Annotated in this window: 49 protein-coding genes (1 of these 49 cut by a window edge); 21 read left to right on the forward strand and 28 right to left on the reverse strand. The window is 70.9% G+C overall.

Annotated features, from left to right (window positions below; all coding sequences use genetic code 11):
* Positions 1-115 precede the first annotated feature (115 nt).
* Complete coding sequence (locus ACWCXB_RS26240; protein WP_450726058.1) at positions 116-904, reverse strand: class I SAM-dependent methyltransferase; 789 nt, start codon at positions 902-904, stop codon at positions 116-118.
* Between the two features lie 172 nt (positions 905-1,076).
* Between ACWCXB_RS26240 and ACWCXB_RS26245 the strand changes: the two genes are divergently transcribed.
* The 4 genes from ACWCXB_RS26245 (at position 1,077) to ACWCXB_RS26260 (ending at position 6,091) form a co-directional block, all read left to right on the forward strand.
* A complete protein-coding gene (locus ACWCXB_RS26245; protein ID WP_450726060.1) occupies positions 1,077-2,591 on the forward strand; it encodes a hypothetical protein in 1,515 nt (504 codons plus the stop codon).
* A gap of 107 nt (positions 2,592-2,698) precedes the next feature.
* Positions 2,699-3,811: a hypothetical protein gene (locus tag ACWCXB_RS26250; protein WP_450726061.1), complete on the forward strand. Its 1,113-nt coding sequence runs from the start codon at positions 2,699-2,701 to the stop codon at positions 3,809-3,811.
* Between the two features lie 127 nt (positions 3,812-3,938).
* Complete coding sequence (locus ACWCXB_RS26255; RefSeq protein WP_450726063.1) at positions 3,939-4,997, forward strand: right-handed parallel beta-helix repeat-containing protein; 1,059 nt, start codon at positions 3,939-3,941, stop codon at positions 4,995-4,997.
* Between the two features lie 47 nt (positions 4,998-5,044).
* Positions 5,045-6,091 carry a methyltransferase gene (locus ACWCXB_RS26260; protein WP_450726065.1) on the forward strand — a complete coding sequence of 349 codons (1,047 nt, stop codon included), beginning with the start codon at positions 5,045-5,047 and terminating at the stop codon, positions 6,089-6,091.
* 136 nt (positions 6,092-6,227) lie between these two features.
* Here ACWCXB_RS26260 and ACWCXB_RS26265 read toward each other — a convergent pair whose 3' ends face one another.
* From ACWCXB_RS26265 to ACWCXB_RS26295, 7 genes are all read right to left on the reverse strand, one after another.
* On the reverse strand, positions 6,228-6,554 hold the full coding sequence (locus ACWCXB_RS26265; protein WP_450726066.1) for a TcmI family type II polyketide cyclase: 327 nt from the start codon (positions 6,552-6,554) through the stop codon (positions 6,228-6,230).
* Positions 6,555-6,582: 28 nt separating this feature from the next.
* The gene (locus ACWCXB_RS26270) at positions 6,583-7,062 is read right to left on the reverse strand and encodes an SRPBCC family protein (protein ID WP_450726068.1); all 480 of its coding nucleotides are present in this window, start codon (positions 7,060-7,062) and stop codon (positions 6,583-6,585) included.
* 1 nt (position 7,063) lies between these two features.
* Complete coding sequence (locus ACWCXB_RS26275; protein ID WP_351224768.1) at positions 7,064-7,330, reverse strand: acyl carrier protein; 267 nt, start codon at positions 7,328-7,330, stop codon at positions 7,064-7,066.
* A gap of 28 nt (positions 7,331-7,358) precedes the next feature.
* The gene (locus ACWCXB_RS26280; RefSeq protein WP_450726070.1) at positions 7,359-8,606 is read right to left on the reverse strand and encodes a ketosynthase chain-length factor; all 1,248 of its coding nucleotides are present in this window, start codon (positions 8,604-8,606) and stop codon (positions 7,359-7,361) included.
* Positions 8,603-9,871 carry a beta-ketoacyl-[acyl-carrier-protein] synthase family protein gene (locus ACWCXB_RS26285; protein WP_450726071.1) on the reverse strand — a complete coding sequence of 423 codons (1,269 nt, stop codon included), beginning with the start codon at positions 9,869-9,871 and terminating at the stop codon, positions 8,603-8,605. Before ACWCXB_RS26285 ends, ACWCXB_RS26280 begins: the two co-directional genes overlap by 4 nt.
* Complete coding sequence (locus ACWCXB_RS26290) at positions 9,868-10,308, reverse strand: cupin domain-containing protein (RefSeq protein WP_450726072.1); 441 nt, start codon at positions 10,306-10,308, stop codon at positions 9,868-9,870. Before ACWCXB_RS26290 ends, ACWCXB_RS26285 begins: the two co-directional genes overlap by 4 nt.
* 144 nt (positions 10,309-10,452) lie before the next feature.
* Positions 10,453-11,571, reverse strand: coding sequence for a SchA/CurD-like domain-containing protein (locus ACWCXB_RS26295; RefSeq protein ID WP_450726073.1), 1,119 nt, complete (start codon positions 11,569-11,571; stop codon positions 10,453-10,455).
* A 262-nt stretch (positions 11,572-11,833) separates the two neighbouring features.
* Between ACWCXB_RS26295 and ACWCXB_RS26300 the strand changes: the two genes are divergently transcribed.
* Positions 11,834-13,474 (forward strand): FAD-dependent oxidoreductase, encoded by a 1,641-nt coding sequence (locus ACWCXB_RS26300; protein ID WP_450726075.1) that lies wholly within the window; start codon positions 11,834-11,836, stop codon positions 13,472-13,474.
* 109 nt (positions 13,475-13,583) lie between these two features.
* Here the strand turns inward: ACWCXB_RS26300 and ACWCXB_RS26305 are convergent, their stop codons facing one another.
* From ACWCXB_RS26305 to ACWCXB_RS26325, 5 genes are all read right to left on the reverse strand, one after another.
* A complete protein-coding gene (locus ACWCXB_RS26305) occupies positions 13,584-14,423 on the reverse strand; it encodes a carbohydrate ABC transporter permease (protein ID WP_450726077.1) in 840 nt (279 codons plus the stop codon).
* Complete coding sequence (locus ACWCXB_RS26310; protein ID WP_450726079.1) at positions 14,420-15,796, reverse strand: carbohydrate ABC transporter permease; 1,377 nt, start codon at positions 15,794-15,796, stop codon at positions 14,420-14,422. The genes ACWCXB_RS26305 and ACWCXB_RS26310 overlap by 4 nt, the downstream gene beginning before the upstream one ends.
* Before the next feature lie 6 nt (positions 15,797-15,802).
* Positions 15,803-17,128 carry an ABC transporter substrate-binding protein gene (locus tag ACWCXB_RS26315; protein ID WP_450726081.1) on the reverse strand — a complete coding sequence of 442 codons (1,326 nt, stop codon included), beginning with the start codon at positions 17,126-17,128 and terminating at the stop codon, positions 15,803-15,805.
* A gap of 59 nt (positions 17,129-17,187) precedes the next feature.
* A complete protein-coding gene (locus ACWCXB_RS26320) occupies positions 17,188-18,936 on the reverse strand; it encodes a glycoside hydrolase family 13 protein (protein WP_450726082.1) in 1,749 nt (582 codons plus the stop codon).
* Positions 18,937-19,137: 201 nt separating this feature from the next.
* On the reverse strand, positions 19,138-20,424 hold the full coding sequence (locus ACWCXB_RS26325; protein ID WP_450726083.1) for an ABC transporter substrate-binding protein: 1,287 nt from the start codon (positions 20,422-20,424) through the stop codon (positions 19,138-19,140).
* A 121-nt stretch (positions 20,425-20,545) separates the two neighbouring features.
* On the opposite strand from ACWCXB_RS26325, the gene ACWCXB_RS26330 reads away from it, so the two are divergent.
* Genes ACWCXB_RS26330 through ACWCXB_RS26340 form a run of 3 tightly spaced genes read left to right on the forward strand, consistent with a single transcriptional unit; the run spans position 20,546 to position 24,135 of the window.
* Entirely contained in the window at positions 20,546-21,061 is a 516-nt protein-coding gene (locus ACWCXB_RS26330) for a PadR family transcriptional regulator (RefSeq protein WP_450726085.1), read from the forward strand.
* Positions 21,058-21,828: an ABC transporter ATP-binding protein gene (locus ACWCXB_RS26335; protein WP_450726087.1), complete on the forward strand. Its 771-nt coding sequence runs from the start codon at positions 21,058-21,060 to the stop codon at positions 21,826-21,828. Before ACWCXB_RS26330 ends, ACWCXB_RS26335 begins: the two co-directional genes overlap by 4 nt.
* Positions 21,829-21,831: 3 nt before the next feature.
* Positions 21,832-24,135 carry an FtsX-like permease family protein gene (locus ACWCXB_RS26340; RefSeq protein ID WP_450726089.1) on the forward strand — a complete coding sequence of 768 codons (2,304 nt, stop codon included), beginning with the start codon at positions 21,832-21,834 and terminating at the stop codon, positions 24,133-24,135.
* Positions 24,136-24,173: 38 nt separating this feature from the next.
* On the opposite strand, the gene ACWCXB_RS26345 is transcribed toward ACWCXB_RS26340, so the two are convergent.
* The 3 genes from ACWCXB_RS26345 to ACWCXB_RS26355 all read right to left on the reverse strand — a co-directional run bounded on the left by ACWCXB_RS26345 (position 24,174) and on the right by ACWCXB_RS26355 (position 26,759).
* On the reverse strand, positions 24,174-25,151 hold the full coding sequence (locus ACWCXB_RS26345) for an alpha/beta hydrolase (RefSeq protein WP_450726091.1): 978 nt from the start codon (positions 25,149-25,151) through the stop codon (positions 24,174-24,176).
* Between the two features lie 136 nt (positions 25,152-25,287).
* Complete coding sequence (locus tag ACWCXB_RS26350; protein WP_450726092.1) at positions 25,288-25,599, reverse strand: helix-turn-helix transcriptional regulator; 312 nt, start codon at positions 25,597-25,599, stop codon at positions 25,288-25,290.
* Positions 25,600-26,012: 413 nt separating this feature from the next.
* Positions 26,013-26,759 (reverse strand): sortase domain-containing protein, encoded by a 747-nt coding sequence (locus ACWCXB_RS26355; RefSeq protein WP_450726094.1) that lies wholly within the window; start codon positions 26,757-26,759, stop codon positions 26,013-26,015.
* 236 nt (positions 26,760-26,995) lie between these two features.
* Here ACWCXB_RS26355 and polX point away from each other — a divergent pair, with 236 nt between their 5' ends.
* The 8 genes from polX to ACWCXB_RS26395 all read left to right on the forward strand — a co-directional run bounded on the left by polX (position 26,996) and on the right by ACWCXB_RS26395 (position 36,007).
* Complete coding sequence (gene polX / locus ACWCXB_RS26360) at positions 26,996-28,717, forward strand: DNA polymerase/3'-5' exonuclease PolX (protein ID WP_450726095.1); 1,722 nt, start codon at positions 26,996-26,998, stop codon at positions 28,715-28,717.
* 124 nt (positions 28,718-28,841) lie between these two features.
* Positions 28,842-30,872, forward strand: coding sequence for a SpoIIE family protein phosphatase (locus tag ACWCXB_RS26365; RefSeq protein ID WP_450726096.1), 2,031 nt, complete (start codon positions 28,842-28,844; stop codon positions 30,870-30,872).
* Positions 30,873-31,004: 132 nt separating this feature from the next.
* The gene (locus ACWCXB_RS26370) at positions 31,005-31,754 is read left to right on the forward strand and encodes an amino acid ABC transporter ATP-binding protein (protein WP_450726227.1); all 750 of its coding nucleotides are present in this window, start codon (positions 31,005-31,007) and stop codon (positions 31,752-31,754) included.
* An 11-nt stretch (positions 31,755-31,765) separates the two neighbouring features.
* On the forward strand, positions 31,766-32,605 hold the full coding sequence (locus ACWCXB_RS26375) for a glutamate ABC transporter substrate-binding protein (RefSeq protein WP_450726097.1): 840 nt from the start codon (positions 31,766-31,768) through the stop codon (positions 32,603-32,605).
* A 38-nt stretch (positions 32,606-32,643) separates the two neighbouring features.
* Entirely contained in the window at positions 32,644-33,309 is a 666-nt protein-coding gene (locus ACWCXB_RS26380) for an amino acid ABC transporter permease (RefSeq protein WP_450726099.1), read from the forward strand.
* Positions 33,306-34,199, forward strand: a complete 894-nt coding sequence (locus ACWCXB_RS26385) for an amino acid ABC transporter permease (protein ID WP_450726100.1) — start codon at positions 33,306-33,308, stop codon at positions 34,197-34,199. The genes ACWCXB_RS26380 and ACWCXB_RS26385 overlap by 4 nt, the downstream gene beginning before the upstream one ends.
* Positions 34,200-34,292: 93 nt before the next feature.
* Positions 34,293-35,063, forward strand: a complete 771-nt coding sequence (locus tag ACWCXB_RS26390; RefSeq protein WP_450726102.1) for a LamG domain-containing protein — start codon at positions 34,293-34,295, stop codon at positions 35,061-35,063.
* A 395-nt stretch (positions 35,064-35,458) separates the two neighbouring features.
* Positions 35,459-36,007 carry a sigma-70 family RNA polymerase sigma factor gene (locus tag ACWCXB_RS26395; RefSeq protein ID WP_450726228.1) on the forward strand — a complete coding sequence of 183 codons (549 nt, stop codon included), beginning with the start codon at positions 35,459-35,461 and terminating at the stop codon, positions 36,005-36,007.
* 63 nt (positions 36,008-36,070) lie between these two features.
* On the opposite strand, the gene ACWCXB_RS26400 is transcribed toward ACWCXB_RS26395, so the two are convergent.
* Positions 36,071-37,036, reverse strand: coding sequence for a hypothetical protein (locus tag ACWCXB_RS26400; protein WP_450726104.1), 966 nt, complete (start codon positions 37,034-37,036; stop codon positions 36,071-36,073).
* A gap of 267 nt (positions 37,037-37,303) precedes the next feature.
* On the opposite strand from ACWCXB_RS26400, the gene ACWCXB_RS26405 reads away from it, so the two are divergent.
* Positions 37,304-41,779 (forward strand): FtsK/SpoIIIE domain-containing protein, encoded by a 4,476-nt coding sequence (locus ACWCXB_RS26405; protein ID WP_450726106.1) that lies wholly within the window; start codon positions 37,304-37,306, stop codon positions 41,777-41,779.
* Positions 41,780-41,867: 88 nt separating this feature from the next.
* Here the strand turns inward: ACWCXB_RS26405 and ACWCXB_RS26410 are convergent, their stop codons facing one another.
* The 4 genes from ACWCXB_RS26410 to ACWCXB_RS26425 all read right to left on the reverse strand — a co-directional run bounded on the left by ACWCXB_RS26410 (position 41,868) and on the right by ACWCXB_RS26425 (position 44,826).
* Entirely contained in the window at positions 41,868-43,436 is a 1,569-nt protein-coding gene (locus ACWCXB_RS26410; RefSeq protein WP_450726109.1) for a DUF308 domain-containing protein, read from the reverse strand.
* 33 nt (positions 43,437-43,469) lie between these two features.
* Entirely contained in the window at positions 43,470-44,108 is a 639-nt protein-coding gene (locus ACWCXB_RS26415) for a hypothetical protein (protein ID WP_450726111.1), read from the reverse strand.
* Between the two features lie 42 nt (positions 44,109-44,150).
* Complete coding sequence (locus tag ACWCXB_RS26420; protein WP_450726112.1) at positions 44,151-44,432, reverse strand: hypothetical protein; 282 nt, start codon at positions 44,430-44,432, stop codon at positions 44,151-44,153.
* Between the two features lie 100 nt (positions 44,433-44,532).
* Positions 44,533-44,826 (reverse strand): WXG100 family type VII secretion target, encoded by a 294-nt coding sequence (locus tag ACWCXB_RS26425; RefSeq protein ID WP_450726114.1) that lies wholly within the window; start codon positions 44,824-44,826, stop codon positions 44,533-44,535.
* Positions 44,827-45,042: 216 nt separating this feature from the next.
* Between ACWCXB_RS26425 and ACWCXB_RS26430 the strand changes: the two genes are divergently transcribed.
* Entirely contained in the window at positions 45,043-46,530 is a 1,488-nt protein-coding gene (locus tag ACWCXB_RS26430) for a DUF6056 family protein (RefSeq protein WP_450726115.1), read from the forward strand.
* Here ACWCXB_RS26430 and ACWCXB_RS26435 read toward each other — a convergent pair.
* Positions 46,505-46,966: a GtrA family protein gene (locus ACWCXB_RS26435; protein WP_450726117.1), complete on the reverse strand. Its 462-nt coding sequence runs from the start codon at positions 46,964-46,966 to the stop codon at positions 46,505-46,507. The two genes, ACWCXB_RS26430 and ACWCXB_RS26435, sit on opposite strands and share 26 nt — an antisense overlap.
* On the reverse strand, positions 46,963-47,949 hold the full coding sequence (locus ACWCXB_RS26440) for a glycosyltransferase family 2 protein (protein ID WP_450726119.1): 987 nt from the start codon (positions 47,947-47,949) through the stop codon (positions 46,963-46,965). The genes ACWCXB_RS26435 and ACWCXB_RS26440 overlap by 4 nt, the downstream gene beginning before the upstream one ends.
* A gap of 133 nt (positions 47,950-48,082) precedes the next feature.
* Between ACWCXB_RS26440 and ACWCXB_RS26445 the strand changes: the two genes are divergently transcribed.
* Complete coding sequence (locus tag ACWCXB_RS26445; protein WP_450726120.1) at positions 48,083-48,445, forward strand: ArsR/SmtB family transcription factor; 363 nt, start codon at positions 48,083-48,085, stop codon at positions 48,443-48,445.
* Positions 48,442-49,086 (forward strand): SRPBCC family protein, encoded by a 645-nt coding sequence (locus tag ACWCXB_RS26450; RefSeq protein WP_450726122.1) that lies wholly within the window; start codon positions 48,442-48,444, stop codon positions 49,084-49,086. The genes ACWCXB_RS26445 and ACWCXB_RS26450 overlap by 4 nt, the downstream gene beginning before the upstream one ends.
* Before the next feature lie 148 nt (positions 49,087-49,234).
* Here ACWCXB_RS26450 and ACWCXB_RS26455 read toward each other — a convergent pair whose 3' ends face one another.
* The gene (locus tag ACWCXB_RS26455; RefSeq protein ID WP_450726124.1) at positions 49,235-51,976 is read right to left on the reverse strand and encodes a SpoIIE family protein phosphatase; all 2,742 of its coding nucleotides are present in this window, start codon (positions 51,974-51,976) and stop codon (positions 49,235-49,237) included.
* Positions 51,977-52,520: 544 nt separating this feature from the next.
* Positions 52,521-53,795 (reverse strand): Tm-1-like ATP-binding domain-containing protein, encoded by a 1,275-nt coding sequence (locus ACWCXB_RS26460; protein WP_450726126.1) that lies wholly within the window; start codon positions 53,793-53,795, stop codon positions 52,521-52,523.
* Positions 53,796-53,911: 116 nt separating this feature from the next.
* Between ACWCXB_RS26460 and ACWCXB_RS26465 the strand changes: the two genes are divergently transcribed.
* Complete coding sequence (locus ACWCXB_RS26465; protein ID WP_450726127.1) at positions 53,912-54,394, forward strand: cupin domain-containing protein; 483 nt, start codon at positions 53,912-53,914, stop codon at positions 54,392-54,394.
* Here ACWCXB_RS26465 and ACWCXB_RS26470 read toward each other — a convergent pair.
* The 3 genes in view from ACWCXB_RS26470 to ACWCXB_RS26480 are tightly spaced (at most 42 nt apart) and all read right to left on the reverse strand, a layout consistent with a single transcriptional unit that may run on beyond the window.
* Positions 54,334-55,062: a HisA/HisF-related TIM barrel protein gene (locus ACWCXB_RS26470; protein ID WP_450726128.1), complete on the reverse strand. Its 729-nt coding sequence runs from the start codon at positions 55,060-55,062 to the stop codon at positions 54,334-54,336. The genes ACWCXB_RS26465 and ACWCXB_RS26470 overlap by 61 nt on opposite strands.
* Positions 55,063-55,104: 42 nt before the next feature.
* Positions 55,105-56,088, reverse strand: coding sequence for a 4-hydroxythreonine-4-phosphate dehydrogenase PdxA (pdxA, locus tag ACWCXB_RS26475; protein WP_450726130.1), 984 nt, complete (start codon positions 56,086-56,088; stop codon positions 55,105-55,107).
* A 10-nt stretch (positions 56,089-56,098) separates the two neighbouring features.
* On the reverse strand, positions 56,099-56,383 hold the end of the coding sequence (locus tag ACWCXB_RS26480; RefSeq protein ID WP_450726132.1) for a four-carbon acid sugar kinase family protein. 975 nt of this gene lie beyond the right edge of the window; only the last 285 of its 1,260 coding nucleotides appear in the window; its start codon lies off the right edge, out of view — the gene reads right to left on this strand; it ends in the stop codon at positions 56,099-56,101.

The following is a 56,383-nucleotide window of genomic DNA, read 5'->3' on the forward strand; positions in this document are numbered from 1 at the left end:
AGCTTCTTCTTCCCCTGCGGTGTCCGGATCTCTCGGATCTCGAAGGCCATCGCGTCCCCGAAGGTCGGGTGTTGCGGTGATCGTTAGAACCTAAGACCGCCGGGCGGGGGCCCTGTCATACATGGGTGACGCGGAGCTTGGACTGGCCGTGCGGCAGCCGTTCCCAGTCGTCCATGAAGCGGGCCGTCAGACCGTGTTTCCCGGCCAGGCCGATCAGCGTCTCCGTGCGGTAGTAGAAGTCCTCGCGCAGCACATGGTGTTCGGTCCCCTCGGTCCGGTCGAAGGTGAAGTCGAAGAACCCGCCCGGGGCCAGCACCCGTCCGACGTTCGCCAGGCATTCATCGATGATGTGCAGCGGCGAGTGCGAGAAGACGCTGTGAGCGTGCACCACGGTGAACCAGGCATCGGGAAGGAAGTCGAGCGTCAGATCGTCGACCGGAGTGAGGTACGGCATCTTCTTCTGGATGCCGTAGCGCACCACGGTCTTCTTGGCCTCGACGAGGATGTTGGGCGAGATGTCGATTCCGTAGTAGTGACCGGGATCGAGGTGCTCGATGAACCGCCACCCGGCACGCAGATTGCCGCAGCCGATCTCCAGCATCCGGTCGTGGGGCGTCAGCCCGTGCTCGAGCAGGTAGTCGAACTGCATCTGTCCGATGGCCAGCCAGCGCGCGTGCGACGGATTGCCGCCGACCGCGGCCTCCGGGCTCCTGGCTGTGTCCGACGCCATCACCGCCCGGTAGTACCCGACATGGTCCCCGCGATGTCTGACGCTCAGCAGGCCGTCCCGGAACGTCCGTCGCAGATACGGCAGCACCCGGCCGGGGTGGCCCAGCGCATAACGCACCTTGTGGCCGAGGGCCGAACGGTTCGCCGACAGCGGCGAGGCGGGTGTGCGTGGCATGACGGCCTCCGGCTCATCCGTGGGCTGACCTTCGCGGATGCTAGCCAGCCAGGGAGCGGCGCGGCCCGGGACCTGCCGCCCCGCCCGTCCGGGCAACCCGTTCGGGCACGTCGTTCGGCCGGGTGCCACGCGTGCGTGGTGGACAGCGCCGGACCCCCACAGCGTGGAGTACATGCCGGAACCACGTCTGCTCGCTCGGAGGCGGGTGCGCGTACACGGTGCCCGGGACGCCCTCCGGGCCCCGGGGTCCGCCCGCGCACTGCCCTTGCTCGCGGTCGTCGCCGCGGCCTTCACCCTCGTCCAGTTGGTCCTCGTGGTGCCCGGGCTGGGGCTCGGCTGGGACGAAACGGTGTACGTCAGCCATGTCAGCCCGCAGGCCCCTGCGGCGTTCTTCAGCGCGCCCCGGGCCCGGGGCATCACCTACCTCGTCGCCCCGGTCGCGGCGGTGACCACCTCGGTCGGGGCGCTCCGCGTCTACCTGGCCGTGCTGTCCGGCTGCGGACTGTTCCTCTCCCTGTGGGTGTGGCGGCGGATGCTGCCCGTCCCCGTGCTCGCGGTCGCCGGGGCGCTCTTCGCGGGCCTTTGGATCACGGCGTACTACGGCCCGCAGGCGATGCCCAATCTCTGGGTCGCCTACGGGGCACTTACTGCGGTCGGCTGCTTCCTGCGCGCCGCCCGGGACTCCGGTGACCGCGGTGCGCTGATCGGGCTCGGCGCCGGCGTGGCGTTCATGGCGCTGATGCGGCCGACCGACGCGCTCTGGCTGGTCCTGCCGCTCGCCGCCGGGTCCCTGCTGGTACGCGCCTGGCGTCGGCCGCTGCTGCTCGTCGTGCTCGCCGCCTCCGCGCTCTTTGGCTGCGCCGAGTGGATCGTGGAGGCGTACGTCCGTTACGACGGCCTCTTCGCGCGGCTGCGGCGGGCGAGCGAGATCCAGGGGCACCTCGGCCGGTACATGTCGATCGACGACCATGTGCGCGCACTGGGCGGGCGCACCCTGTGCCGTCCCTGCGACGTGCCGTGGCGTCACCCCGTCACCGCCGTGTGGTTCTTGGCGCTGCCCCTGCTCGTCGCCGCGGGAGTGCGGGCCGCGGTCCGGTCCGGGCACCGGACCGAGATCGTCATGGCCACCGTGACCGGGCTGTCACTGGCGGCCCCCTATCTGTTCACCGTCGACTACGCGGCGCCGCGCTTCCTGCTGCCGGCGTACGCACTGCTGGCCCTGCCCGTGGCACAGTGCCTGACCCGCGCCCGGCGCCCCGCTGTGGCCGTGCTCGTCGTCCTGGCCGTCGTCGCACATCTGGCGGTCCAGTACCGGGTCCTGGACTCGGTGGTACGTCGCGTACGCACCGACACGGCGGCCCACACCCGCATCGCCGCCGCGCTACGTGCCCAGGGAGTGCGCCCGCCGTGCCTGATCACCGGGGACGAGGCGATCCGCGTGGCGTTCCGCACGGGTTGCGCCTCCCGCCAGCCCGGTGGACACGACGGCAGCATCACCCCGGCGGGCATCGCCGCCGCGGCCCTGCGGCAACCGGTCGCGGTCCTCGTCTCCGGTGCGCAGCAGCCACCCTCGTACGCCCGAACCTGGCGCGTCCACCCCCTGCCGGCCCTGGGGCACCGCACGGACTACCGGGCGTACCTGTCGCCCTCGTCGTCACGAGTGTCGCGGGCGTCGTGGGCCGGTTGAGCATCGACCTCGCCGCTCGTGCCCGTCGCCTCGGACAACGGGAACCGTGACCGGCGGCGGGTCGTGTCAACAGCGAACAGGACGCCGAAGAAGAGGGGGAGTCCGCCATGGTCACGAATGCCGTGCGGATCGACGGCAACAGCCTGCTGCTGGGCGGTGGTGTACGCGTCCGCTTCGTCAGGACCCTGCGCCTGCCCGAGTCCGGGACGCATGCGCTGCCACCCGGACTCGGCGACTTCCCGGTCCGGCGCGTCGAGGACTACCCCGGCACCGTGCCGCCGCAGTGGCCGGCACGGGGCGGGGTGCTGCTGCCGGTGTACCTGCGGGAGGCGATGTGGCTGAGCTTCGCGGGCAGCAGCGAACCCGCCGCGCTCCAGGTCGGCGTCGGGAAGGTGTGCGCCGTGTCGGGGGAACGGTGGACCGGCAGGCTGGGCCGGGACCCGCAGAACTATGTGGTGCTGCCCCGGCAGCCGTGGCTGGACGGCATCAACTCGGGCCGTGGGACGGTGCGTCAGTTCGTCGCGGTCCCGCTGGGGCTCGGCGCCACGGTGGAGGGGCAGGTCACCGGCGAGGAGACCTGGGGCGGCATCCAGCTCCAGGCGCACGCACTATCGGGGCCCGCGCTGCACGCCTGGCGCGAGGAGCAGCGCGCCCGCGCCGAGCGGGAGGCACGGGCCCGGCGGGCAGCGGCCAGGTTCGCGCCGCCGGCCGGCGGGCCCATGGCCCCGCCCGGTGCACCCCCCGCACCGGGCGGCGGCTACGGAGCGGCCTACCCCGCTGCCATGGCCGCGCCCTCGGCGCTTCCCACGCCGGGCGGGCCGCCCCCGCCCCCGGCCGCCATGGGACTGGGAGCGGGCGGCTCCATGATGCAGGAGGTGTACCAGGACGACCGGCCCCTGTCCGACTGGTCCGGCGAGCCGTCCGGCCGGGTGTTCGTCCACTTGGTGACCCCGCCCGAATGGCGGCGTATCACCGGTGAGGCGCCACCGCCGTCCCCCGTCGACCGTGCCGCGTACACGCGGGCCGGGCTGCCCTGGTTCGACTACTACGACGAGGACGGCACCGATCTCGCGCCGGCGGACCCGCTGAGCGGGGTCAAGCCGGTCGGCGACTGGCTGGGAGACGACCACAGTCCGTGGCAGCCGCCCGGCGCGCACCAGATCAAGCCGCTCGGCGACGCGCCACAGCCCGGCTCGCCGGTGGCGGACGGGGACTGGTGAGCAAGGCGGGCAGCCCGTGAGCGAAGCGGGCGTCGCGCGCTGCCTGCCCGCCGTTCGGCCACGACACGTACGCCCGTAACCGCATGGTATGTGGCGATTCGTCACGATTGAGTCCTACCTTCGGCTCATGACGAAACGACAGATCACGTACCTCGGATGCGTTGCTCTCATGGTGGCCTCGGGGGTGGGCGCGGCCGCGCCCACCCATGCCGCGGTCCCGTACGACGTCCGTCCGGGGGAATCGATCCAGGCGGCGGTGGACGCCGCGCAGCCCGGGGCCGTCGTCGACATCGCACCCGGGACCTACTACGAGAGCGTGACGGTCACCAAGCCGGGCCTGATCCTGCGTGGGGCGGGACGGCGGACGGTCATCCGGCCGCCCGCCGCCGCGGGCCCGGACGCCTGCGCGAAGGCCGGCAACGGGATCTGTGTGACCGGAACGGACGCGAAGCCCGTCGACGGCGTGCGGATCCAGTCGCTGACGGTGAGGGCGTTCCAGAAGAACGGCATCTGGGCATCGCGCACCAGCCGGCTGAGCGTGCTCAAGGTGATCTCCGAGCAGAACGGCAACTGGGGCATCGCCCAGGAGCGGTCCACCGCCGGGGTGTTCCGGGGCAACACGGCCCGCAACAACGCCGAGTCCGGCATCTTCCTGTCGAACACGACCGACACCGAGGCCGGGGCCCAGGACGCCCAGCGCGCGCTGGTCAGCGGGAACCGCCTCGTGGGCAACAGGGTCGGGGTCACCATCAGGCGGCTGAGGAACCTCGTCGTCGAGTACAACTCCATCACCGACAACTGCGCCGGCGTGTTCGTCGTCGGCGACGAGGGCGTGCCGCGCACCGGTGCCCTGGCCGTACGCGGCAACCGGCTCGGCCACAACAACAAGTTCTGCCCCAAGACGGCCCGGCTGCCCCAGATCCAGGGCGCCGGGATCGTGCTCACCGGCGTCGAGCAGACGGTCGTCGAGCGCAACCTGATCTGGGGCCACTCCGGCACGTCGCCCTTCGCCGGCGGCATCGTGCTCTTCAAGAGCATCGTCGGATCCCCCAACTCCCGCAATGTCATCAGGAACAACGTGCTGGCGTACAACACCTCGCCCGACCTCGCCAACCGGGACACCGGCGAAGGCAACGCCTTCGGCGGGAACTTCTGCAGCGTGTCCGAACCCGCGGGCATGTGCTGACCCGGGCGCGCGCACGCCCGGCCCCACACCATGAGAAACGAGGCGGTATGACGACCGTAAGCACCACCACTCCGCAGGAGGCGGCCACTCCGCCGTCCATGCGGCTGCGGGAGCTCGTGTTCGGGGCGGCCTGCGCCGCCGCCGTGCGCGCCGCGGCCAGGCTCGGCGTCGCCGACGCGCTCGGGGACGCCCCGGCCACCGCGGAGGAACTGGCGGCCGCGGTGCGCACCGAGCCGAGGGCGCTGCGGCGGCTGCTGCGCGCCCTGTCCTGCTACGGGATCTTCGAGGAGTCCGGGGACGGCCGGTTCGTCCACACCGAGATGTCCCGGATGCTGCGCGAGGACGACCCGCAGAGCCTGAAGTACATCTCCCTCTGGTGCACCGAGCCGTGGACCTGGGACGCCTGGCCGCTCCTCGACGAGGCGGTCCGGTCCGGGAAGAGCGTCTTCGACAGGCTCTACGGAAAGGAGTTCTTCGACTATCTGCATGAGGACGCGCACGAATCGGCGCATGTCTTCAACCAGGCCATGACCACGTCCAGCATCCAGTCGGCCCGCGACGTCGCGGAACTCCTCGACCTCACCGGGGTGTCCACGGTCGCGGACATCGGCGGCGGCCAGGGGCACGTCCTGGCGAGCCTGCTGGAGAAGCACGGCCATATGCGGGGCACCCTGCTCGACCTTCCCCGTGTCGTGGCCAACTCCGACCCCCGGCTGCGCCCCGGCGGTCCGCTCGCCGACCGGGTCGGGATCGTCGCCGGCGACTGCCGGGAGACCATCCCCGTCGAGGCCGACCTCTACATCATCAAGAACATCCTGGAGTGGGACGACGAGAGCACGCGCAGGACCCTGCGCAATGTCGTCCGGGCGGCCCGGCCGGGAGCCAGGGTGGTGGTGATCGAGAACCTCGTCGACGACACCCCGTCGATGAAGTTCACCACCTCGATGGACCTGCTGCTGCTCCTCAACGTCGGTGGGGCGAAGCACACCAGGGAGAGCATGGTCACCCGGATGGCGGACGCCGGTCTCATCGTCGGCGACGTCCGTCCCGTCAACGCGTATCTGCACGCGTTCGAGAGCATCACCCCCGCCTGACGGCCGGGGCTCGCCCTCCTCTTCCCCCTTCCCCTTCCCCCTTCCCCTTCCCCCTCATCCCCCTTCCCCCTCGCCGGCTCCGCGTTCCTCGCGCGGGGCCGGCGACTCGTCGTGCACGGTCAAGCCGGGCGACGGATCACGCGCCGCGCTCCCAGCGGTAGAACTCCTGGGCCATCGCGTCCTTCGGGCTCCGCCACGTCCGAGGGTCGTACGCGCTCACATACGAGGAGAGTTTGTCGCTGATGTCCCGGAACTCCGGGTGGTCCGCCACCTTGGCGACCGCGGGTCCGGGCGGCCGGTCCGCCTCGATCAGGTGCAGGTACACGTCGCCGAACTGGAAGAGCGTGCGCCGGGTCACCCCGACGAGGCCCGGCAGTTCGCCCCGGTCGGAGGCCGCGAACACCTTGGCGATGTCGGAAGCCGAGTCCGGTGCCATACGGGCGACGATCAGAGCCTGGTGCATCAGGGGGGTTCCCTTCGGTCGGTGTGGATCAGTCGGTGGCGACCGCGACGGTCTGGCGTTCGCGGGCGCGCTGCTCGATCTTGTCCCTGATGAGCTCCATCTGGACGCGGGAGTTCCGGTTGATGTTGTCGGTCATCCAGTCGTCGTCGACCGGGGCGTCCGGCTTCATCGCGAAGTCCTGCGTCCACTTCATCAGGACGCCTTGCGGGGTCTCCCGGTACTCCCAGCGGATGTCCATGTGCTGGAAGGGACCGGTCTCCACGCGGCGGGCACGGACCGTGAGCGCCTTGCGGTCGGTCACGCGCTCCGACACCCAGCTCCACACCTTCCCGTTCTCGTCGGGGTGCATGGTCAGGCGGAACGTCGTCGCGTTGTTCTGGCGCTCCAGGATCTCGACGGACGCGTACTCGCTGAACAGCCGGGGCCAGTTCTCGATGTCGTTGGTCATGTCCCAGACGAGGTCGAGCGGCGCGTTGATGGTGATCTGGTTTTCGGTGTGACCTGACACTTCAGGCTCCTGCCATGAGGGAGTTGTTGACGAGGTCGAGGAACTCGCGGGGGGTCTTGCAGCGGTCCGCATCGGCGGGCAGCGCCCGGCCGTACCGGTTCTCGAGCTCGCCCACGATGCCCAGCAGACCGAGCGAGTCGAGGCCGTACTCGTCGAACCGTGCCTCGGGCCGGCCGCCCATCTCCGCCGGATCGACGGTGATACCGGCGCCCTTCTTCATCAGAGCGGCCAGCTCTTCAATGGTCAGTTTGGTGATCTGTGTGGTCATGAGGAGTCCTCCTTCTCGCGCGTTCTCATCAGGGGGTGGTGGCGCCGTGCCGCAGCACGAGCGCAGCGTTCGAGCCCATGAGTCCTCGGCTCAGCACCAGGGCCGTGCGCAGCTCGGCGGGGCGGGCCCTGCCGGTCACCACCTCAAGGTCGTGGCACACGTCGGAGACATTGGGCGTGGGCGGCACGAGACCGTCCTGCAGGGCGAGCACCGCGGCGGCCGTGTCCAGCACCGGTGCTCCGCAGTACGCCCGGCCCGTGCCCGACTTGGGGGCCGTCACCGGCACGCGCTTGCAGTGCGGGCCCAGGGCGTCGGCGATCGCCAGCGCCTCGGCCCGGTCCGCTGCCGGGATGCCGAGCGCGTCCGCGAACACGACATCGATCTCCTCGGGGGCGCACTCGGCGTCCGCCAGGGCGCCGCGGATCGCGTGGGCCAGCCCCTCCCGGGACTGCTCCCACCGGGAGGCCCCGGTGAACGTCGCCGCGTGGCCGGCCACGACTGCCCGCACCGGGACCCCGCGGCGGTGTGCCGCCGACTCGTCCTCGACGACCAGCATCGCGCCGCCCTCGGCGGGCACGAAACCGCAGGCCTCCGAGGTGAAGGGCCGGTACGCGCGCTCGGGTTCCTCGATCGTGCTGAGCTCCCGGTAGCCGAGCTGGCAGACCAGTGAGTACGGCGCGAGAGGCGCCTCGGCCGCGCCGATGACGACGGCGTCGGTGCCCCGCCCGATGGCCCGGGCGGCGTGCGCGACGGCGTCCAGACCGCCCGCCTCGTCACTGGCCACGACACCGCACGGGCCCTTGAACCCGCCGCGGATCGAGATCTGGCCGGTGCTCGCCGCGTAGAACCAGGCGATGGACTGGTACGGGCCCACGTACCGCGAGCCCTGTCCCCAGAGCCGCTGCAGCTCACGCTGGCCGAATTCGCCGCCACCCGAACCGGCGGCGGTGACCACACCCACGGCGAACGGTGAGTCGCTGAAGTCGCCGGGGGCGATCTGCGCATCGGCCAGGGCCATGTCGGCCGCGGCCATTGCGAAATGCGTGAACCGGTCGGTCTGGACGAGATAGCGCTCCTCGACCAGTGACTCGGGAGCGAAGCCGCGGACCTCTCCGGCGACGCGGACCGGCAGATGCCCGCAGCCCTCTCGGGTGATGTGGTCGAGGACGCTGGCGCCCTCGCGAGTGGACTTCCAGAAAGCGTCGGTGCCCACCCCGTTGGGGGCGACGACACCGATTCCGGTGACGGCCGGACGCCGGTCCTGCCGAGGACTCATCGTGTCCTCCCTCCTGGTCGGGTCAGGACCACGGCGGACTGGAATCCGCCGAAGCCGCTGCCGACCGAGAGCACGTTGCGCAGCTTGAGGGCGCGCGCGGTGCGTGGCACATAGTCGAGATCGCACTCGGGGTCGGGGGTCTCGTAGTTCGCCGTCGGCGGCACCACCTGGTTGGCAATGGCCAGCACGCAGGCGACGATCTCTATCGCCCCGATGGCGCCGAGCGAGTGACCCACCATGGACTTGATGGAACTCATCGGCACCTCGTACGCGTGCGCTCCGAGCGACTCCTTGACGGCCGCGGTCTCGTGACGGTCGTTCTGCTGCGTGCCCGAGCCGTGCGCGTTGACGTAGTCGATGTCCGACCCGTCGATACGGGCGTGGTCGAGCGCGCTGTCGATCGCACGGGCCATTTCCAGGCCCTCCCGGGTGAGACCGGTCATGTGGTAGGCGTTGCCGAAGGTGGCGTAGCCGCCGATCTCGCAGTACACCCGCGCACCGCGGGCACGCGCGTGTTCCAGCTCCTCCAGGACGAGGACGGCACCGCCCTCGCCCATCACGAATCCGTCCCGGTTCGCGTCGAAGGGGCGCGAGGCATGGGCGGGGTCGTCGTTGTTCGGGGAGGTCGCCTTGATCGCGTCGAAGCAGGCGACGGTGATCGGGGATATCGGGGAGTCCGATGCGCCCGCTATGCAGACGTCGACCCGGCCCTCCTCGATCGCGTGGAACGCGTAACCGATCGCGTCGAGACCGGAGGTGCAGCCCGTGGAGACGGTCTGCACCGGCCCGTGGGCGCCGGTCTGCTCGGCCACCTCGGAGGCGAGGGCGCTGGGGGAGAACGCCCGGTGCAGATGCGGCTCCGCCTCACTGTGGTCCACGTCCCAGCGCCGGCCCGAACTGCTGACCTTGACGTAGTCGTGCTCCAACCGGGTGGTGCCGCCCACCGCGGTGCCCAGGGACACCCCGATGCGCCACGGGTCCTCGCGCTCCGGGTCGAGCCCCGCGTCGCGCAGGGCCTCCCCGGCGGCGACCATCGCGAACTGGACGTACCGGTCCCCGCGCTGTGTCTGCTCCGGGCCGAGGCCGTGCGCCGCCGGATCGAAGTCGCACTCGGCGGCGATACGCGAGCGGAAACCCGTCGGATCGAAGAGCGTGATGCCGCGCGTCGCGGTACGACCGCTCGACAGGAGGTCCCAGAACGCCGGTATGCCCACGCCTCCCGGCGCCACTATGCCGACGCCGGTGACGGCTACTCGCCGGGTCATGAAGCCGTCCTTGTCGGTTCCGGCGGCACGTGCTGTGCGGCGCCTTCCATGGCTGGGGTCTCCTCGGTGTCGACGTGGCCGAGCTCCGGCCGGGGCGCCAGCGGACCGAGGTGGAAGACCATCCGGGCCTCAGTGCTGCCCACGTTGCGGAATCGGTGCCGTACATACGGCGGAATGAACAGCCCCTGGTCCGGCCGGATCGGGAGCGTCTCGTCGTCCAGGTCCACCTCGAGTTCGCCGCTGACGACGTACACGAACTCCTCGGAGTACGGGTGGTAGTGCTCACCGATGCGGTCGCCGGGCTCCACGATCGCCAGGCCCATGAAGCCGCTCGTGGCGCCCACCGCGGTGGGCGTGAGCATGGCGCGCAGATCGCCTCCGCGCCGGCGATTGGGCTGGGTCTCGCTGAGGTCGACGATGCGATGGGGTGTGGTCATGACTGGTTCCTCCACGTGGCCGTGTGGCGTGGTGCCGGCGTGCGGGCCGGCGGTGCGGTGTGCGCGTGGTGCGGTGTGCGTGAGGTGCGGTGTGCGCGCACCGCACCGCCTGGCGCCGGAGTTCGGGGCCCGGCAGTCGCGGTGTCAGGGGGCCCGGCGGTCGGTGATCAAGCGCATGTCGGCCTTCTTGAGGAAGAGCGCCATGTCCTCCTCCGAGGCCCGCTCACCGTTGCCGACCGCGTCGTCGTCGAGCAGCCGTGCGAGCATGGCCGCCTTGCGCGGGCCGTGCGCGCCGAGCGCGAGCAGCGGGTCGGAGTCGATGTCGCCGCGCACATCGACCAGCCGGACGACAATGTCGTCGCGCTGGAAGACGGTGCTGCTGTCGACACACGCCGACGGGTCGTCCGCCGCCGCCTCGTCCTGCTGGGCGAGCAGCCGGGCGAGCGCCATGCCGCAGCCCGGCTTGGCCGGATAGAGCAGCGCGTGCCGCTTCACGTCCGGGTGCCCCTCGCCGGCGGTCGCCAGGTGGTGCACCGCCGGGAGCGCCGCCCGGGTGAAGAACACTCGTGCGGAATCCGGGTCGTTGAGGTCCCGGTCCTGCTCCAGGTAAGGGTTGATGGCCTCCTCGACGGCCCGGACCTCGGGCTGCCGGGCCACGTGGCGCAGGGCCGCGAGCAGATCGCCCTGCACCTCGACGGCGCGTACGACCCGGTTCCCGTGCATGAAGAGCGTGGTACGGCGGAGCCGGGTGTGCTCGTCGACCTTCGCCTCCGGCGAGGTGTAGCCCGCGAGGATCTCCGCGACGATCGGCTCGCTTCCAGGCTTGACCGTGAAGGTGAGCGCGTGACGCACCACACCGTCACCCACCCGGGGGAAGGGCTGCAGACCACCACTGATCTGTGCGACGCCCCCGGTGTGGAGCCTGCCGGTCTCGCGCAGAACGCTGAAGCGGAGCGACCGGGTGTCCCGTACACAGTTGTGCAGCGGCCGGACCGTCTCCACATGCTCCTCACTGTTCACCCAGTCGAGGAACGGCGGTGCACTCTCCCATTCGCTGGTGATCAGCCACTGGGAGGGATTCTCGATCGACTGGCACAGCTGGTCGCTGATGTGGCCGGGTACCGACGCCACCTGGTTGCGCATGTGCTCGTACGCCTCGAGAAAGCGCTGCTGGGCGCCGTCGTGGAGGTCAAGCAGGAGAACAACCCGCAGCCTGGAGCCGTCGAAGGCCGACTGAGATATACGTTCGGACAGCGTAGTCATGTTCCACACATCTCCTTCGAGACAGTGAAGCCGCGCCACTCGTGTGGCACGGAGCCGGCTCTCCGCGGTTCGGAGTGAGAGGTCCGACGGATCGGACGGCCTGTCACCGCTGACACGATGGGGCTGTCCGGCTTCGATCCTCGGCCGGTACCACGGGTGGCGCGAGATGTGTGAACCAAGCGGGTGAAGGGGCGATCGAGGCTCTCCCGCAAGGGCATGGAATCTCCATTCCCCCTACCGGCGGCTGGAGCTGGAGCTACTGATGGAAGAACACGTAGACGACCGCGTGCCGGTCCTGATCGTGGGCGGATCCCTGGTGGGTCTGTCCACATCGCTGTTCCTGGGGCGCCTCGGTGTCGGGCACATGCTCGTCGAGCGGCACGCGAGCACCTCGAGACACCCCCGCGGACGCGGCAACAACGTCCGCACCATGGAGCTGTTCCGGGTCGCCGGTGCCGAACCTCTCATCCACGAAGCCGCGTCCGTGCTCGCCGACAACCACGGCATTCTCCAGACGCCGTCGCTCGCCGAGGAGGGCGAGTGGCTGCTCAAGGAGATCGACCCCGGCGGCGGAGTGGCCCGGTTCAGCCCGTCCGGGTGGTGCGTGTGCAGCCAGAACGACCTGGAGCCGGTGCTGCTGGAGTGCGCCCGCAAGAACGGCGGCGACCTGCGGTACTCCACCGAGCTCAAGTCCTTCGAGCAGGACGCCCGGGGAGTCACCGCGGTCATCGAGAGCCGCGAGACGGGAAAGCGCCGCACGGTGCGCGCGGACTATCTGGTCGCGGCCGACGGACCTCGCAGCCCCATCCGCGAGAAGCTCGGCATCGGTCAGACGGGCCCGGGGCCCCTGTTCCACAACGTGAGCATCACCTTCCGCTCGCGCCGGCTCGCGGACGTCGTCGGCGACCGGCGCTTCATCGTGTGCTACCTCACCGCCCCCGAGGCGGACGGCGCGCTGCTGCCGGTGGACAACGTGGAGAACTGGGTCTTCCACGCACCCTGGCAGCCCGACCTCGGCGAGACCCTGGAGGACTTCACCGAGGAGCGCTGCATCGCCCACATCCGGAAGGCGACCGGGGCCCCCGACATCGACGTCGAGATCACCGGCAAGGCCCCCTGGCACGCGGCGGAGCGCGTCGCCGAGCGGTACGCGGACGGCAGGGTCTTCCTCGCGGGCGACTCCGCCCACGAGATGTCGCCGACCGGGGCGTTCGGCTCCAACACCGGTATCCAGGACGCGCACAACCTCGCCTGGAAGCTCGCCCTGGCCCTGGACGGCTCCGCCGGGCCCGGACTGCTGGGCACCTACGAGGCCGAGCGGATGCCGGTCGCCAAGGCCACGAGCGCCCGCGCCTCGGCCCGATCGGCGGAGCACAGCCACCCGGGCTACGCTCCCGCCCCGAACATGGTCGGCGGCAGGCAGAGCGGGATGCTCACGGTGGCCATGGGCTACCGCTACCCGCGCGGCGCGGTCCTCGGCGCCGACCCCGAACTGTCCGTCGTACCCGAGCGGATGCAGATCACCGGCGAGCCCGGCAGCCGCGCCCCGCACATGTGGCTGCACCGGCCGGGCAGTGTCCGGCAGGTGTCCACCCTGGACCTGTACGAGCGCACCTTTGTAGTGCTGACCGGAGCCGACGGCGACCAGGCCTGGTACGAGGCCGCGCTGCGCGTCGCCAAGGAGCTGTCCGTCACCCTCCCGGCGTACCGGATCGGCGAGGGGCCGGACGCCGATCTCGTCCCCGAGACCGGCGTCGACTGGGCCGAGCTGCACGGCACGACGGCCGAAGGCGCCGTGGTCGTACGCCCGGACGGCTTCGTGGCCTGGCGGTCGGCCGGCGCCGTGCCCGATCCCGAGGCGACGCTGCTCGCGGCCATGAAGGCACTGCTGCACCGAAGCTGACCCGGAAAGGGCCGCCCAGCGACGACAGGACCCAGCGACCGCGCCGCCCCGCCGGTCCGCCCGCCTGCGCGGGTGACCGACGGGGCGGCGTGCTGCCCAGGCACGGCGGTTACTTCACCGAGCCCGCCATCACCCCCTGCACGAAGTGCCGCTGGAAGGCGAAGAAGACCACCACCGGCACGATCAGGGACAGGAAGGCGCCGGGCGCCAGGACGTCGATGTTGCTGCCGAACTGCCTGACCTGGGACTGCAGTTCCACCGTGAGCGGTTGGGAGGAGCTGTCCGCGAACAGCAGGGCCACGAGCATGTCGTTCCACACCCACAGGAACTGGAAGATCGCCAGGCTGGCGATCGCCGGGCGGCCCACCGGCAGCACCAGCCGGGTGAAGATCCGCCACTCGCTGCCCCCGTCCATCCGCGCGGCCTCCAGCATTTCGCGCGGGATGTCGGCGAAGTAGTTGCGCAGCAGGAAGATGGCGAACGGCAGCCCGTACGCGACATGGAAGAGCACCACGCCGGGGATCGTGCCGAACAGCCCCAGCTGGTCGAAGAGCTTCGCGACCGGCAGCAGCCCGACCTGGACCGGTACCACCAGCAGCGCCACCACCAGCAGGAACAGCCAGTCCCGGCCGGGGAAATCCAGCCAGGCGAAGGCGTATCCGGCGAGCGCCGCGATGACGATGACCAGGGCGGTCGCGGGCACCGAGATCAGCACGGTGTTCCAGAACGCCTGGGTCATCCCGGCATTGCCGAGCAGCGCCGAGTAGTTGTCGAAGGACAGCTGCCCGGGGCCCGCGAGCGCCGTCCACCAGCCGCTGCCCGCGCTGTCCTGCGCCGAGCGCAGCGAGGAGAGAAGGAGGCCGGCGAGCGGGGTGACCCAGACCAGCCCGATGACCACCAGGAACGCCTGGACCAGGCCGTTGCCCAGCCACCTGCCAAGCCGGTTCATGACTGACTCCTGCGGAAACGGCGGACGTTGAACACCATGGCCGGGATGACCAGCAGCAGAAGCAGCACACCGAGCGCGCTGCCAAGACCCTGGTTGTTGCCGCCGCCGAAGGAGACCAGCCACATCTGGGTGGCCAGCACGGTGGCGTCCTCCTGCACCGGCCCCGGCGCGATGATGTAGACGAGGTCGAAGACCTTCATCACATTGATCACCAGGGTCACGAAGACCACGGTCAGGATGGGCGCGAGCAGCGGCACGGTGATCCTGCGGAAGACCTGCCACTCGTTCGCGCCGTCCATCCGCGCCGCCTCGAGCGTGTCGCGCGGCAGCGAGGCCAGGCCCGCACCGATCAGCACCATCGCGAAGCCGGTCCAGATCCACAGGTACGCGCCGATGATGGCCGGAGTGACGAGCGCGGGGCCGAGCCAGGAGACACCCTCGTAGGGCTGGGCGAAGTTCTTCGCGGGCAGCCGCACCGTGTACGAGCCCGGGTCCAGGTCCGCGAAGCGGAAGGAGCCGTCGGCCGCGGTGGTCGCGGTCGCGACCGTCCTGCCCTCACGCACCGCCTCGACGGCCATCCTCGGCAGCCCGCTCTCGGTCCTGTCGGCCTTCCCCTGCTGACCGCCCCCGCCGGGAGTGAAGTCCAGGTAGACGACGCCGAGCAGCTCGCGCGCCCCGGCCTGCCGGGAGGCCGCCTCGTACGAGGGCCTCGCCTCCGCGGGCACCTCCTTGGGCGGCACGCCGACGAGCCCGAGGGAGATGCTCCGGCCGCCCGGGGACACCGCCTCGGCCGTGGCGTACGAACCGTCCGCGCCCTTTGCCAGGCCCTGACCGTCCCGGGCACGGGCGTGCGGATACGAGGACGTGTCCTGGAAGGCGTCGTGCACACCCACGACGGCCGCGTTGAGCACGCCCTTGTCGGGGTCCTCCTCGTAGGCGAGCCGGAAGATGATGCCCGCGGCCAGGAAGGACACGGCCATCGGCATGAACAGCAGCAGCTTGAAGGCCGTGGCCCAGCGCACCTTCTCCACCAGCACGGCGAGGATCAGCCCCAGCCCGGTGAGGAGCGTCGGGGCGACGACCACCCAGATTGCGCTGTTGCGGACTGCCTTGAGCGTGGCCGGGTCGCGGAACATCTCGGCGTAGTTCTCGCCGCCGACGAAGCGGGTGCCGCCGGCGTCGAAGAAGCTCCGGCCCACCGAGAACAGCACCGGATAGACGACGAGCGCGCCGAGCAGCAGCAGCGCGGGCAGGACGAAGGCCACGGCGATGATCCGCCGGCGCCGCTGTGCGCGGCGCCGGGGATCCGCGGCCCCGGCGAGCGGCGGAGGGCCCGCCGCTCGCGGGGCGGAAGGGGTGACAGCGGTGCTCATGACCGGTCAGCCCTGGTACGCCTTGGCGGCCGCGGCCTCGAGCTTCGCCGCGGTGGCCTTCGGGTCCGACGGGTCGCGCAGGAAGTCCTGGAGCAGCTTCCACTCGCCCGCACCCTTGGTGCCGCCGAAGGCCGCGGGCGCCTGGTCGGACATGTCGAAGCGGACGGAGTCCCCGGCCGCGATCAGCGACTCGGCGGTCCGGCGGGTGGTGTCGTCGCCGTACGCGGCGAGGTCGAGCTTCTTGTTCGGGGACAGGTACCCGCCGGCCCCGGCCCAGACCGCGGCCGCTTCGGGGGTCGTGAGGTACTCCAGGAACGCCATGGCGGCCTTCTGGTTCTTGCCGTCCTTGAGGACGACGGCGGCGTCGCCGCCGCTGACGACGGGGGCCTTGCCGCCGTCGACCGCGGGGAACGGGAAGAAGGCCGCGTCCTCGCCGATCTTCTTGCCGAACTGGTCCTTGGCGACGCCGGCGACGAAGTCGCCCTCGTAGACGAGGCCGGCCTCCGGGTCCGGTCCGAAGACCTTCTCGACCGAGCCGGGGAAGTCGGTGCTCAGCGCGCCCTTCTGGCCGCCCGCGATCAGCTCCTTGTCGGCGAAGAGCGTGCCGAGGGTGGTCAGTGCCTTGACCACGCTCGGGTCGGTCCACTTGAGCGTGTGGGTGGCGAGCATGTCGTACTTCTCGGGCCCGGCCTGGGAGAGGTAGATGTTCTCGAACCAGTCGGTGAGCGTCCAGCCGTCCTCGCCGGCGACGGCGAAGGCGGGCAGCCCCGAGTCGGAGACCGCCCGCCCGGCGTCGAGCATCTCCGCGTACGTCTTCGGCGCCTTGACCCCCGCCTGGTCGAGGGCGTCGGGGCTGTACCAGACGGTCGACTTGTGGGCGGCCTTGAAGTAGAGGCCGTAGAAGGTGTTGCCGACGGTGCCGTAGGCCTTCCACACACTCGCGAAGTTGGTCTCGGCGGCCTTCTCGGCGGTCTTGGAGAGCGGCTTGAGCCAGCCCTCCTTGGCGAACTGCTGGAGGACGCCGACCTGCGGCACCATCACCACGTCGGGGGCGTTGCCACCCTCGATCTTGCTGCCGACGACGGTGGAGACGTTGTCACCGGTGGAGACGAACTGGGCCTTGGCCCCCGTCTTGGCCGTGAAGGCGTCCAGCACCTTCTGGAAGTTCTTCTGCTCGGCGCCCGACCAGACGCCCGCGACGGTGATGGTCTGGCCGTCGAGCGACTTGTCGCCGCCGCTCGCGGTGGTGACGGGGCCGCCGCCGCAGGCGGTCGCGCCGAGGGCGAGCGCCAGGGCCGTGCAGCTCGCGAGCAGGATGCGTCGTGAGTTCATGGTTGATGTCCTTCTGGAGCAGGGAAGTCGACGGACTTTCAGGGGCATGGGGGTGGGGGTCAGGGGTTGGTGCAGTCGCTGATCCACCAGGCGGCGGTGGATCCGGGCAGTACGCCGGCGGGACAGGGACCGCTGGACAGCAGCGGGGCTCCGGAGACCGGGGCGGGCACGGGTGCGGTGCCGAAGTTGACGGCGCAGACGAGTCCGTCGCCCCGGACGAAGGCGAGGACCCCGGGCGCGGACTCCAGCCACCGCAGCGTGCCCTCGCCCAGCTGCGGCAGTCCCCGTCGCAGCTGCAGCCCGTCGCGGTACAGGTGCCAGAACGAGCGGGTGTCGGCGAGCGCGCGGTCGGTGGCGTGTTCGGCGAACCAGCCCGGCTGCGGGAGCCAGGGCTTGGCGCCCTCGGCGCCGGAGGTGAAGCCGAACGGCGACGCGTGGCCCGACCACGGCAGCGGCACCCGGCAGCCGTCCCGGATGCGTGCCCGGCTGCCCGTGCGCCGGAAGATCGGATCGGTGAGCACCTCGTCCGGCAGGTCCACGACCTCCGGCAGCCCCAGCTCCTCGCCCTGGTAGATGTATGCGGCACCCGGCAGCGCCAGCATCAGCAACGCGGCCGCCCGCGCCCGTGCCGCGCCGAGTCCGCTGCCCTCGGTGCCGGACTCCCCGTAACGGGTGACGGTCCTGACCTGGTCGTGGTTGTTGAGCACCCAGGTGACGGTGGAGCCGGTGCCCGCGATGTCCTGCATCGCCTCGGATATCACCTTGCGGAACGTGTCGGCGTCCCACGGTGCCCCGAGCAGGTCGAAGAAGAAGGCCTGGTGCAGCTCGTCCGGGCGTACGTACAGGGCGTGCTCGCGTGCGGTCGGTACGGAGACCTCACCGACCAGCAGCCGCTCGCGGCCGTCCCGCGCCGTGTACTCCTCGCACACCGAGCGCCAGTGGCGCCACACCTCGTGCACCTCGGGCTGGTTCCAGGCGAGCGGGTTGACCGAGTCCCGGGTGCGGGCGTCGGCCTCGGGATCGGGGGAGTCGGGCAGGTCCGGGTGCTTGAAGAGCCCGGCGGCCACGTCGATGCGGAAGCCGTCGACGCCGCGGTCGAGCCAGAAGCGCAGGGCGTGGTCGAAGTGCGCCGCGGTCTCGGCGTTGCGCCAGTTCAGGTCGGGCTGCTCGGGCGTGAACATGTGCAGGTACCACTGGCCCGGGGTGCCGTCCGGCTCGGTGACGCGGCTCCAGGCGGGTCCGCCGAACATCGCGTGCCAGTTGTTCGGCGGCACGTCACCGCCGGGGCCCCGGCCCTCGGCGAAGTGGAACCTGGCGCGCGCCTCGCTGTCCGGTCCCGTGGCGAGGGCCTCGCGGAACCAGTCGTGCTCGCTGGAGCAGTGGTTGGGGACGATGTCGAGGAGAACCTTGATGCCGAGCCGGTGCGCGTCGGCGATCAGCAGGCCGAACTCGGCGAGGTCGCCGAAGACCGGGTCGACATCGCAGTAGTCGGCGACGTCGTAGCCGTGGTCGTGCTGAGGCGAGGGGTAGAAGGGGCTCAGCCAGATTCCGTCGACGCCGAGCTTCTTGAGATACGGGAGCCCGGCGCGGACCCCGGCGAGATCGCCGATTCCGTCCCCGGTGCTGTCCAGGAAGCTGCGGACGTACACCTGATAGATCACCGCATCGCGCCACCAGTGGTGATCCGTGCGGTGGTCCGCGCCGCGGTGCGAGAGGCCGTCGCCGGCCGGAGCTGTGAGCGTCACCCGTTGACCTGTTTCTGCATGAAGGGGTGTCCGCGGCCATGAGGTCGGCCTGCGGTTATGCATGCATGTTAAGTAGGCGTGACGAGAAGGTGTCAACGGGTGTGCCTGAAACGAAAGAGAGTTGGGGTTCTATGTCCGTAATTTTCCCGGTCGCCAAACGCCTGTCGGCCCTCAGCAGATACCTAACAGGTAGGTAGAAGCTCGAATGGTGAGCTCAAGGAGTGAACCCGAGGGGTGAACTCGGGGAGGGCGAGGCTGTCGGACTCAGCCGCGGCGCGACGCCACGGCAGTCAGCTCCGTGGTCAGCCTGCGCACGGCGGCCTCCGGGTCCTGGTGCTGCGCCATGGCGTCGTGCACGACGGCCTGCATCGCCAGGCTCACCTGCTCGTAGCGCGCGCTCTTCGGGCGCGGCGCGGCCGCCAGCACGCTCTCGCGCAGTGCGGGCAGATAGGGGTAGGCCCGTACGAGTTCCGGGTCCTGGTACACCCCGGCCCGCACCGGCGGCAGCGAGCCCTCCGTGAGCACCTTCCGCTGCACGGGGCCGCTGGTGAGATAGGCGATCAGATCGCCCGCCGACGCCGGATGCCGCGCGCCCGCACTGACCGCGAGATTCGATCCGCCGAGCACGCTCGTGCCCGGCCCCTCCGGGCCGGGCAGCGGCACCGCGCCGAACTTGCCCGCGACCTTGGAGTCCTTGCCGGATGCGGCGGCGTACGCGTAAGGCCAGTTGCGCAGGAAGAGCAGCCGGCCGTTCTGGAAGGCCTGCCGGGACTCCTCCTCCTTGAATGTCAGCGCTTCCTTCGGGATCCAGCCGTCGCGCACCCCGCGTGCGAGGAACCCGATCCCTGTGCGGGCCGCGGCCGGGTCCAGGGTGACCCGTCCGTTGTCGCCGAGGATCGTGCCGCCCGCCGAGTACACCGCCTCGGTGGCGTTGACGGTGAGGCCCTCGTACGGGAGGAACTGGCCTGCGTAGCCGCCGATGCCGTACGCGGGGGCGATGGTCCTCGCCTGGCGCTCCAGCTCGGCCCAGGTGTGCGGCGGCCGTTCGCCCTCCCGGTCGAGGATGTCCTTGCGGTAGTAGAGCATCCCGGCATTCGTGACATATGGGACGGCGTACAGCTTCCCGTCGTACGTCGCCGTGTCCACGACCGGCGGCAGGAAGCTGTCGAGGTCGAAACGACGGGACTCCAGCGGGGCTATCCAGCCCGCGGCGGCGAACTCCGAGGTCCAGGCGACGTCGATGTTCAGGATGTCGAACCGGCCGCCGCCCGACCGCAGTTCGGTGGTCATCTGGGCCCGGGTCTCGTCGGCGGAGTCCGGCAGCTCGACCAGGGTGACCTTCTCGCCGGGGTGGCTGCGGTTCCAGCCTTCGAGCAGCGGGCCGAGATAGCCGGTGAGATCGCCGGCCGTCGCCAGGGTCATCGGGCCGCGCCCGCCGTCGTGCGCCACACCCGGCGGGTGGCCGCCCGCCCGCGCGCCGGCGGACACGTACCCGCTCAGGACTACGGCGGCGACCAGGAGGCCCCTACCCGCGGCACGTATCCACCGCATAGGTTCCTCCCTGTACATCGGCGCCGGGCATCCTCGTCCGGCGTCAGGGGCATGTATACCCGTTAGGCATGGGCGATACTAGGCCCCTACCGGATTTCGGACAGGGAGGAGGAGAGCGCGCGTGCGCCTGCCCCTCCTGGCCCTCCTGTCCCGGGGGCCCGCCCATGGCTATGAACTCAAGCAGGACCTTGAGCAACTGCTGGGTGCCGCGTACCCTCAGCCGAACGTCGGCCAGATCTACGTCACGCTCGGCCGGCTGGAGAAGTCGGGGCTGATCGAGGGCGAGGAGGTCGCCCAGTCGAACAGGCCCAACAAGAAGATCTACCGCCTCACCGGCGCCGGTACGGAGGCCCTGCGCGCCTGGTTCGAGGAGACGGCGGACGAGCCGCGGGTACGGGACGAGTTCTTCATGAAGCTCGCGCTCGCGCCGCAGACCGGTCTCGCCGACCAGATCGCCCTCATCAACAAACAGCGACGCGAGTACCTCAACACCATGCGCAACCTGTCGAAGCTTTCCGCGACCGAGGACCGGGAGAACCGCATCGCACACCTGCTGATCGAGGGAGCCATGCTGCATCTGCAGGCCGACCTCGACTGGCTGGAGCGCTGCCAGGAGGAGCTGGAGGGGCCGTCATGAGCCAGCCCGCCGACCACGCCGACTCCGTCCCCGTTCCGCTGCTGCGGGCCGAGGGCCTCGTCAAGACCCACCACGGCGAGGGCGCGCCCGCCCATGCCGTACGCGGAGTGGACCTGTCCGTACGCCACGGCGAGTTCGTGGCCGTCAGCGGTCCTTCGGGCGCCGGGAAGTCGACCCTGCTCCATCTGCTGGGCGGGCTGCAGCGGCCCGACAGCGGCAGCATCTGGCTGGACGGCGAACGCACGGACGCGTACAGCGAGGCCCGCTGGGCGATGGAGCGCCGGCGCCGGATCGGCATCGTCTTCCAGTTCTTCAACCTCGTCTCGAACCTGACCGTCGCGGACAACGTCGAGCTCCCCGCCCTGCTGGCAGGCACGGGCCCGAAGCAGGCCCGCGCCGAGCGGGAGAAGCTGCTGGCCGACCTGGGCCTGGAGGGCAAGGCGCGCAGCATGCCCGGGGAGCTGTCCGGAGGCGAGCAGCAGCGCGTCGCGCTGGCGCGTGCGCTCGTCAACCATCCGCGGCTGCTGCTGGCCGACGAGCCGGCGGGCAGCCTCGACAGCAAGGGCACGCGCGAGGTGATGCGGCTGCTGTCCCGCTTCCACCAGCGCGGGCAGACCATCCTCCTCGTCACCCATGACGCACGTCTCGCCAGCGCCGCCGACCGCGTCATCAGCTTCTTCGACGGACGCATAGCCGACGACGCCGAGCTGGGCGGCACGCCGGCCCGCGGCACCGGACTGGCCGGCGTGCTCGAGCTGAGGGACTGAGCCGTGCGGGCCACCCTGCGCTGGGCGCACGCCGATCTGCGCACGCACCGCGGCGAGGCGCTGTTCATCGTGTCCGCCACCGCCGGAATCGTCGCCGCGCTGCTACTGGCCGTGGCCCTGTTCGGTTACGCGACCAACCCCTGGCAGCGCGTCTTCGCCCAGTCCCACGGCGCACACGTCTGGATCCGCACCGGGCCGGCCGCCGACCTGGGCGGGCTCGCCGCACTCGACGGCGTCACGTCACTGTCGGGGCCGTACCGCACCGCCACCGCGGCCGTGGAGTCGCGCGGCGCGCGGGCGACGGTCGAACTGCGGGGCGCGGAGGAGGAGCCGCCGACGACCGGCCGCCCGCTGCTCACGTCCGGCCGGTGGCTCGGCGCCGGGACCCCCGACGGCGTCGTCCTGGAGAGCAGCCTCGCCCGCGCCCTGGTGGCCGGGCCCGGCGACAGCCTCACCCTGCCCGGCACCGGCCGGGCCCTCACCGTCCTCGGGATCGCGGACAGCGCCGAGCCCCGCTACCGCCCCGGCGAACACCCCGGCACCGTCTGGGCGCTCCCCTCCACGGTGCAGGCGGTGCAGAGCACCGTCGACCGCCCCGGGCAGGTCGTCGGGCTGCTCCTCGCCGACCCCGACGACACCGACTACGCCGTGCAGCGCGCCGTCACCCGGCTCGGCGCCGGGGCCGTCACCGACGTGTCGAACTGGCAGGAGGCGCGCGCCGAAGCCCAGGGGGACACCCGGCTCCTGGGTCAGGTGCTGGGACTCTTCGGGCTCGGGGCGCTGCTCGCCGCCGCGCTGGCCGTGTACGGCGCGATCAGCACCCGGGTCCGTGGCCACCTGCGGGACATCTCCGTGCTGAAGGCCATCGGATTCACCCCGGGCCAGGTCGTACGCGTCTTCCTCGTCCAGCACCTGGCGTTCGCCGTGCTCGGCGCGATCGTCGCCACGGCCCTCACCGAAACCCTCGGCAGCCGTGTGCCCGGCAGACTCGGCGAGGCCGTCGGCGTCTGGCAGGAACTGCCCGCGCACACGGCCGCGCTGCTTGCCGTGCCGGTCGCGGCCGTGCTGTTCATCGGCGCCACGACGTGCCTCGCCGCGTGGCGGGCGGGCCGGGTGCCGCCTGTGCCGGTGCTGCCGGCCGCGCCCGGCACGGGCGGGCGGCTGTCCGGCCCGGCCCGCCGCGCCCTGGGACTACGGGTGCCGGCCGCACTCGTCCTGGGCTTCCACCGGGCCTTCGCGCGCGGCCCCCAGGGCCCGGCCACGGTCGCCCGGCTGGCACTGCCGCTCCTGCTGATCACCGTGGCCCTCAGCGCCTGGACGACCATCGGCCGCTTCGACAGCAGGCCCGAGGAGCTCGGCCTCGCCGCCGCCCTCACGGCCCGGGCCGACGAAAGCCTGGGCACGCGGGAGGCGCAGGCCCTGCTCGAAGCCGACGACCGTGTCGCGGCGGCCCATCCGGGAGTGGAGGTCGCGGCGCTCGTCCCCGGCCAGACCGGCACGATCGCGCTGCGCGGTCTCGGCACCCGGCAGCAGCCCTATCCGTATTCGGTCGTCGAGGGCCGGGCCGCCCATGGACCCGACGAGGCGGTGGCCGGACAGGGGCTGCTGGATCTGCTCGGCGTACGCGTCGGCGACTGGGTCCGGATGACGGTCGGCGGGCACCCTCAGGTCCTGCACATCGTCGGCCGCGGCATCGAGCCCGAGAACGGCGGCCGGACCGTCTCCACCTCGCTCGACACCCTGCGTGAGAACGACCCGGGGCTGCGCGCGACGCTCTACCGGCTCCAGCTGCGCCCGGGCGCGGATCCGGACGAGGTGCGATCGGCGCTTGCGGAGGCCTCGCGCGGACGACTGGACATCCACGAGGTCACAAGCCCCGCCGACCGGCTCTCGCCGATGCGCGGAGTCGTGGTCGGACTGATCGCCGTGCTGGCCCTGATCGGACTCATCGAACTGTCGACGGTCATCGGCGGCACCGTGCGGGAAGGCGAGCGCGACCTCCTCGCGCTGAAGGCGATCGGGCTGTCCCCGCGGGAGATCACCGCGGTCACGGTGACGGCCGTCGGCTGCACGGCACTGGCCGCCGCGGTGGCGGGCGCGGCGCTGGGCGTGCCCCTCGGGTACTGGCTGATCGACGCCGAGGGCCGTTCCAGCGGCATCGGCGCGGGCATCGCGCACGCGCCGTCCCCGGCCCTCCTCGCGCTGCTGGGGGTCGCAGCCGTACTGGGCGCCGTCGCCCTGTCGATCCTGCCCGCGGCCCGCGCCGCCCGCCGCAGACTGGTGGACACACTGGCCGCGGCCGCCTGACCGGTCGCCGCCACCTCGCCCGGTGTACCGCCGGGCCCTCAGGCGTCGTGGCCGTGCAGCGCCTCTTTGAGCGTCGCGGTGGCCTGGGCTATGGCGGCCTCGGCGGCGTGGGTGGACCGCAGGGCGTTGAGCATCACGAAGTCGTGGATGATGCCCTGGTAACGCGTTGACGTCACCGGCACACCGGCCTGCCGGAGCTTGTTGGCGAACGCCTCGCCCTCGTCACGCAGCACATCTGCCTCTCCGGTGATCACCAGGGCCGGGGGCAGACCCGCCAGTTGGTCCGGGGTGGCGCGCAGCGGGGACGCGGTGATCTGCGCCCGCTCGCGCTCGTCGGTCGTGTACTGGTCCCAGAACCACTGCATGCCGTCGCGGCGCAGGTAGTACCCCTCCGCGAACTCGTGGTACGAGGGGGTGTCGAAGTTCGCGTCGGTCACCGGGTAGAACAGCACCTGCTGCAGCAGCGCGACATCCCCGCGCTCCTTCGCCATCAGCGTCAGGGCGATGGCCATGTTGCCGCCCACCGAGTCGCCCGCGACGGCCATCCGCGAGGCGTCCAGGTTCTTGCTCGCGCCATCGGAGACCACCCAGCGCGCGACCGCGTAGTTCTGCTCGATCGCGATCGGGTAGTGGGCCTCGGGCGAGCGCTCGTACTCGGGGAAGACGACGGCCGCGCCCACGCCGGTGGCGAGTTCGCGCACCAGCCGGTCATGGGTGTGCGCGTCGCCGAACACCCAGCCGGCGCCGTGGATGTAGAGGATCACGGGGAGGGTTCCGGTGACGCCGGCCGGTTTGACGATCCGGGCACGGACCGAACCCGTCGGGCCGCTGTGCACCGTGATCCACTCGTCGTCGACCACGGGAATGGTGATGTCGCCGGACTGCAGGTCGTCGACGGCTCTGCGGCCTTCAGCCGGAGGTATCTCGAACAGGAACGGGTGGTTGCCCGTGGCCGTCGCGAGTTCCGACGCCTCGGGCTCGAGCACGGGCGTGCTGGGCAGATGGTCGGTTGACATCGGCTCTTCTCTCTCGATTCCCCCGAACGGACCACTCATTCGAGGCTAGGTCGGCCCGTCCGGCCACGCATCACGGCTCGGTTCACTGCCCGATGCGCGCCCCAGTGGTGTCCTGCCGCTGCGACACGGTCGTTCGTCAAGCGCTGGGCCGACTGAGACGGCTCTCCCGCCAGGCCTGCGGGGAGAGCCCGTACGCGCTCTTGAACGCGCGGCTGAAGTGCGCGGGGCTCTTGAAACCCCAGCGGCCCGCGATCGCTGCGATTGGCTCCGCGCGGGCCGGAATCCGGGAGAGCTCGCGGCGGCATTCCTCGAGCCGGTGCGTGCGCACCCGGTCACCGAAGCTGATCTCGTTGCGGCCGAGGACGACGTAGAGATATCGCATGGAGATGTGGTGCGCCTTGGCTACCTTCGCCGGGCTCAGATCGCTGTCCGCCAGGTGCCGGCGCATGTATTCGACGATGCGGACGCCCAGGTCTGTTGCAGAGTGCCGCTCGCGGCGGCATGCCGGTCGGTCTCCGAAGTGATGGCGGCGCGGATGGGCTCCATGCTCGGGGTCGCCAGGCTCTGTGCGACGGCGCCCACAATGCAGGCCGGGACTCGCGGCGAGCTGCGAGAGATACGCCGATGCGAGGCCCGACACCGTTCCGTCGGCGCCGAGCGTCCGTGCGGTCACGTCCGTGATCGCGTCGTGGGGGAGGGCCAGATGCGCGCGGTATCCGGACCGATGTGGCCCAGGTCGTGATCATTGCCCCTCCTCACCGACGGACCAGAGTGAGTGCGGCCTGGAAGGGATGATCCGCCCGGAACAGCGAGGTTCAGCAACACAGCACTGCGGGGCCACGATTGTGCACGGCTGGGCAACTACGGTGCCGCGTGGTGGACGCTCGCCGACTCCCGCACGTCCCGCACCGGCAGGGCCCGCACCGCGGTCAGCACGCCGACCCTGTCGATGCGGTGCTCGGGATTGCCCCTGTCGTCGCGCCAGAAGTTTCCGGCCGCGTTGTCCTCCGGCGTTGCACAGGTCGAGATCGTGATCATCGCCTGCGTAGGCCGCTTGCCCGGGAATCCCGGGACCGCCGCGCGCTGCTCGGCGAGCGAAGGCTCCGACCGGAAGGAGGTCTTCCGGCTCTCGGTGATCGTGTACTCGTAGACCCTGCCGCCGTACGTGACGAGGACCTTCTCGCCCACGTCGACGAACGGGAGCTCGCGCAGGGGCCCGCCGGCGGAGAGGCGGTGGGCCGTGACCAGGTAGTTCCCGACCTCGCCCGGGCCCACGCCGCCATGACCGCCGTACGGGCTGGCGGCGAGGCCGCGGTCCTGGATCCGTGTGCCGGGCAGGTCGTCGGTCGTCCCCTTGTACGGCACGACACGCAGGTCCTCGAGACCGATCGAGGGGATGGACAGAGCGGCGGGCTCTCGCCGGGTGCCGATCTCACTCGGAGTGGGCATCGCGGTCGCCTCGGCGCTCGGCGAGGCCGCGGGTGTCGCCGCCGTCACGCGCGCCGGGGACGCATCGGCCGCACCGGCGCTGCCCCCGGTGGAGCAGCCCACGAGCACGGCGACGACGGCACCCGCGAGCGTCGCGGGCACAGCTCGGGAACGGGACATGGATCTCCGGATCGGAAGCCAGGGCGTGGATCACCACAGGGACCACAGCACGTCGGATGTCGGCGGACACGCGCCTTCTGGAGCCCAACGCCGACGATCGATCGCGTGTTCCCTGCCAGCCGACACGCCTGCCCTGACCTGCGTCTTCTCGCAGCGGTCCGCATCCGGGCCACCCCGTCGAATGTCGTGTACGCACCAGCCGAGCGCGCCGCGGGGCGCCGTGTGACGCTGGAGACATGCCCAGGGCCAACGAAGAGATCGAGGCGCTCCTCCAGGAGTACGCCGACCTCATCGCGATCACCGGCGGCGACGCCTTCCGGGCCCGGTCCTACGAGAAGGCCGCCCGCGCCATCGGCGGCTATCACGCCGACGTCTCGAAGCTCGACGCGCAAGGGCTCCGGGAGATCCCCAACGTCGGCAAGTCCATCGCCGACAAGGTCGTGGAGTACCTGACGACCGGGCAGATCTCCGCTGTCGAGGACCGTAGGCGGTCCGTCCCGGCCGGCGTCCGCGAGCTGATGACGATCCCCATGCTCGGGCCGAAGAAGGCCATGCTCCTCTATCAGGAGCTGGAGATCTCCTCCGTGGACCAGCTCCTCGACGCCATCCACGAGGAGCGGCTGCGCGATCTGAAGGGGTTCGGCGAGAAGACCGAGGAGAACCTTCTCCACGGCGTCGCCCTCATGCAGAAGGCCGGCAGCCGCATCCTCCTCAACGCCGCGATGGACTCCGCCGAGCAGATCGTCGCCGAGCTGTCGCGGATCAAGGGCTGCGAGGGGTGCACGTACGCCGGGTCGCTGCGCCGCATGCGGGAGACCATCGGGGACATCGACATCCTGGTCGCCGCGGACAGGTCGGCGCCCTTCATGGAGGCGCTCGGGAGCCTCCCCTACACGGCCGAAGTCATCGCACACGGCGAGAAGAAGACCTCCATCCGCACCACCAGGGGGCTCCAGGTCGATCTGCGGGTCCTGCCGCCCGACTCCTGGGGTGCGGGGCTGCAGTACTTCACCGGCTCCAAGGCGCACAACATCCGCACCCGTGAGATCGCGGTCCGACACAAGCTCAAACTGTCCGAGTACGGGCTCTTCGACGCCAAGAGCGGCAAGAAGATCACCTCCGAGACCGAGGAGGAGATCTACGACCGCCTCGGGCTGCCCTGGATCCCGCCGACCCTGCGCGAGGACCGTGGTGAGATCGCCGCCGGGCTCCGCGGCGACCTCCCGGACCTGGTCACCGAGAAGGACATCCGCGGCGACCTGCACACCCACACCGACCTCACCGACGGCCTCGCCCCGCTGGAGGACATGATCGCCGCGGCCGCCGAGCGCGGATACGCGTACTACGCGGTCACCGACCACGCCCCCGACCTCGCCATGCAGCGCATGACCGAGGAGAAGATGCTCGCGCAGCGCGAGCGCGTCCGCGCACTCTACCGCCGGCACCGGGGGATGCGGCTGCTGCACGGCACCGAGCTCAACATCGGGCCGGAAGGAGACGTCGACTGGCCGGACGACTTCCTCGCCGGCTTCGACATCTGCGTCGCCTCGATCCACTCGCACTTCAACCAGAGCCGGCACAAGCTCACCCGCCGCCTCATCCGCGCCTGCGAGAACCCGTACGTCGCGGTCATCGGCCACCCCACCACCCGCCGCATCGGCAAACGCCCCGGCATCGACGCCGACTTCGACGCCGTCTTCGAGGCCTGCGCCAGGACCGGCACCGCCCTGGAGATCAACGCCCATCCCGAGCGGCTCGACCTCTGTGACGAGGACATCCTGCGCGCGAAGCGGTACGGCGTGAAGTTCGCGGTGAACTCGGACTCCCACGCCATCACCCACCTGCCGTACATGCGCTACGGAGTGGCCACGGCCCAGCGCGGCTGGCTGACGAAGGACGACATCATCAACACCTGGACACTGACGAAACTGCGGCGGTTCCTGCGTCCGGGCCCCTGACCGTGACGGCGGACGGCGGACGGCGGACGGCGGGCTCACGGGATGCGGGACGGCGCGCGCCGGGGCTCAATGGAGGGCGAGGTGTGTGCACGGCGCCGTACGACGTAAGGAGGCCCCGTAAGGCATGGACCCTGAATACGGTGCGGCCCTACTGCGCGCACTGTTCACCAAGTCCCGGATCGGGCTGCATGTGCTGGACCGGGACCTGCGGATCGTGTGGTTCAGCACCGCCGCGCCCGGTGCGCAGGGCTTCGATCCCGCCGACGTCGTGGGGCGTACGTGGGGGGAACTGGGCATCGCCACGGCTGAAGTGGAGAGCATGCTCCGGGGGGTGCTCGCGACCGGAGAGTCCGTCGAGGACTTCCGGTACCGGGGCCCCCTGCCGAGTGGCGGCGAGGAGCGGGTGCTGTCGATCTCCGCGTTCCGCCTCGAAGACGCCGACGGAGGCCCCCTCGGAGTCGCCGGTACGGCCGTCGACATCACCGAGCGGGACCGCGCCGAGCGGCGCCTGGACGCGGTCTACCGGGCCGGTGAGAGCATCGGCACCACACTGAACGTCTTCCGTACGGCGCAGGAACTGGCCGATGCCACCACGCGAGGGCTCGCCGATGTGGCGGTGGTCGACGTCGTGGACTCCGTACTGCACGGAGAGGCCCCCGCCCCCGGGCCGCTGCTCGACCAGGTCGCGGTGCGCCGGGCGGGCTTCCGGGTCGCCGCCGAGACCCTGCTGCCGGGCCTGTACGAGATCGGGGACGTCAACGTGCTGCGCTTCGGCACCCCCTACGCACAGGCCCTGGCCGATCTGCAGCCGCGACTCGTACGCCACCTGGACCCCGGTGACGCATGGCTGGTCCGCGACCCGGCCCGGGCCGACTTGTTGCGGTATGCGGGCGCACACTCGCTCATGGCCGTCCCCCTCACCGCTCGCGGTGTGGTGCTCGGCATGACGGCCTTCTACCGCACGCGAGGCTCCCCGCCGTTCGAGGACGACGATCTCCTGCTCGCCCGCGACGTCGTCGCCCGCGCGGCGGTCTGTGTCGACAACGCCCGCCAGTACACGCGCGAGCACACCCTCGCCCGCCTCACCCAGCGGGCACTCGTGCCGTCCCGGCTGCCGGTGCACACGGCCGTGGAGACGGCGTACACCTATTTGCCGGTGGCCTCCAGCGGCGTCTGGTACGACGTGCTCCCGCTGTCCGGGGCGCGCGTCGCACTCGTGGCGGGCGATGTGTCCGGAAGCGGCATGCCGGCGGTGACGACCATGGCGCGGCTGCGCACCGCCGTCAGTGCCTTCGCCGCCATGGAGCTCCAGCCCGACGAGCTCCTCGGACGTCTCCACGACGTGACCAGCAACCTCGCGCAGGAGCACCCGCCGTGGGAGGATCCCGACCAGCCACCCCTGACGGGGACCTGCCTCTACATCGTCTACGACCCCGCCACCCGCAAGTGCGTCCTCTCCCGGGCCGGCCATCCTCGGCCCGTTCTCGCCCCGGGCGACGGCACGGTCCGGATCGTCGACTGCCCGAAGGGTCCGGTGCTGGGGCGTGGGATGCCCCTGTACACGAACACCGAGCTGGAGCTTCCCGAGGGCAGCATCCTCACCATCCAGAACGCGGGACTCCTCAAGGGCAGCGGGGACGACAGGGTCGATCGCTACCGCGAGGTGCTGGCCGACCCCATCGGCAGTGTGCGGGAGCTGTGCGACACCCTGGTGACCTCGTTGCTCACCGAGCGCCCCGAGGACGACGTCCTGCTGCTCGTGGCCCGCACCCGTGTGCTCGGCCCGGACCGGCTCGGCTCCTGGACGCTGCCCAACGAGCCCGAGAGCGCCGCCGTGGCCCGCAGGCTGGTCGGCCGGCGGCTGGCGGACTGGGGTCTGGACGATCTCCGGTTCAGCACCGAGCTGATCGCCAGCGAGCTGGTGACCAACGCCGTCCGCTACTCCCCGGGTCCCGTCGGGCTGCGGCTGATCCGCGACAGGGCCCTGACCTGCGAGGTCTCCGACACCAGCAGCGCCGCCCCCCATCTGCGGCACGCCGAGGCGGACGACGAGGGCGGCCGCGGGCTGGACCTCGTCGCCCACTTCACCCAGCACTGGGGCACCCGCCGCACGGAGAGCGGCAAGACCATCTGGACGGAGCAGCCGCTTCCCTGACGGCCCCGCCCCGGTGCTGCGGCCCGGCCCTCCCTCCGTGCCGCGCTGTGCCCCCGCTCCGGCGTGCGCCCGGCCCGCCGCGGACGCAGCATGAATCCGAGGAGCGGAGCCACAGTGACGTACAACCCTGCCATGGCGGTCACGGACGGTGCCCTGGTCGTACTGCACCAGGTCAACAAGCATTTCGGCGCGCTGCATGTCCTCCGGGACATCGACCTGCGGATCGACCGCGGCGAGGTCGTCGTCGTGATCGGGCCTTCCGGCGGCGGCAAGTCCACGCTGTGCCGCGCCATCAACCGGCTGGAGACCATCGATTCCGGAGAGATCTACATCGACGGCAAGCCGCTTCCGGCCGAGGGCAAGGAGCTCGCCCGGCTGCGCGCGGACGTCGGCATGGTCTTCCAGTCCTTCAACCTCTTCGCGCACAAGACCGTGCTGCAGAACGTGACACTCGGCCAGGTCAAGGTCCGCAAGAAGGAGAAGAAGGCCGCCGAGGAGCGGGCCCGCTCCCTGCTCGACCGGGTGGGCGTGGCCTCCCAGGCCGACAAGTACCCCGCCCAGCTCTCCGGGGGCCAGCAGCAGCGCGTCGCCATCGCGAGAGCGCTGGCGATGGAGCCGAAGATCATGCTCTTCGACGAGCCCACATCGGCGCTCGACCCCGAGATGATCAACGAGGTGCTGGAGGTCATGCAGCAGCTCGCCCGGGACGGAATGACCATGGTCGTCGTCACGCACGAGATGGGCTTCGCCCGTTCGGCCGCCAACCGCGTGGTCTTCATGGCGGACGGGCGGATCGTGGAGGAGACGACGCCCGACGAGTTCTTCACCAACCCGCGCAGCGACCGCGCCAAGGACTTCCTCTCGAAGATCCTTCACCACTGAGGATGATCATCATGAAGCTTCAGAAGGCCACCGCAGCGGCTGCTCTCGCGCTCGCGCTCTCCCTGACCGCCGCGGGCTGCGGATCGGACGGGGGAGGCGACACCGGCGCGGGCAACGACGAGGGCAAGATCACCGTCGGCATCAAGTACGACCAGCCGGGCATCGGGCTGAAGACCCCGGACGGCAAGTTCACGGGCTTCGACGTCGACGTGGCGACCTATGTGGCCAAGCAACTGGGCTACGACCCTGCCGACATCGTGTGGAAGGAGGCCAAGAGCGCCGACCGCGAGACGCTGCTCCAGCGCGGCGACGTCGACTTCATCGCGGCCTCGTACTCCATCAACCCCGAGCGGCAGAAGAAGGTCGACTTCGCGGGACCGTATCTGCTCGCCCACCAGGACATCCTGGTCCGGGCGGACGACAACTCCATCACCAAGCCCTCCGACCTGAACAACAAGAAGCTCTGCTCGGTCACCGGCTCCACATCGGCGCAGAACGTCAAGACGAAGCTCGCGCCGCAGGCCCAGCTCCAGGAGTACGGCGGCTACTCCGAGTGCCTGACCGGCCTCGAGAACAAGGTCATCGACGCCGTGACCACCGACGACTCGATCCTCGCCGGTTACGCGGCGCAGGACCAGTTCAAGGGCAAGTTCAAGCTGGGCGGCTTCAAGCTGAGCGACGAGAACTACGGCATCGGCGTCCAGAAGGGCAGCGAACTCAAGGGCAAGATCAACGCCGCCCTGGAGAAGATGGTCGCGGACGGCTCCTGGGACGCGTACGTCCAGAAGAACTTCGGCCCGGCCGGCTACAAGAGCGAACCCGCCCCGAAGATCGGCGTGATCGTCGGCTGAGCAGATCGTCGACCGAGCCAAGTGCGGCGGGTGAGACCGTGTTCGACTTCCTCGAGGGTTACGACCTGCTGGGAGCCTTCTGGGCGACCGTGCAGCTCACCGTCTACTCCGGCGTCGGCGCGCTGATCTGGGGCACGCTCCTGGCCGCGATGCGGGTCAGCCCCGTGCCCCTGATGCGCGGCTTCGGCACCGTGTACGTCAACGTCGTACGCAACATCCCGCTCACGGTCATCATCGTCTTCACCTCACTGGGCCTGTTCCAGACGCTCGGCGTCAGCCTCGGCGCGGAGGCGTTCGCGGACATCAACTTCCGCCTCGCCGTCCTCGGACTCACCGCGTACACCGCCGCGTTCGTCTGCGAGGCGCTGCGGTCCGGCATCAACACCGTGCCCATCGGCCAGGTCGAGGCCGCGCGCGCCATCGGCCTGAGCTTCCCCCAGGTGATGACGATCGTCGTCCTCCCGCAGGCCTTCCGCTCGGTCGTCGGCCCGCTGGCGAACGTCCTCATCGCCCTCACCAAGAACACCACCGTGGCGGCCGCGATCGGGGTCGCCGAAGCCGCCCTGCTGATGCGGGAGATGATCGAGAGCGAGGCCCAGCTCATCCTCATCTCCGTCATCTTCGCGGTCGGCTTCATCTGCCTCACCCTCCCCACCGGGCTGTTCCTCGGCTGGGTGAGCAAGAAGGTGGCGGTGAAGCGATGACCTCCGTCCTCTACGACGTGCCCGGTCCGCGCGCCAAGCGGCGCAACATCGTGTACACGGTCGTGTTCCTGGTCGCCCTCGCCGCGCTGGTCTGGTGGGTGATCCAGAGCCTCGCCGACAAGGGCCAGCTGGACTGGGCCAAATGGGAGCCGTTCTTCACCGACTCGCGCGTCTGGACCACGTACATCTGGCCGGGGCTCACCAACACCCTCATCGCCGCCTCCCTCGCCATGGTCATCGCCCTGCCCCTCGGGGCGCTCTTCGGCATCGCCCGGCTCTCCGAGCACGCGTGGACGCGCGGCGCCGCCGGCGCGTTCGTGGAGTTCTTCCGCGCCATCCCGGTGCTGATCCTGATGCTGTTCGCGAACGCGGCGTACTCGGAGTTCACCGACGTCAGCCCGGACAACCGTCCGCTGTACGCGGTCGTCACCGGCCTCGTGCTCTACAACGCCTCGGTGCTCGCCGAGGTCGTCCGGGCAGGAATCCTGTCCCTGCCCGCGGGCCAGAGCGACGCGGCCAAGGCGATCGGCATGCGCAAGGGCCAGACGATGCGGTACGTGCTGCTGCCGCAGGCGGTCACGGCGATGCTGCCCGCGATCGTCAGCCAGCTCGTGGTCATCGTCAAGGACACGGCGCTCGGCGGCGCGATGCTCGGCTTCTCCGAGCTGCTGGCATCGGTCCGCCCGATGAGCGCCAACTACGGGGCGAACACCATCGCCAGCTTCACCGTCGTCGCCGTGATCTTCGTCGCCCTGAACTTCGCCCTCACCACCTTCGCCGCCTGGCTGGAGGGCCGGCTGCGGCGCGGCAAGAAGTCCACCGGAGCGGTCGTCGGCGTCGACGCGGTCGCGGAAGCGGCGGCGCCGGGCGAGCACATCGTTCCGAAGTGACATCCCACCGCAACGCCACGCGGTGAACCACTTTCCAGCGGCGTCCGTCAGCCACAGGCACAGCCGAATCCGCCGGAACCACTGGAGAGACTCATGACCCGCAGATGGTCGCTCATCGGCCTGATCGTCGCCCTGGCCATCGCGCTCACCTTCGTGATCGTCGACATCAGCGGCGGTGATGACGCCGGGCACAAGGCCCCGGTGGCCGCCGACGCCAAGAACCCGAAGAAGCCGGGCCTCAAGGGCGCGGGCTGGTGGCCCGCGGACGAGCAGGCCGGCACCATGGCCGCGGACGCGGTCGGCAACCACGACGCCGCGCTCAAGGGCGGTGTGAGCTGGACGGCCGGTCCGCAGGGCGGCGGAGCCCTGCTGCTGGACGGTGCGACCGGGTACGCCGATGCCGGCGCGCCGGTGATCGACACCGCACGCGACTACTCCGTGGCCGCACGCGTCCGGATCGACAACAAGGGCTTCCGTACCGCCGTGTCCATCGACGGCGGCAAGCACAGTGTTTTCTTCCTGCAGTACTCGAACAGTGACAAGCGATTTGCTTTCAGTTTCATCAATCAGCGGGCACTGGCCCACAAGGTGGGCGATCCGGTGATCGGCCGCTGGTATCACCTCACGGGAACGTACTCGCAGATCGCGGGCACGCTCTCCATCTACGTGGACGGGGTGCTCGCGGGCACCGCCCAGGCGAGGAACGTGGAGCGGACCGTGGGGAATCTGCAGATCGGTCGCGCCAAGTTCGAGGGCAAGCCGGTCGACTTCTGGAGCGGAGCGATCGCGGACGTGCACGCGTTCAACCGGGCGCTGGGTCCGGCCGAGGTGGCCTCCCTGGCGGCCCGCGAACCGGGCGCATAGGCCGGGCCGGGGCGGCCGGGATTCCCCTCCGAACGGCCGCCCCGACCCTCCGGTTTCGCACGAACGGACACCCGCATCAGTGGCATCGGGCGTCAAACGGGCACGGCTGCAGGCCGGATCGGGCACGAGCGCAGGCGCCGTACCGACGGTCACGCCGTTGGGGAGGCAGATCGGTTCGCCGAAACGGTCAGAATCGGATCGAAAGCGATGCGGAACGGAATCGTCAGGTGTGCCCGAATGGCGTTAGAAATTTCTTGGAGCTCGCAGCGTCGCGAATTCGCAGTCCGGTGTGGCCGAGACTGATGCGCCGCGAAATGAACCACCACAGCCGGCCACTCAGGCATGGGCGCTGCCGCTCCCATTGACAGGAGGAGGGGAGCGTTTTGCAGGACGTGATGGCGCCCGTCGACCAGGCACCGGAAATCCGCCCCACGGAACCGACCGAGGAATTCCTGCGGGCCTTATACGAACGACATGGATCGGTGCTCCTGAGATTCGCGGCCCGACTGCTGAATGGCGACTGGCATCGGGCGGAGGACGTCCTTCAGGAGGCGGCGATCCGGGCCTGGCAGCACGCGGCCGAACTCGACCCCACGGCCGAGGCGCTCGGCCCGTGGCTGTTCGCAGTGGTCCGTAACCTGGTCGTCGACGGACACCGTGCCCGGCAGGCCCGGCCACCGGAGGCCGTCGACACGGACATGACCCGGCTGCCCGTGCCGGACCGGATCGACCACGCGCTCACGACACAGATCGTCATCGAGGCCATGAGGGAGCTCGCGCCGTTCCAGCGCGAGGTGCTGCTGCACGTGCACTTCATGGGCCGCAGCGTGAACCAGACGGCGAAGGTGCTGGGTGTACCTCCGGGGACGGTCAAGTCGCGTACGTACTACGCGATGCGTGCGCTGCGCGAGGCCCTCGACAGCCGGGGCCTCAGCACGAGCTGAGTCGCGAGCACGCTGCGAGCCCTCGCCCCGCCGGAGGAATCCGGCGGGGCGGTTGTGCTCTGGTCAGGACAAACGGCCCGCGTGAGGGGAGACCCGAAGTCCCAGCGGACCTGTGTCGAGCGAGCCGTCGGCGCGGACCTGGAAGCGCCAGCCGGAGTCAGGGGCGTCGCCGAGCACGAGCAGCGCGTCCGTCGCGTACAGGCCCCCCATGGCGTGCTTCTCCTCCGGGAACTGCGCGGCGTCCAGCACGAACAGCCGGGGCGCACGGCCCTGCACGCCCACCGGGCTACTGCCCTCGATCAGCCGGAACACCTGTGTGACCTCCTCGGACGCCGGACGCGACCCGGCCGGCGTCCGCGTCGCGTCCGCTCCCCAGGCCAGCGCCTCGTCCAGCGTGGCGGCTGTACGAAGACGCGCCGACTGCAGGCCGAGACCGGTCGTCACATCGGCGGTGGCTGCCGAACCCACCAGGGTCACCTCTGCGCGCCGGCCCACCGGTCCGGTGATCAGCTCACTGATGAAGGACCGCACCAGCCGGCGTACGTCGTCGTCGCCACCGACCAGGGCGATCGCCGTGGACGCCCGTGACAGGTCGATCAGCACCCGGTCGGCCTTGTCGAGACCGATGGTGACGGCCAGTGAGTACGGCTGCTCCGGCGCGAGCCCGGCGCCGAGGCCCGCACCGTGCAGCTGCTCCGAATCCACCATCCACTCCTCGCCCGACTCGTCCGTGCTCCAGGGGCCGGGCGCGACCCGGTCGGCACCGGCGAGCCGCAGCGTCAGCCGGTCTCCGGAGTAGACGACGGCGTAGACATCGGGCATCGGCCGACTGGTCAGGGCACATTGCGCCGCCAGACTGCGCAGGCCCACGTCGATGATGTCCAGGGCCTCGCGCCCGGTGACGTCCGCGCGGGGCGGGCGGGCGGGTTCGGCGGCGGTGCGGGGTTTGCGTTCGGTGACGACCAGCGCGGCGACTGCCCCGAGCAGAGCAAGTCCGAGCAGTACCGCCAGGACGACGGACACGTTCATGCGACCACCTTCGTCAGGTCACGGGAGATGAGACGGGAGTTGTCGGAAAGGACGACGGCCCCTACGGACCCGCCGCCCGTACGGTTCACCGGAGGCCCGACCACCGCCGCATGCGCCCGGGGAGCCGCCCGGTGGGCAACGGGCCGGACCGGAGTACAGGGCAGGTGAACCACCTGGCCGCGGCGTCCGTAAGGCCGGGGAACGCTCCCGGCGAGGCTGTGTGCTCGCCCGGGTTCCTCCCGATTCCCGCCTCCCTGGAGAATCATCGTGCCGTTGATACTCACCGTCGTCGACGACGGCGGCCACGCCTTTGACGTCCATCTCGACGCCGAACCCGACACACCCGTCGGGACCATCGCGCAGGCCCTCGCCGAAACGGGCGGCGTGCCGCTGCCCCTCTCCGGGTCGGGCCTGCACATCGACGGCGTCGTACTGCCCGAGGACATGCCGCTGCGCGACTCGCCCCTGCGGGACGGTGCCGTGGTCGGGCTCGGCCATCCCGCCGGCTCGCCCGCGGCGGAGCCGGGGGGCCTGGTCGAGGTGCGCACGGTCGGCGGCCCCGGGGCCGGAGCGGTGCACCGCCTGGACATCGGCGAGTACCGGATCGGCCTCGCCGCCGACGGCACCCCGCAGATCGTCCGCACCCTTCCCCACCGGATCTTCGCCCTCATGCGCGTCGGCCCCGGCGGACGGGTGGCCATCGCGCCGCAGGCGGACGCGACCGGGATGCTGCTGGACCGCGAGGAGGTCGACGACATCACGGACTGGCCCGTCGGCGGACAGCTCATCATGGGCGACTGCGTGCTCGAACTCGTCACCCCGGAGCAGCCCGACGCGGCCCTGCAGCGCTCCGAGGACGGCACCGGCCTGGACTACAACCGCCCGCCGCGGCTGCTGCCGCCGGTGGCCGAGACCAAGTTCAGGCTGCCGTCGCCGCCGACGAAGCCCGCCAAGCGGCAACTGCCCTACTTCGCCGCGGCCATGCCGCTGGTGATGGCCGTCGCCGGTGTGCTCATCTTCAACCGGCTCACCTACCTGCTCTTCGGTCTGCTCTCGCCCGTCATGGTCATCGGCACATACCTCATGAGCCGCCGCGAGGGCAAGGAGACCTACGGCGAGCAACTCGCCAAGTACGAGGAGACGAAAGCCCGGATCGAGAAGGACGCCGAGGAGGCGGTGGTCGCCGAACGCACCTCGCGCCGCCGTGGCTTCCCCGACCCGGCGGCCGTACTCCTCACCGCCGTCGGTCCGCGCCGCAGGCTGTGGGAGCGGCGCCTGAAGGACACGGACTTCCTCGAACTGCGCGTCGGCACCGCCGACCAGCCCTCCGAGGTCGTGCTCGAAGACCCCACCAAGGACGAGCACCGGCGCAAGGTCGCCGTCGCCGCCTACGACGTGCCGGTAACCGTCGCCCTGCGCGAGCACAAGGTGCTCGGGATCGCCGGGGACGGGCCCGTCTCCCGCGCCGTGGCGCGCTGGACCGTCGCCCAGTCGGCGGTGCTGCACAGCCCGAAGGACCTGCACATCCATGTCCTCACCACGGGCGGCGATGGCGAGGACGCCTGGAACTGGGTCCGCTGGCTGCCGCACGTACGTCATCGCACAGGGGACATCATCGCCAACGTCGGTACGGACACCGAGAGTGCCGCCCGCCGGGTCGCCGAGCTCACCAGCCTGATCTCGGCGCGGGTCGCCATGACCCGAGAGCAGCGCACGGGCCGCGAGCCCGACGTACTCGTGGTTCTGGACGGCGCCCGCCGACTGCGCTCCCTGCCCGGTGTGGTGCAGATCCTCCGAGACGGACCGGCCGTCGGCGTGCACGCCATCTGCCTGGACGACGAGGAGCGCCTGCTGCCCGAGGAGTGCCTGGCGGTCGTGGTCGAAGAGCGGGGCGGCACCCTGCGCGTCGGTCTGTCGGGGTCGGCCACGCTCACCGGGGTGCGCGCGGACACCGTGTCCGCCGAGTGGTGCCGGTCCGTCGCCCGCGCGCTCGGCCCGGTGCGGGACACCGGCGGCGCGGACGACGAAGGCGCGGTACTGCCCTCCGCCTCGCGGCTGCTGGACGTCCTGATGCTCGACCAGCCCACGCCGGACGCGATCACCGGGCGCTGGAAGGCGGGCGGCCGCACGACATCGGCCGTCGTCGGCATCTCCCTCGACGGCCCGTTCGCGCTCGATCTGCGCCGGGACGGCCCGCACGGCCTCGTCGCCGGAACCACCGGCTCCGGAAAGTCCGAGCTCCTCCAGACGATCGTCGCCTCGCTCGCCGTGGCCAACCGGCCCGACGCCATGACCTTCGTGCTCGTCGACTACAAGGGCGGCTCGGCGTTCAAGGACTGTGTCGATCTGCCGCACACCGTGGGCATGGTCACCGACCTGGACGCCCACCTCGTCGAGCGTGCGCTGACCTCCCTGTCCGCGGAGCTGAAGCGCCGTGAGCACATCCTCGCCGACGCGGGCGCCAAGGACATCGAGGACTACGTCGACCTGCTGCGGCGCGAGCCGCACCGCACCCCGATGCCCCGGCTCCTCATCGTCATCGACGAGTTCGCCTCGATGGTCCGCGACCTGCCCGACTTCGTGAAGGGCCTGGTCAACATCGCCCAGCGGGGCCGTTCGCTCGGCATCCACCTGATCCTGGCGACCCAGCGCCCCAGCGGTGTGGTCTCACCCGAGATCCGCGCCAACACCAACCTGCGGATCGCCCTGCGGGTCACCGACAGCTCCGAGAGTCAGGACGTGCTGACCTCGCCGGAGGCCGCGGGGATCTCCAAGTCCACCCCGGGGCGGGCCTACGTACGCCTCGGCCAGAACTCCCTCATCCCGTTCCAGGCCGGGCGGGTCGGCGGCCGCAGGCCGGGCGCCTCACAGGAGTCGATCCCGGCGCCCTGGGTCGTGCCGCTGGGCTGGAACCAGCTCGGCCACCCGCTGCCGACGCGTCCGCGCGCCGCGCGGGACGAGTCCGACGACGCGATCACCGACCTCGCCGACCTCGTCCAGGCGATCCGCGGCGCCAACCAGGACATGAACCTCGCACCGCAGCACAGCCCCTGGCTCCCGGCGCTGCCCACCACCCTGACCCCGGACGACCTGCCGCCCGTCCCCGACACAGGCACATACGATCTGCCGCCTGTCGCCTACGGGCTGGTGGACGTGCCCGAGGACCAGACGCAGCGGCCCGTGGTCCTGGACTTCACGACACTCGGACACCTGCACATCGTCGGATCCCCGCGCGCCGGCCGGTCGCAGGCGCTGCGCACCATCGCCGGATCCGTGGCTCGCGCGTACTCCTCGGCCGATCTGCATCTGTACGGGATCGACTGCGGCAACGGCGCACTGCTGGCCCTGGAGGCACTGCCGCACTGCGGAGCCGTCGTCCAGCGTGCCCAGCCCGAGAGGGTCGCACGGCTGCTCTCCCGGCTCATGAAGGAGGTGACTCGGCGTCAGGAACTTTTGGCCGCACGGGGCGCCGCCGACCTGCCCGAACTGCGCAGGGCGCTCGCACCCGAGGAGCGCCCGGCGCACATCATGGTGCTCCTGGACCGCTGGGAGGTCTTCGACAAGACGCTGGGCGACTACGACGGCGGGAGCCTGTTCGATGCGGTGACGGCCCTGCTCCGTGACGGGGCGAGCGTCGGCGTTCACGTGGTGGTCGCCGGTGACCGGTCGCTCTTCTCCAGCCGGATGGCCTCCACCACCGAGGACAAGCTCGTCCTGCGCCTCAACGAGAAGTCCGAGTACGCTATGATCGGTGTCAACGCGCGCTCGGTCCCCGACGAGATTCCCGCCGGCCGTGCGCTGCGCGCGACGGACAAGTGCGAGGTGCAGATCGCCCTGCTCGGCGCGGACAGCAGCGGCCAGGCGCAGGCCGCGGAGGTGCAGCGGATCGCCGCCACGTGCCAGGAGCGAGACGCCCACGTCCCGGCCTCGGCACGGCCGTTCCGGGTGGATCTGCTGCCCGACCGGCTCAGCTTCGAGCAGGCCGTGGCGTATCTGCCGCAGCAGCAGCCCGGATCGCTGTGGGCCATGGCCGGGGTCGGCGGCGACGAACTCACCGCCGTGGGCCCGGACTTCGCGATGACACCGACCTTCCTTGTGGGCGGGCCGTCCCGCTCCGGCCGCAGCACCGTCCTGCTGACGATGGCGCTGTCGCTGCTGGCGGCCGGTACACCGGTCGTGGTCGCGGCGCCGCGTCGCTCCCCGCTGCGTGGCCTCAGGGGCAGGCCCGGGGTCCTCGCCGTCTTCGACGGGTCCGACATCGACCCCGAGGAGCTGGAGGCGGCCATCGGCCGGGCCTCGGACGGCGGCGTCGTGGTGATCCTGGACGACGGGGACCTGCTCCAGCAGACCCAGGCCGAGATCGTGCTCAACCGCATCGCGCGCAGCGGGGCCGAGATGGGGCAGGGGCTGATCGTGTCGGGCCAGCTCGAACGGCTCTCCTCCGGCTACTCCGGCTGGCAGGCGGAGATCAGGCGCAACCGGCAGGGCATCCTGCTGAGTCCGCAGAACGTCAGCGACGGTGAGCTGATCGGCGTCAAGATCCCGCGCAGCCGGCTCGGCGCGGGCCGGGTGGGGCGGGCCATCATGCACCTGGGTGACGGGGTGATGCGTACCGTGCAGGTTCCGGAGGCGGTCCTGGCGGAGCCCGAGCCCGAGCCCGAGCCCGAGCCCCAGCCTCGGCCCGAGACCGCCGAGCCCGTGGCCGACGGAACCCTGCCCGGGACCGGCGACGCCGAGTACTGACGGCTGAGGCGGACACAAGAAAGGGCTCCCGCGCCGGATTCGGCGCGGGAGCCCTCTTCTCTGTGCCGGCCCGTCGCCGACGGCCGGATCAGGTGCCGTCGTCGTTCCGGTTACCCACCAGCGGAGGCCCGTGTACGGTGCCGTCGAAGGTGCCGGCGGTCGCGCCCGGGGCGTAAATGGTGCCGCCGAACGCCGTGGCGGCGCCGATCGCGCCGGGGACGTTGCCGCGGACCCCGTTGGCCATGTTGGTGAAGTACGTGCTGATCGGCCCTGGGGTGGTGCCCAGTGTCGAATTGCTGGAGCCCGGGGTCGGGTTCAGCGGCCTCGGAGGGATGCTGTCGACGTCGTCCGCCAGCGACCCGGTGGAACCGGGTGAACCGGTTGAGCTCGGCGGCCGGTTCTGCCAGGGGAAGACGAAGTCGTCGAGCGGGTTGCCCGAATTGCTGGGGCCCGGAGTCGTGCTCGGCGGCCGGTTCTGCCAGGGGAAGACGAAGTCGTCGAGCGGGTTGTTGCTGGGCGTCTGGGTCGGGCCGTTCGACCTGGGCGGCAGGTTCGTCAGCGGAATGTCGTCCGCTGCCGTGCCGACGTTCGGATTGCCACTGCTGCCACTGCTGCCACTGCTGCCACTGCCGCTGGTGCTCGGCGGCGGCGCGGCGCTGTCGACGTCATCCGACACGCTGCCCGTACTGCCCGCTCCGCGGCCCTTCCCGATGTTCCCCAGAGCGCCCTTGATGGCAGGCCCGAACGCCGCCCCGAGGCCCTTGATCACGGAGAACCCACCGAAGGCGGTGCCCACCACGCCGAGGACGATGCCGGCGATGTCCCAGTCCCCGGTCACCGCGCCTCTGGCGATATTGATGCCGAGTGGGACGAGTCCGAAGACCAGGCTGGCGGCACCGAGGGCGAGTGACAGCGGTTGAAGGCCCGGGATGAACGCGACGACGAAGGAGATGACACCGAGTATGGCGCTGATGATCCCGAACGCCGAGCCGATCTTGTCCCACAGCTTGTCCCAGAAGTTCTTCTCCTTGACCGCTTGGTCCTCGGCGTGCCCCAAGGCGGTGGCGGCGGTCTTGGCGTCCGTCTCCCGTAGACCTTTGGCGTCCAGGGCAAGGCGCTTCGCGGCATCGAGATCGGCCTGGGCCGCGTCGACGGCGCCGTTGGCCGACGTGACGGCGTTGTCGGCATCGCGACGGGCGTTGCGGGCGTTCTCGTTGCCCGTCGTGTCGTCGTCGGCCGGCTTCGGCGCGTTGTCCAGGGCAGAAAGGCTCGCCTCGGCGGCGCTCTGCGAGGCGAGCGCCGCGTCCAACGCTCTCTTCGCCTCCCTGCCGTTGGTCAGGGCCATTTCGGCCTTACGTTGATGATCTTCAAGGCGGGGAACGTAGTCGGAGACGGCTTTCGCCGCCGCCTCGTACGAGTCGCGGAGGGCCCCCACCTGTTTGGGCAGTTCCTTGAGTACTTCCTTGAGCGCTTCCATCGCCTTGCCCTGACCGAGTTCCTGGGACTCGATACGGGTGATGACGGAGAAGGCGGACTCCGCCTCCTCGAAGACCTTCTTGTACTCGCCTGCCAGGTTATTCAGTACCTGCGCTTCGCCGGGGGTCGGATCCTCAGTGAGATCCAGGACCGCCCAGTCACCCACCGGGGGCCGAACCATCGCACCGACCTCGCTCTCTGCCGCTCGTCATGGTCAAGGCTGGAAACGCACCGTGCCGCTGATCGCGTCGAACAAGTCGAAAAACGCGTCGACCAGGCTCAGGTTGGGAGTGGAACTGGAGACGACCAGGAAGTCCCGGCTGTCCGGCACGGGCACGACCGTGTGCATCAGCGCGGTGCGCACGGTGCCACGGCCCCAGTAGTCGATGTCCTCGATATGGGTGACGCGTCCCACACTGCCGATCTCGGGGAGTTCGATGACCTCTGCCGTGTTCGCGGAGGTGCCCTTTCCCAGTGGGTTCTTGGCGTTCTTCAACGCGACCGGAACTATCAGCTCCGACAGTTCGGACGAGTGATCCTCGGGGGTCAGCACGCGCATCACGATCGTGGTCGCGGTGAGCGCTTCGGCGTTGTCGGTGAACTGCATCATGCCGGCGGCCTGGATCGCGCCCCGGGCGTGTGCCTCGCGTGCGGTCCTGCGGGCCGAACGAACCATCGTGTCGAGCATGGTGCGCTCGACCTGGACCCCCTCGGCCTGCGCCTGGACGGCGCGGCGAATGGCGGCGTCCCGGGTGCTGGGATCGAGATCGAGCTTCCACCACGAGTCCGGATAGCGGATGGTGAAGTGCCGCGGTGCCGCAGCAGGCGGCGCCGTAGCGGCCGTTTGTGTCATAGGAGTTGTGCCCCTCACGCGCAGGCATCGGGCCTGCTTCTGCTAGATGTTCTGGGTCACATCGGCGTCGGTCTGCTCGAAGTTGTCGATGATGCCCTGGGTGGATTTACTGAACGAGTCCACGTTCTCCTGGACCCGGTCATGGCCCTTGGCCCAGGCGCTGTCGAAGCTGTTGATCGCATCGATGAGCCGGCGATCGCCCACATCCGCTTCGGTGCCGACCCGCTCCAGGCCCGTCCTGTCCTCGATGCGGGAACGGATGTCCTCGAGCTTCGCGAGGGTGTCTCTCAGGTCCTCCACCGGGATGTGGATGGGAGTGCTCATACCTGACCTGCCTCTTGGAGTCGTGCAGCGGCCTCACAGCGCGACCGGCCGGGTTCCGAAGCACTTCGAGGCGGTCCGGAACCCGGCCATGGCCGTGAGATCAGCCGATTCCGGACGCTGTCTGGTCGTCGGTGTCGCGGAACGCGTCGGCGGTCTTCCTCAGGTACTCGGCGATCTCCTGCATCGTCTGGATGCCCGTCTCGAGGTCCTTCTGGTACTTGTCCCACATGGGTGCGAAACGTTCCTTGGACTTCGGAGTGTCGTAGGAGTTGTCGACGACGTGGTCGATCTTGTTCTTCGCCTCCCTGACGGCGTCCAGCATCCTTTCCTTCTGGTTGTCCATCCAGGACGCGGCTTCCCGCATCTCCTCCGGGCTGACCTTGATGTTGCTCATGCCACTTTCCTCCGCTCGTCCGGGAACACGACGGGCTTCCGCACCGCCGCACCGGCCTTACGGGGCAGCCCGCGAAACGGTTCACCACCACAGCAGGCAGGGGCTGATTGCTCCACCTGACCGGCGCCGGTTGCGAGGGGCGAAGGCCTGACGTCGAGTGGGAGGTGCCCGCCGGGCGGCCGGCGGTGAAGGGGGTGTCGGAGAGGCAGTACGACCATGGCCGTCGGTACGAAGAGCCATACCGTCCCGCCGGAGCCGGGCGACCCGGCCCGGCCGCGCGCTCGGCCGTGGTCATGGACCGCGGCGCTGTCGCTGCTGCCGCTCGGTCTGCTCACAGCCGCGGCATGGCTCGGACGCCACGTCAGACCGAGCGCCGACGAGTGGTGTTTCCTGCCCGTCGTGCGCGACCACGGCATCGCGGGGCTGATCGGGAAGTTCTACGTCACCGACAACGGCCGGATCGGCAATGCCGTGCTCGTCGGGCTCTACGCCCAGTTCCCGGTCGCCGGGCACCAGTGGTTCGCCCTGATCAGCGCGGCGATCGTGCTTGCCGTCCTCTGGGCTCTCACCGTGCTCCTGCTGCGCCGGGCCGGGCTGGTGACGCCGCGCGGAGTGCCGCTGCTCGTGGCGGCCATGGTCACCGCGGTGTTCCTCCTCGCCACGCCCAACACGTACAAGACGTTCTACTGGCCGGCCGCCTCCGTGTCGCACACCCTCGCTCCCGTGGTGGCGTGCGCGGCGGCGCTCCCGCCGCTGTGCGCCCGCGGCCGCCGGGGACGGATCGCCGCCCTCGCCGTCGTTCTGGTGGCGGGGATCTTCGTGGGCACGCTCTCCGAGGAGACCTCGGTCGTCGCCCTGGTGGTACTCACGGGAATCGCTCTGCTCGCCCGCCGGCTCTTCACCGAGGGAGCGCAGGCCTACGCCCGCGGCTGGGCCCTGCTCGGTACGGCCGGGGTCGTCATCGGGACGGTCGTCCTGGTGACGTCTCCCGGATCGCGCCACCGGCGCGAGCGGTTCGGCGCCGACACCGCCTCCGTGATCGCCCCGGAAACCCTGGCCGCGGCGGCGCGCGGCTATGTGCGGATCCTGGAGACCGTCCTGACGACCTGGCAGTACGCGGGAGCCGTCGCCGCCGGAGTGCTGCTGGGGCTTCTGGTACGGCGCAGGGAGGCCGGTCCCGGGCCGCTCCGACGCCCGATCAGGCCGTTGCTGCCGGTCTCACTGGGCGCGATCGCCTTCCTCCTCTCGGGCTATCTGTGCACCGTCGTCTGCTATCCCGTCTTCGGCCCACGCGTGGTGTCCGCCCAGCGGATCTGGAACGACTACCTCCTGCTGTACGTCCTGGTCCTGGTGGCCGTCGGCGCCCTCCTGGGCCGTGCACTGCGTACCCGTGCACCGCAGCGATGGGCGGGCGTGATCACGATGGCGGCCGCGGCGGTGTACGCGGCCACCGTCCTGGGGCTGGCGGGCCCGCTCCACCAACTGGGCCAGGACATGCGCGTACGGGCACAGCAGTGGGACCGGCAGGACGCGTGGCTGCGCGCCCGGGCCGCCGAGGGCGCGACGGTCCTCCCGTACACGCGGCTGCCGTTGAGCGGCATGCTCGAACCCTTCGGCGCGCAGGGGCTCAGCCCGTGGCCCGCCGGGTGCGTGGCCGACTACTACTACCTGGACCGGGTCACCTACTCGACGCGCGTTCCGTGACGACACGCTCGTTCGCGCCGGAGGTGATCGCCCACCGGGCGAGCAGGAACGAGAACGGGGTGACGAGCACACCTGCGGCCAGGGCGGCGAGATGCTCGTCCATGCCCAGCCTGGTCACGGCGAGATGGAGCAGGACTCCACTGCCCACGAGATTGGCCGCACCGGATACGGGATACCGGACGAAGGCACGCCATGTCGGCCTGGTCCGGAGAGTGATGTACGAGTTGAGCAGGAACGATCCGGTGAGGCTCACCGCGTAGCCCACGGCGTGGGCGGCCAGATAGGGCAGCCAGATGTTCAGCACGGCGTAGACCGCGAAGTACACGCCCGTGTTGGCGAGTCCGATCGCGGCGAAGAGGACGAACTGGAAGAGGGTGAACCGCCGGAGGCCTGAAGACCTGGCGCTGGGAGCGGGCGGTCCACGATGCGCCGTCACGGCTCCGGCCGGACCCGTGCGACGGCCGACGGCGGGAGGCCGGCGGCGCGCTGGACCGGGCCCGACTCGTCCGTCTCCCGCACGACATAGTGCGGTCGCCGCTTCGACTCGTGGTAGATCCGCCCGACGTACTCCCCGATGACGCCGAGCGTGGCGAGCTGGATTCCGCTGAGCGCGACGACGGCGGTGATGAGGGTCGCGTATCCGGGCGTCTCGACACCGTTCCACAAGGTGTTGGCGACGATCCACAGCGCATAGACGACGGCGGACGTGAAGAGCCAGAGACCGGTGTGGATCGCAAGACGCAGCGGACGGCTGTTGAACGAGAGCAGCCCGTCGATACCGTAGTTGATCAGCCTTCGGCCGCCCCATTTGGACCGCCCTCCGGCCCGCCGCACGTTCGGGTACGTGAAGCTGACCGTGTCGAACCCGACCCACGGGAAGAGTCCCTTGGAAAAGCGATTTCTCTCGGGGAGGGACAGCACGGCGTTCACCGCGCGCCGGGACAGCAATCGGAAATCGCCCGCCCCGTCGACGATCTCCACGTCCATGAAGCGGCGCACGAGGCGGTAGTAGGCGCGGCTGAGCACCGTCCGCACGACGCCTTCACCCGTGCGGTCGCGGCGTGCGACGACCTGGTCGTAGCCGTGCCGGTGCAGTTCCAGCATGCGGGGGACCAGCTCGGGCGGGTGCTGCAGATCGGCGTCCATGAGGACGATCACGTCGCCCCGTGACATGCGCATCCCGGCGAGCATCGCGGCCTCCTTGCCGAAGTTCCGGCTGAAGGAGGTGTAGCGCACCTGCGGAGTGGCCGCGGCGAGCTCCCGCAGGCGCTCCACGGTGCCGTCGCCGCTGCCGTCGTCGACGTAACAGATCTCGAAGTGCTCCCCGGTCGTGTCCAGCGCGGCGATCAACGAGTCGTGGAAGGCGCCGAGCACCTCGCTCTCGTCGAAGCACGGGACGACGACCGAAATCATTGGCATCTCTCCAGTGGAACGCGCGGAGCGGCGGGGGGCCGCTCGCACGTACTCCGCCCGGGTGTAGCGCCGGGTGACGCCACCGCGGCGGCTTTGATAAGCGTTGACTTATATAAGCGGTGCATGGCACAGTCGGGCCGTGCACGCGTTCGATGTACTGGGGGATCCGGTGCGACGCCGGATATTGGAGCTGCTGGCCGACGGCGAGCAGTCATCGGGCACGGTCAGCTCGGTCATCCGGGCCGAGTTCGGGATCTCGCAGCCCGCCGTGTCGCAGCATCTGCGCGTCCTGCGCGAGACGGGCTTCGCGTCCGTACGTGCCGAGGGCACCCGGCGGCTGTATGCCGTCGACTCCGCGCCCCTGCGCGAGGTCGACGCATGGCTCGACCGGTTCCGCGGCTTCTGGGAGCAGCGGCTCGACGCGCTCGGTACCGAGCTGGCGCGAGGAAAGCGCGAGCGCCGCAGACGGAACGACATCGAGAATCAGGAAGAGCAGCGATGAGCGACATCGTCGACCAGATCAACGACATCCACCGCGAGGTCGGCCGCCGGTCCGTGGCCGACGGCGAGGCCCGCACCGTCCTGCTCCGGCGCACGTACGACGCCGCGGTCGAGGACGTGTGGGACGCGTGCACCGACCCCGAGCGGATCGGCCGCTGGTTCCTGCCCGTGAGCGGCGACCTCGAGCTGGGCGGCCACTACCGGCTGGAGGGCAACGCGAGCGGGGAGATCCTGCGCTGCGAGCCGCCCGAGCTGCTCAAGGTGAGCTGGCTGTTCGGCGAGAACCCCGGGTTCAGCGAAGTACAGGTGCGGCTGACGGCGGAGGGCGCCGAGCGGACGGTGTTCGAGCTGGAGCACGTCGCGGTCGTCCCGCCGGAGTTCTGGGACCAGTTCGGCCCCGGCGCGGTCGGCGTCGGCTGGGACCTGACGGTCCTCGGGCTCGGCCTGCATCTGAAGGGCGGCGAGATCGGCCCCGACGCTGCCGAGGAGTGGCAGGCGACCGACGAGGCCCGCGAGTTCACGACCCGCAGCAGCGAGGCCTGGGGCGAGGCGTACAAGGCATCCGGCGTGTCGGCCGCCACGGTGGCCGCGGCGGTGAGCGCCACGACGGCGTTCTACGTACCGCCGAAGCCGGAACAGTGACCGGGCGGAAGCCGGAGGTGTGACCGGCCGGAAGGCTGTGACCGGGCGGCGGTGAACTCCTGTGCCGCCTCCTCCGCGGGGCCGGCGGTGCTCGGGCACGCGTGCCCCGGCGCAGCCGGACCCGCGTCGCGGCCTCGGCCGCAACGGCTCAGAGGAGTTCGCTGTCCGTGAAGCCGAGCAGCGCTGCCGCCTCCATCTGGGGCGGGGCGCCGTGCAGGGACTGTTCCGCCCAGATGATCTTGCCGCCGGGGATGTAACGCGTCCCCCAGCGCTCGGCCATCTGGGCGACCAGGAAGAGCCCCCGGCCGCCCTCGTCCGTCGTGGCCGCGTACCGCAGGTGAGGTGAGGTGCTGCTGCCGTCGGCCACCTCGCAGGTCAGGCTCTGGTCGTGGAGCAGCCGTACCCGGATCGGCGCCGAGCCGTAGCGGATGGCATTGGTGAGGAGCTCGCTGAGGATCAGCTCGGTCCCGAAGGCCAGCTCGGACAGGTTCCAGGCCTCGAGCGTCCGCACGGCCTCGGCGCGCATGCCCGCGACCGCGCTGGGATCGGACGGCACGTCCCACTCGGCGACCCGGTCGGGGCCGAGGACCCGGGTGCGGGCGATGAGGAGGGCCACGTCGTCCTTCGGACGGGCGGGCAGCAGGGCGCCCAGCACGTCCTGGCAGGTCTCCTCGGGCGTCCGGTCGGCGCGGGCGAGGGTCTGGCGCAGCAGCTCGATGCCGACGTCGATGTCCCGGCTGCGGTCCTCGATCAGGCCGTCGGTGTAGAAGACGAGTCGGCTGCCCTCGGTGATGTCCAGCTCAGCGGACTCGAACGGCATGCCGCCGAGTCCCAGCGGCGGCCCGGCCGGCAGCTCGGGGAACTCGACGCTGCCGTCGGGGTGGACCAGCGCGGGCAGCGGATGTCCGGCCCGGGCCATGGCGCAACGGCGGGAGACGGGGTCGTAGACCGCGTACAGGCAGGTCGCACCCGTCATCGCCGGGCCGCCCTCCGGGGCGCCGTCGCCGCCCGGCTCGTCCTGGTCGATACGCCCGACCAGATCGTCGAGATGGCCGAGCAGCTCGTCGGGCGGCAGATCGAGCGTGGAGAAGTTGTGCACCGCGGTGCGCAGCCGCCCCATCGTCGCGGCCGCGTGCAGGCCGTGACCGACGACGTCGCCGACCACCAGCGCCACACGGCTGCCCGGCAGCGGAATCACGTCGAACCAGTCCCCGCCGACCCCGGACTGCGCGGGCAGATAGCGGTGCGCCACGTCGACCGCGCTCTGCTCGGGCAGGGCACGCGGCAGGAGGCTGCGTTGCAGCGTCACGGCCAGGGCGTGTTCGCGCGTGTAGCGGCGGGCGTTGTCCACGGACACGGCGGCACGTGCGACCAGCTCCTCGGCCAGGGAGACGTCGTCCTCGTCGAACGGCTCGGGCTTCTCCGACCGCCAGAAGTTGGCGACGCCCAGGACGACACCGCGGGCCTGCAGCGGCACCGTGATCAGCGAGTGGATGCCGTACTCGACGATCTCCCGGGTCCGCTCCGGGTCCTGGGCGTGCCAGCCGGGTGCGTCGGACAGGTGGGGCACCAGCTCCGCCCGTCCGCTGCCGAGCCCGATGGCCTGCGGTGTCGACGGGAGGAACGCGATCAGCCTGCCGCGCTCGTAGAGCGGATGATCGTCACGGATGCCGCTGACGGCGGTGCGCCGCATGCCCGGGGACGAGCCGTTGGGCTCTTCGCCCTGCAGTACAGGGTCGGCGAGGTCGACCGTCACGAAGTCCGAGAAACGGGGGACGGCGACCTCGGCCAGCTCCTCGGCCGTGCGGGTGACATCGAGCGTGGTGCCGATGCAGACTCCGGCGTCGTACAGGAGCTGGAGGCGCTTGCGGGCCACGTCCGCCCTGCCCGTCAGGGCCTGGAGCTCCGTGGAGTCCCGGATGGTCGCGACCGTGCCCATCGGGCCGCCGGGGCCGTCGGTGTGCCGCTGGTTCACCACGAGCAGCCGGTTGCCTGCCGTGTGCACCTCGTCGGTCGCCGAGCGGCCCGAGGCCAGCAGTTCGGCGGTGTCGGGGTCGAGCCCCGTCAGCTCCGTCACGGGCCGGCTCTCGGCGTCGGGCCCCAGCTCCAGGAGCCTCTTGGCCTCGTCGTTCGCGAGCAGCAGCCGGCCATCGTCGCTGACGATGACGACGCCTTCCCGCACGGCGTGCAGGACGGCGTCGTGGTGTTCGTACATGCGGGTCATCTCGGTCGGCCCGAGGCCGTGCGTCTGCCGTTTGAGCCGTCGGGTCACCAGCGCGGTGCCCGCGGTGGCCAGAGCGAGGCCTGCCGCGCCGGCGCCGAGGATGACCGGTAGCTGGCGGTTCACCGCGCCGGTCACGTTCTTGACCGTGAGGCCGGCGGAGACGAGGGCCACGACCCGGCCGTCCGGGTCGGTCACGGGGACCACCGCCTGCACTTCCTGGCCGAGCGGTCCCTGGACGCTCTCGAGCAGGACCTCGCCCCTCAGCGACGGTTCGATGGTGCCGACGAATCGGTGCCCGATCCGGTCCGGCTGGGGATGTGTGTAACGGATCCCCTTGGTGTCCATCACCACGATGAAGTCCACGCCCGCCGCCCGGCGGGTCTCCTCCGTGATCGGCTGGAGCACCCGGGAGGGATCGGGCAGTTTCAGGGTGGCGAGCAGCCCCGGGCCATGGGCAAACGTTTCCGCGACGGCGACGGAACGGTTCCGGGCTTCCCGCTCGGTGTCGCTCCGGGTCTGCAGCACGAGGGCGAGGATCGCCCCGAGCACAAGCAGGACCACGACCGCCACCTGGAGGACAAAGACCTGCCCGGCGACGCTCCTGGGGCGCTTGCCGATCAGTGGCCGAACCGATACGCCCCGGAATCGGTCGAAGCGCCTGATCACGGTGTTCTTTCTAGCATTGCTGGGCCCTGTGGGGCTATACGGGCATGCCGGACTCTGGGCAACGCCCGGTACCAGGCCCGCTCCGCCGGGCTGTGAGTTACGTCACAGGGGCGATATCGGCCCGGTCGAATGCTCAGCGGGGCGCCGACGGCGGCCGGTGGCCGGACGGCATCGATCCGCCGGGGCGCATGTTGCGCCGAACGGCCCCGGCCGGGCTCTCGCGCCCGGGCCGCGGCCCCCGGTGACATCGCTGTCATCGCTGTCGGCGAGGCCGCCGCGGACGTCGTCGTCACCTGTACGTCCTCGGACACGCGATCAGCCCCACCCCGTCCTGGCCGCTGCTCGGCGACCTCTACGGGCGCCGCAGGGCCCCGGTCGAGGGGGCGATTGCCCTCGCCGGACAGGGCGGCCGGGCCGGGCCGTAGGGGGCGTCCTGGGCAGCTGTGTGTGCCGACGCAGCCCTGCTGGTCCGCCGCGGCCGTGGCACGGCTCGCCTGCCGGTCGTGACCGAGGCCGGGCCAGGTGGGCCGGAACAGGACAGGATTCACGCGCACACCGCGGCCGACGCGTCGTCCGCACCGGTGATCATCCGGTGCAGCAGCTCCGCGGCGGTGCGGCCGAACGACGGGTCGTTGATGTGGGTGGCAACCTCCCGTACCTCGACGGCGCTCTCCCGCAGCCCCTCCCGGAGCGCGGTGAACAGCGCTGCGTCGGCCATCGGATCGTGGTACGGCCCGCCGGGGGCGCCCAGCGTGGAGAGCCCCCTCAGCGGGACGCACACCGCCGTCGGACCGGTGGCGTCGCGGAGCTTCGCGGCCACGCGCCGGCCGAGTTCGGCGCACTCCGCGGCGGTCGTGCGGATCACCGTGACGCAGGGGTTGTGGACCCGCACATCGCGATCCCGCAGATGCTGCGGCGGGAGCGTGTCGACGGGCCCGAACTTCACCATGTCGAGGGCGCCCAGGCTCACCACCTGAGGAACGCCGTGGCGGCCCGCCGCGGTGAGGCGGTCGGGGCCCGCGGTCAGGATCCCGCCCACGAGGTCATCGGCGAGCTCGCTGAGGGTCAGGTCGAGGACGCCCGCAAAGAGCCCCTTTCCGGCAAGCGACTCGAGGGTACGGCCCCCGGCGCCGCTGGTGTGGAAGACCAGGACCTCGTAGCCGAGTTCGGTCAGCCGCTCGCGGGCCGCGTCGACGCCGGGTGTCGTCACGCCCGCCATGCTCGCCGCGACCACGGGCCTGCTGCCGCCCGCCGGCGGTCCGACCGGGCGCCCGGCGCGCGTGGCCGCGGCGAAGCCCTGCGCCATGCCGGCGACGGCGTCGGCGGCGTTCGCCAGGATCGGGGCCGACACGCTGTTGATCCCGGCGAGGTCGACGACGCTGTGCATCATCGTGATGTCGGCGGATCCCACGTAGGCCGAGACATCGCCCGAGGCCATCGACGAGACCATCAGCTTCGGGACCCCGAGCGGCAGCGCCCGCATCGCCCGGGTCGCGATCGAGGTGCCGCCGCTGCCTCCGATGGCGAGCACGCCATGGAGGCGTCCCTCCCCGTGCAGCCGCAGTACGGTCTCGGCCGCGCCGCGGGCCATCGTTGTCACCGCGGCGCCGCGGTCCCCTTCGGCCCGTAACCGCGCCAGGTCGGCGCCCGCCGCCCGGGCGACGTCGGCGCGCGGGACATCGGCGGCGATCCGGGGCTCGCCGACCACACCGGCGTCCACGACCAGCACGTCGACGCCGCGCCGCAGAAGGCGGTCCCGCAGCCAGCCGTACTCCTCACCCTTGGTGTCCAGCGTTCCCAGCAGCACAACGATCGCCATGCCACGTACTGTCCGGTGAAAGCGACAAAGCGACAAGGGGGCCGACGGGTCCACGCCATCGGCAGGGCCGGGGGGTGGAGCAGCGGAGCGGTGGAGCGTGCGCCAGGATGAGTGGCATGGCGAACATTTCCGGGCTTGTCGAGTCCCTCGGCCTTCAACCGCACATCGAAGGCGGGTGGTTCCGGGAGACATGGCGGACTCCGGCGGAAGCGGTCCCTGACGGATACGGCGGGGCGAGGCCGTTCGCGACGGGCATCTATTACCTTCTGCACCCTGGCGAGGCGTCACGCTGGCACCGGGTGCGCTCGGACGAGCTGTGGCTGTGGCACGGAGGCGGGCCGCTCCGTCTGCGACTGGGAGGGGAGGGGGCGGCCCCGAGTGAGGCGGACGCCGTCGAGACGGTGGTAGGGGGCGCGATCGAGAAGGGAGAGCGGCCGCAGTTCCTCGTGCCCGGTGGGTGCTGGCAGTCGGCCGAACCGGCGGGCGACGAACCCGTGTTGGTGACGTGCGTGGTTGCCCCGGGGTTCGATTACGAGGATTACGAGGATTGCGAGGGCGACGGGGCCGACGGGGCCGACGAGGACGTCCGCCCCGAGTGAACGCCCGCCGCCGCGGCCAGAATCGCGGCGAGCTGTCCGTGAAGCGTTCCCAGCCGCGGGTCGAACGACGCCGTCATCGCCGCCGATCCCACCGTGAACGCGTCCACCCCCGCCGCTCCGAGTGCGGCTATCCGCTCGGGGCTGTCGATGCCGCCCGCGACCACGAGCCGTCCGGACGTCGCCGCGCGGGCGCTGCGGACCAGCGCCGACGGATCCGCATCCGTGGCGCGGTACGCCAGGAGGTCCACGCCGGCACAACCGGCCGCCTCGAAACGCCTGCACTGCTCGGCCACTTCGCCGGGAGTACCGCCGAGCCGGGTCGGGTGGCCGGACGGGGTGCCGGGGAAGGGCAGATAGGCGATGCCCGTTCCGCTCAGCAGCTCCAATGTCTCCTCGACCCAGATGCCGCCCATCAGCTGGTCGACCCCGAGGTCGACGGCCATCCTGGCCGAGTCCAGGGCCCGTTCCCGGCTGGTGCTGACCACTTCGAGACTGCTGGTCGCGCCCGCGGCCTTGATACGGCGGTGCAGCGCGGCGAGCGTTCCGCGGTCCACGCCGACATCCTTGAAACCGATGTGCGCCAGCTGCAGCTCCGCCAGACCGTCGACGAGCCGCAGGCAGTCGCGTACGGTCCTGTCGTCGCGCGTGAGCATGAAAATGAAGTCCATCGCGTCCCTCTCTTCCGTCCCTTTGTCGCTATCGGCTTGTCGCTATCGGCAGCGGGACAACCTGCGCGCATGACGCAGCGCCGTGAGCAGACTGGTGTGATCGGCGAGGCCCTTGCCCGCGATGTCGAAGGCGGTGCCGTGGTCCACGCTGGTGCGGACGAACGGCAGGCCGATCGTGACGTTGACGCCGTTCTCCAGGCCCAGGTACTTGACCGGGATCAGACCCTGGTCGTGGTACTGGGCCACGACGACGTCGAACTCCCCGCGCCGCGCCCGCAGGAAGACCGTGTCGGCCGGCCACGGCCCGCTCGCCGCGATCCCCTCGGCGCGGGCGGCCCGTATCGCCGGGGCGAGGATGTCCAGGTCCTCGCGGCCCAGCAGACCGTTCTCGCCGGCGTGCGGATTGAGCCCGGCCACGGCGATGCGCGGCGCCGCGGTCCCGGCCCTGAGCAGGGCCTCGTGGGCGAGCCGGATCGTCGCCAGTTCCGCCTCGACGGTGAGGGAGTCGAGCGCGTCGCGCAGCGGCTGGTGAATGGTGACGAGCACGACGCGCAGCTCGTCGTTGGCCATCATCATGGCGTACCGCTCGGTGCCGCTCAGCGCGGCGAGGATCTCGGTGTGGCCGGGGTACGGAAGCCCGGCCAGGCGCAGGGCCTCCTTGTTGAGAGGCGCGGTCACCAGCGCGGCGACCCGGCCTTCGAGGGCGAGGGCGGTGCCCTTGGCGACGTACGCGTACGAGGCCGCCCCGGCCCGGCTGTCGACCTGCCCCCAGGGCAGATCTTCCGGCAGCGACGTCTCGGACAGCACGTGTACGACGCCGGGGGAGGCCGCGGTCATGCCGTCGGGCGAGGCGATTGGGCGGACGGGGATGTCGAGGCCGATCGCGGCCGCGCTGCGGCGGAGCACGCCCTCGTCGCCGATGACGAGGACGGGGGTGTCGCAGCGGTCGTCGGCGACGAGCCGGAGGGTGATCTCCGGACCGATTCCGGTGGGGTCACCCATGGTGACCGCTATGGGGTGGCGCACGGAGAACTCCCTACGAGGTCATGACGTCGGTGAGACGGCAGAGCGTGTCGCGGTCGCCGAAACCGCCCGCCTTGAGGGCCACCGGGATCCGGAGCGGGTGGTCGAGCAGGCCGAGGGCGATGCCGGGTTCGGGTTCGCCGACCAGGTCGACGGTCCTGGCTCCGAGGGCGAGCAGGACCGTGCGGGCGGTCTCGCCGCCGGTGAGTACGAGCGCGTCGAACGTCCGGCGGACGGCCAGTTCGACGACCGCCCTGGCCAGCGCCAGCGGTACGGAGTCCGCGGTACGGGCATCGGG

Source organism: Streptomyces sp. NPDC001514 (assembly GCF_053597075.1).

Excerpts from the sequence above, each read along its gene's own strand:
- ACWCXB_RS26375 (WP_450726097.1), top strand. The coding sequence starts at position 31,766 with ATGAAGCTTCAGAAGGCCACCGCAGCGGCTGCTCTCGCGCTCGCGCTC.
- ACWCXB_RS26310 (WP_450726079.1), bottom strand. The coding sequence starts at position 15,796 with ATGAGCACCGCTGTCACCCCTTCCGCCCCGCGAGCGGCGGGCCCTCCG.
- ACWCXB_RS26420 (WP_450726112.1), bottom strand. The coding sequence starts at position 44,432 with ATGAGCACTCCCATCCACATCCCGGTGGAGGACCTGAGAGACACCCTC.
- ACWCXB_RS26240 (WP_450726058.1), bottom strand. The coding sequence starts at position 904 with ATGCCACGCACACCCGCCTCGCCGCTGTCGGCGAACCGTTCGGCCCTC.
- ACWCXB_RS26315 (WP_450726081.1), bottom strand. The coding sequence starts at position 17,128 with ATGAACTCACGACGCATCCTGCTCGCGAGCTGCACGGCCCTGGCGCTC.
- ACWCXB_RS26245 (WP_450726060.1), top strand. The coding sequence starts at position 1,077 with ATGCCGGAACCACGTCTGCTCGCTCGGAGGCGGGTGCGCGTACACGGT.
- ACWCXB_RS26250 (WP_450726061.1), top strand. The coding sequence starts at position 2,699 with ATGGTCACGAATGCCGTGCGGATCGACGGCAACAGCCTGCTGCTGGGC.
- ACWCXB_RS26335 (WP_450726087.1), top strand. The coding sequence starts at position 21,058 with ATGAGCCAGCCCGCCGACCACGCCGACTCCGTCCCCGTTCCGCTGCTG.
- ACWCXB_RS26295 (WP_450726073.1), bottom strand. The coding sequence starts at position 11,571 with ATGACTACGCTGTCCGAACGTATATCTCAGTCGGCCTTCGACGGCTCC.
- ACWCXB_RS26350 (WP_450726092.1), bottom strand. The coding sequence starts at position 25,599 with ATGCGCCGGCACCTGGCGGACAGCGATCTGAGCCCGGCGAAGGTAGCC.
- ACWCXB_RS26460 (WP_450726126.1), bottom strand. The coding sequence starts at position 53,795 with ATGGCGATCGTTGTGCTGCTGGGAACGCTGGACACCAAGGGTGAGGAG.
- ACWCXB_RS26425 (WP_450726114.1), bottom strand. The coding sequence starts at position 44,826 with ATGAGCAACATCAAGGTCAGCCCGGAGGAGATGCGGGAAGCCGCGTCC.
- ACWCXB_RS26280 (WP_450726070.1), bottom strand. The coding sequence starts at position 8,606 with ATGAGTCCTCGGCAGGACCGGCGTCCGGCCGTCACCGGAATCGGTGTC.
- ACWCXB_RS26345 (WP_450726091.1), bottom strand. The coding sequence starts at position 25,151 with ATGTCAACCGACCATCTGCCCAGCACGCCCGTGCTCGAGCCCGAGGCG.
- ACWCXB_RS26385 (WP_450726100.1), top strand. The coding sequence starts at position 33,306 with ATGACCTCCGTCCTCTACGACGTGCCCGGTCCGCGCGCCAAGCGGCGC.
- ACWCXB_RS26275 (WP_351224768.1), bottom strand. The coding sequence starts at position 7,330 with ATGACCACACAGATCACCAAACTGACCATTGAAGAGCTGGCCGCTCTG.
- ACWCXB_RS26470 (WP_450726128.1), bottom strand. The coding sequence starts at position 55,062 with ATGGACTTCATTTTCATGCTCACGCGCGACGACAGGACCGTACGCGAC.
- ACWCXB_RS26395 (WP_450726228.1), top strand. The coding sequence starts at position 35,459 with ATGGCGCCCGTCGACCAGGCACCGGAAATCCGCCCCACGGAACCGACC.
- ACWCXB_RS26290 (WP_450726072.1), bottom strand. The coding sequence starts at position 10,308 with ATGACCACACCCCATCGCATCGTCGACCTCAGCGAGACCCAGCCCAAT.
- ACWCXB_RS26415 (WP_450726111.1), bottom strand. The coding sequence starts at position 44,108 with ATGACACAAACGGCCGCTACGGCGCCGCCTGCTGCGGCACCGCGGCAC.
- ACWCXB_RS26300 (WP_450726075.1), top strand. The coding sequence starts at position 11,834 with ATGGAAGAACACGTAGACGACCGCGTGCCGGTCCTGATCGTGGGCGGA.
- ACWCXB_RS26365 (WP_450726096.1), top strand. The coding sequence starts at position 28,842 with ATGGACCCTGAATACGGTGCGGCCCTACTGCGCGCACTGTTCACCAAG.
- ACWCXB_RS26390 (WP_450726102.1), top strand. The coding sequence starts at position 34,293 with ATGACCCGCAGATGGTCGCTCATCGGCCTGATCGTCGCCCTGGCCATC.
- polX (WP_450726095.1), top strand. The coding sequence starts at position 26,996 with ATGCCCAGGGCCAACGAAGAGATCGAGGCGCTCCTCCAGGAGTACGCC.
- ACWCXB_RS26260 (WP_450726065.1), top strand. The coding sequence starts at position 5,045 with ATGACGACCGTAAGCACCACCACTCCGCAGGAGGCGGCCACTCCGCCG.
- ACWCXB_RS26450 (WP_450726122.1), top strand. The coding sequence starts at position 48,442 with ATGAGCGACATCGTCGACCAGATCAACGACATCCACCGCGAGGTCGGC.
- ACWCXB_RS26285 (WP_450726071.1), bottom strand. The coding sequence starts at position 9,871 with ATGACCCGGCGAGTAGCCGTCACCGGCGTCGGCATAGTGGCGCCGGGA.
- ACWCXB_RS26265 (WP_450726066.1), bottom strand. The coding sequence starts at position 6,554 with ATGCACCAGGCTCTGATCGTCGCCCGTATGGCACCGGACTCGGCTTCC.
- ACWCXB_RS26305 (WP_450726077.1), bottom strand. The coding sequence starts at position 14,423 with ATGAACCGGCTTGGCAGGTGGCTGGGCAACGGCCTGGTCCAGGCGTTC.
- ACWCXB_RS26255 (WP_450726063.1), top strand. The coding sequence starts at position 3,939 with ATGACGAAACGACAGATCACGTACCTCGGATGCGTTGCTCTCATGGTG.
- ACWCXB_RS26465 (WP_450726127.1), top strand. The coding sequence starts at position 53,912 with ATGGCGAACATTTCCGGGCTTGTCGAGTCCCTCGGCCTTCAACCGCAC.
- ACWCXB_RS26400 (WP_450726104.1), bottom strand. The coding sequence starts at position 37,036 with ATGAACGTGTCCGTCGTCCTGGCGGTACTGCTCGGACTTGCTCTGCTC.
- ACWCXB_RS26325 (WP_450726083.1), bottom strand. The coding sequence starts at position 20,424 with ATGCGGTGGATACGTGCCGCGGGTAGGGGCCTCCTGGTCGCCGCCGTA.
- ACWCXB_RS26440 (WP_450726119.1), bottom strand. The coding sequence starts at position 47,949 with ATGCCAATGATTTCGGTCGTCGTCCCGTGCTTCGACGAGAGCGAGGTG.
- ACWCXB_RS26370 (WP_450726227.1), top strand. The coding sequence starts at position 31,005 with ATGGCGGTCACGGACGGTGCCCTGGTCGTACTGCACCAGGTCAACAAG.
- ACWCXB_RS26430 (WP_450726115.1), top strand. The coding sequence starts at position 45,043 with ATGGCCGTCGGTACGAAGAGCCATACCGTCCCGCCGGAGCCGGGCGAC.
- ACWCXB_RS26320 (WP_450726082.1), bottom strand. The coding sequence starts at position 18,936 with ATGCATAACCGCAGGCCGACCTCATGGCCGCGGACACCCCTTCATGCA.
- ACWCXB_RS26410 (WP_450726109.1), bottom strand. The coding sequence starts at position 43,436 with ATGGTTCGGCCCCCGGTGGGTGACTGGGCGGTCCTGGATCTCACTGAG.
- ACWCXB_RS26355 (WP_450726094.1), bottom strand. The coding sequence starts at position 26,759 with ATGTCCCGTTCCCGAGCTGTGCCCGCGACGCTCGCGGGTGCCGTCGTC.